This window comes from Vibrio nomapromontoriensis, assembly GCF_050337205.1.
GTDB lineage: Bacteria > Pseudomonadota > Gammaproteobacteria > Enterobacterales > Vibrionaceae > Vibrio > Vibrio nomapromontoriensis.
In genome coordinates, this window is the sequence record NZ_JAKJSS010000019.1 from 1 (window position 1) to 57,671 (window position 57,671).

Consider the following 57,671-nt stretch of genomic DNA (forward strand, 5'->3'; position numbering starts at 1 on the left):
CCACCCACCAAGACCAAATACCGCAACAGTATCGCCTTGTTGTACTTTAGCCGTGTTTAGCACAGCGCCCATACCCGTTGTGACACCACAGCCAAGTAGACATACTTCTTCAAGAGGTGCTTCTTTAGCGACTTTCGCTAATGAAATTTCTGGAAGTACTGTGTATTCAGAGAACGTTGAACAACCCATGTAATGGAAGATTGTTTCGCCATTAATCGAGAAGCGGCTAGTACCATCAGGCATTAGACCTTGACCTTGTGTTTCACGCACCGCTTGGCATAGGTTTGTTTTGCCAGAAGTACAGAACTTACATTCGCCACATTCTGCGGTATATAGTGGAATAACATGGTCGCCAACTTCAACGCTAGTCACACCTTCACCGATCATTTCAACAATACCGCCACCTTCGTGACCTAAGATTGATGGGAAGATGCCTTCTGGATCGTCGCCAGAAAGCGTAAACGCGTCGGTATGGCATACACCCGTTGCCACGATGCGAACAAGTACCTCGCCCGCTTTAGGAAGCTGTACATCAACCTCTTCCATTTTTAACGGTTCGCCCGCCGCCCAAGCAACCATAGCTTTTGATTTAATGTGAGTTTGACCTGGTTTAATTTCAAGTGTCATTGGAGTTTCCTTTATTAGGCTTGCCGACAAAACATGACGTCCGGCGTTAAATTACTCTAAGTTCAGATAGCATCAATGAGAGTACTTTCTCTCGCTGCTTCGTTGTTGGAGCCAGTATAGAAGATTACGGATATTTGATAATCCCACCGTTTTGAAATTTATTATTACACTTACGTAATAATAGAGTAGCAGGGATATCTATAGATGAGCGAGGCACCTGGTCGGTACGAGCAACCTAAAATCAGCAAGATAGCATGCCTATCTTGCTGTAAGTACGGATTGGAAGGGTTGTTGATACGTTCACTATAGATACAAATGCTACGGTAACAAACACAATAGTTACCAACACAGCAGAGCATACTACTTGTCATTAGTTCCACAGTGCATCATCAAACACAAACTGGCTGCTAATACTTATAAGTGCTTCACCGAAATCGCTGGCCATTTATTAGCCCAAGGCTTAGCGGACTCTAGTGAGTAGGCCAGCTCATACAATATTTCCTCATCGCCAGATTTTGCTTGAAACATCGAACCCAGAGGCATTTTAATACCTGACTCTTCATTTCTAATTGAAGATAACGGTACGGACATTGATGGGTGGCCACATATATTTGACAAAGAGGTGAGACTTGAAATCGTATTAGTAATATTCGCCTTTTCAACAAACGAGTCTCTCATCGGATTAATAAACCCAACATTCTGTGTCTGAATAGGACAAACCGCTGATAGTAATACATCGTATTGGTCAAATAATTGCTCAAACACTTGAGGAATGTCATTCAATAGATACTTTTCCGCTTCGACAACCTGCTGTTGAGTGAATTTCTTTCCATATACTGCATTAGTACGCGTTAAGTAAGTCAACTCTAGGATATTCATAATCTCATTATTGTAGCTGGGCTTATTATCAAGAATCTGTTGAGCTAAACTCGTGAATTTCGGCATATAAAATGAGTGGTACCGCTGAAAGTAAAGCTCACCGTCGATTTTTAAATCTACTTCAACCACGTCGTGCCCTAGCGAACGACAAAGTTCTGCAACCTTGTCCTGTTTTTTCATAATTCTTGGATCAACGGCATAACCAGGTAACCCCTCTCGGATATAGCCGATTCTCAACTTTTGACTTTCTTTCGCTCGACTACGTAACGTAAAAGGCTTAAACAGTGGATTTCTTAAGTCTTGTGTATGGTAAAAAAGCATTTCGTTGTCTCTCACCGAGCGACTAATACCACTGTGTGTTTTTATGAGATCGTGAACACCACCGGTTTCGCCCGCAAGCAACCTTCCCCTACTAGGTTTAAAACCAAACACCCCACAAGCATTTGGCGGTACGCGATTAGAGCCTGCGCCATCGGTACCAAGGGCAAGAGGAGCGATCCCCGCAGCGACCGCAGCACTGCTTCCTCCGCTTGAGCCAAAAACTGTTTTCTCTGGATCCCACGGGTTCCTCGTTAGACCAAATCGTTCATTCCAAGTATTAAAACTTGAAGCAAACTCAGGAGAGTTGGTTCTTCCAAAGATATTAAGACCAATGGATTCAACCGCTTGAGTGTAAGGTACTGGAATCGTTGGATAGTCACTTTTTGAATTAGAGCAGTCTGTCCCGATCAAGTGTCCAATATCAACCATATCTTTTACCAGTATTGGGACTCCGGCAAAAGGTGTGTCTTTAGTAAGATGGGCAGCCCGTTCTCTTGCCACATCATAGTATTCAATATTCACCGCATTAATATGATGCTTTAGTTTATCCGCTCGGGAGATAAACACTTCCAATAGCTCTGAAGCGGTTACTTCGCCCTTTTTTATCAACTCCATCAGGCCAATGGCATCATAGTCAACAAACTCATCCATCCCTGTCGCTTTAGCAAGATCTGACATCATTTCTAACCTCCGTGTTCTTTGATAGAGAATATTTCAATCACGAAGATAAACACTACCAAATAATATGCAATCAAACTCATTGCTATTTGCGAAGCGATCGCATACTTCACATCAGTGATAACGGCACCAACCAATTATGATTGGCTGCGTTATCTTAACTTTCAGTACTGACTGCACTTTGACCATAACAAGACAACCAATCACCAGGATCAAAAAATTAAAGCAACAAAATCATAGTGGTATGAAGAGGAACCATAGCGTTTGAGTCTGCCTATGACGTGGTTTGAAATACTCGAACCAGTAAGTTAAGCACAAGGAAGTCTTCTGGGAAGAGTTAAGCGTGATATCCCATACCGTAAATGTACTCACACAGCTCTACTCAGCCCCCTACTTATATCAACATCCGATTACTCGTTACGCATAGTAAATTCAACAGATACAAAAATGGCTTTCCCAAGAAAGCCATTTTTGTATCTGTTATGAAATTAGCCTACGATGCTAAACTTCGTATAGCGCTAACATCGCACTGGCCGCAAGTAAAAACGCACCAGCCCCATAATCAATATTATGCTCAAATTCAACGTCACGAGGGTTATAAGCAGGCAATTGTACCCAACCAATCATGCCATTGTCATGGATGCATGTTTCCAATGCTGCCCATGCTTTCTCTACGACAGGTAAATAGGTATCGCGATCAAGGTGACCGGCGTTAATTCCCCATGCTAAGCCATGACAGAATAGCGATGTGGCGCTGCTTTCAGGTGCAGGGAAACTGTCAGGATCAAGCAAGCTTGTACGCCAGAAGCCATCTTGTTGTTGGTATTTAATAACTTCCGCAGCAAGATCAGTAAACATCGTCACGTAACGAGAGCGTGTTGGGTAATCTTGCGGCATAAACTCAAGGATTCGAGGAACGGCGGCCAATACCCAACCAATTCCGCGACTCCAAAATACTTTTTCACCATTCGCTTCTCGCATTTCGGTGCCGTCAGCGTTTGGAATATAACGTTTATCGCGGTAATACAACGCCGTTTCAGGATCAAAGAGATTTTCAACGGCATCCCACCACGCGGTATCCATATAGTCAATGTACTTACTGTCACCAGTAAGCGCAGAGAACCCAGCAAATACCGGAGGTGCCATAAATAGCGAATCACACCACCACCAATCTTCGCGACCAGCTTTAGGCTCATTAATCATGAGCTCAAGCGCGCCCTTACCGTACTCTTGCGCTTCGGCAACATCAATCAATGGGTAAAGCGGTAGATACGCTTGTAAACAAACATGATCATCGGCAAAGCGTGGAAGAGGCCCAGGACGGAAGCCGGTGTTCAAGGTGAAATCGAGTAAGCCGTTAAGATAATCATCATCTTGTGTCGCTTTCCATGCATCCGCCACAGATAACCAGAATACACCGCGTTCCCAATCCGTTGCTTTCAGAAAACGTTTCTTACCAGTACTGCGAACAACGTAACGAGTTCGATTATCACGTTGCCAACAATAGACACGTTTCATTTGTTCTAAAATTTTATTACTGTTCATCAGGTAGCCTTACCTCTTAACAATAAAATCATTGCTAATATTTAAATTAATAATGTTAATACTGAGTCGATATTAAAAAAGTAAAAAATGGCACGACTAAACCTGACTAAGATAATCTAAATAGGAGGGAGTTAGATTAAATTCAGTCGTACCAAATTAATAAGTTAAACTTTATTGATTATAATTCGTCTTCGAATGTGTCAGAATTATTACTTTCAAGTTGAGCTAGTTCTTTTTCCATGTCTTTTATCGACTCACTGCCGATCTCCGACACAATATCTACGAGTTCATTTATCGTTACACCATCGCGCTCAAAACAGGCGTTAGTAATCATCGGTAAATTAACGCCAGCAATAACTTTTACGTCATCTCGTTTAAGCATAATAGAGACAGCGCGATTACAAGGTGAACCACCTGGAACATCCGTTAGAATTAATACGCCTGAACCACTATTTATTTTTTCAATCGACGTCAACATAGATGCTTCTAGTTGCTCGGTCGTCATTGGTGGCACAAAATCTATAAACTCTAATCCACTTTGTTCACCAACAATCGCTTCTACTGCTGATTTCATACCGGAGGCAAAGTTAATATGCCCTGAAACTATAATACCAATCATAACTCAACCTTAATTAAAGAATACCCAATAAATGACCACCGACACCAACAAATAACGTTCCAAAAATCAATGCCGTTGGTGATTTCCCTTTCTTAACCAGGTAATACATTAACCAAACTAAGAGCATAGGTAACAAGTTCGGAATCAGCTTATCCAACATCCCTTCTTGTAGGCGAATCATTGTCTCGCCAGCTTCCAGTTCAATCACGGTTTCGACTTTAACGTATTTCGCTACCATAGAGCCAATCACGCCAAGACCGACAATATTCGCTGCTCGGCCAAGCTTCTCCGCATGATCTGAAAGGCGCTCTAGTGCAGACACTCCCGCGTTATAGCCCAAGAACAACAGCCAAAAATACATTGGTATACGGTAAGCTTGGTAGAGAATAAAGAATACTAAAACACCAAGTGGATTACCTTGCAGTGCGATTGAGCTACCTATAGCTAGCGTCAGTGGTAACATCACCGAGTGGTCAAGTGCATCACCAACGCCAGACACCGAGCCCATCGTTGCCGCTTTCACAGAAGCAATGGTTGATGGCTTCTCTTTACTTTCTTCCATTGCAATTGCAAGGCCTAATGGTAATGTAAAGAGCTTAGGGTTAGCGTTGTAGAACTGTAAGTTATTCTTTAGCGCTCTCTTTAGGTCTTCTGGATCAGTGTGAATTTTTCTAAGCGCTGGGCTAATGGAATAACAAAAACCACCAGCCTGCATACGGTTATAATTGAAGTTGCCTTCCATCAATAAACCACGAAAACCAATTTTCCAAAGATCGTTCTTAGTAATAACCTTATTTACAGATTTATCTTGGTAGCTATCTGCATTCATATTTATGTTTGTCTTACAGTTCATCATCAAATACCTGTGCGTTTGCAACCTGAGGAGTGTCTGCTTTCTTGTTATTCATATAATCTAGAATCGCCACACACGTAAACACTAAAGCCACACCAAGAATAGGCATATCAAAATACGTCGAACATACGAAGCCTAAGAAGAAGTACGGTAGAATAGCGATATTAAACATAGTACGCAGTAACATCGCGAAACCGACAGCAGGCATCATGCCACCAGCGATTGCCATACCACTCACAATACTCTCTGGTAAATATTCTTGGATAAACGTTGCACCAGTCGCACCGAAGTAAATCGCGCAGAAGCCAACGACACCGTACAGCAGCGCACGAGCGCTAAGACCAATATAAATCAGCTTATCAATGCCTGAGAGGTTTAAATCCTCTGCGTATTGATCCGCTTTTTGCATCATAGGTGCGCAAGAGGTAAATAGGAAAATCACTAAAGTCTGCATCGCTAGAGCAAAAGGTATTGCCATACCAATGGCAGCTTCTGGAGTCATGTTTAGCTTAATCGCAAACATGGTACCAACGATAGCGCCTATCGTGGTATCCGGCGGTTGAACACCCGCGTTTGAGACTAGACCCAGCCAAGCTAGCTCGAATGTTGCACCAGCGATCAACCCCATTTGTAAATCGCCAAGAATAAAACCGACCACCGTACCTGTGACTAATGGTCTATGAATACCTGAGAAAATATCGAACTTATCGATACCACATAACGCCGCCCAAATAGCGACTAATACTGCTTCCATCAACATATTAAATACCTTAAATCACAAGATCTTTCGTTGCTTCAAAAATGCACTCTTTTGCACTCTCTGGCATATGTTGTAGCGTGCAAACACTACCATGCTCACGAAGCACTTCAAATGCACGCATATCTTCTTTATCGACATTAATATATTTATTAACCGCAGTACGACCTTCATGAAAATGCATATTACCAATATTGATTTCAGGTAATTCCATTCCACCAGATACAATTCGAGCAAAGTCTGTTGGGTTTTTGCAAAGTACTAATATTTTTCGGTCTGGTCCGGCTTTAGGTAAATTAGAAATAGCTTGGTCAATCGTTCTAAATAGCACGGAAAAATCGCTACCAGCAGAGGCTTTAAATGGCGCTTGAAGTGGTTCCATTTGCGCGATTTCATCATTTGCGACAAGAATAGTATTTGCGCCAGAATGCTTACCCCATTGCAAACGAATTTGCCCATGAATGAGACGCTCATCAATACGAGCTAGAACGATGTTAGCCATTATTTCCCCTTATTTACTACATTAGATTAACTTGATTATTCTTACATTATTCAACGCTAGTGAATCCTCTATTTCATCATCTAGGTTGCAATCAGTTATCACCATATTAATATTGCTTGGTTCACAAGCCCAAAATGCATCATTATTATTAAATGCATCTGATTCTACGACGACAATTATTTTCTCAGACAATTCGCATAATAAACGAATCATATCCGCATCAAACTCACTGCGTGCAAATACCCCTAATTTAGGATTAAAGCTGCTCACTTTTACAATAGCGCTATTAAAGCGATATTGTTTTAAACTTCTAATCATATGTGAACCCGTCATTTTCATGAATTCGGTATTCACTCGTCCGCCAGTAACAAAGAAGTTACTATCTTTTATCTGCGGTAAGCTTTGTATTAAGTTTAAATCTCTTGTAACGATCGTCGAGCTTTTTAAATCACTTAAGTGGCGTAATGATTTTCTAATTAGCGGGCTACTATCGATAAATACGGTACTCCGCTCTTCAAGCCCTGAATAGACTGTATTAGCAATGAGCTCACCAAAATCCGACGCTTTTCCTTGCCTCTTCGATGTCGTTGACATGGCGAGTTGAGAAAGTACCGTCCGGTTAACCAAAGCATAGCCATGAGAGCGAACGATATAGCCATTATCATCTAAAAAGCGCAGATCGGCTCTAATGGTGGCACCGGTCACATTAAAATATTCGGCTAACTCGTCTACATGCATTTTACCGCGTACACCAACTAAGTTGGCTATTTCCATTCTTCTTTCAAGTGCTGTTGTCATGACTAACTCTTGAGGTGCTCTTTCACACCTAATTTTCATTCTTTTTCATTTTGATTGAAGTCTGCATCATGTCAGAACGCCAAACAAACCCTTTGTACTGCATTCTTGATCTCAATCACACAATATCGCATAGCCAAACATATCGTAACAAAATCCGGATTTTTTTGTCATTTCTTGCGCACAAATGCAACAAATCGCCCATTAACGCTCAAATTTAATACTAAAAATCCATTTTTTATCTCAGTCATTCTATGACGTTCTTTCCGGTAACCCTCCCCTTCCACAAGTTAATTAAATAGGCAAATTTTCACTTCAGGCTAAAACATCGCCATTTTTTCATTTTTTGTGATGAACATAAAAACAAATGAAAATATCACTAGCTCTAATGAAAATCACAGCTACTATTGCCACGGCCAATAGTGCTATTTGAGGGATTAAAATGAAATTCAGTGCTTATACAACCGCTCTTTTAGGGTTCTCGGTTGCCATAGCTGCCACACCTTTGCTTGCCCGAACCATCGTAGAAGTAGGCTCCGAATACGAAGAGTACTACAACGCAACCGATGAAACCGGAAAGGAGCATAAGTACGCTTCACTAACCAACTACGTGCCTTATATTCGCTTTAGCCATTCACCAAACAGTAATGAATGGAATATTTGGGGTCGCTACTTCTCCAAAGAGTACATCAATAAAGATCTGTTTAGTAACGGTATTGTAACCGCGATGGATAAACGCTATGAGCTTCACTACACGCAAACCAACCGTGTCGGTGATTGGCGTTTTCGTCCTGGGGTTGGGGTGCGCTACAACGGCTATGCGATCGATCGCTACGAAGTGGAATACCGTCTTTACCCTCAAGTTGAGTACTTTTTTGACAGCAAAAACCTGATTTTCTTGAATGGTCATGCGTACCTAGGCGATGGCCGTGGCAAGCGCTCTGGCGATACTGTCGCGCAGGATTACACCGACTGGGGCTATGAAATCGACGTAGGTTTACTGCACCGCTTCAATGCGTTTTCATCCATTCGTCCAAGTTTCTACACCGAATATGATGAATTCCAAAACAGCTACGATGTCGATTATTGGCAGTTCCGATTGGTCTATAGCCACAAGATAGGGCGAGTCACTATTAACCCGTTCATGCGTTTGGGATTAGGCCGCACCGTCACGGAACGCTCCCATTTTGACTATCAACGCTGGGGAGTAGAAATGGACAAAAACTATAGCCGTGCGGGGGTCTATGGCAACGTAGGGATTTCAGGAAAGTGGAATGTCATTTACGAAACCTATTACCAGATTGAAGACAACGAGTATTACACCAACGGCACTATTGAGCCGTTACCAGACCGTAATAAGTTTTTTGCCAAACTCGGCGTTCAATACATCTTTTAATCTAATACAGGAATACTCTCTTGAAAAACTTCAAACTTTCAATGCTATCCATTTCTGTGGCGATGGGATTCTTCAGCATCAACCTGCCTGTCATGGCAGAATCTGCCGCGCTTAACAACGCAACAGCTTCACAACCGTTAACGTCAGAGCAAGTGTCTTCAAATACCATGGCTTCCAAGCAAGAGCAACTCTCTCAACTACGACAGCGCTGGGCCACTTACTTTTTGGGTGATCCAAGCAAACCCACAACACAGCAACAACAAACAGAAATTGTGGCGATAAATAAACACGCCCAGCAACTATTGAATACCATTCAAATTGAAAAAACGGGCTTTTGGGATGATTTGCCATTAGACATCGACTCACATAATGGGCGTCAAACTCTAGGTGTACCACTGTTCGCCACTTATCAGCGCCTATTCAAACTTGCTCGCGCCTATAAATTGCCTGGTGGTGAATTGGAAGGTAACCCAGCACTGTTGGAGACCTTAGTTGAATCGCTTGCCTTCCTTAATGAAGAGTACTATCACGTCGGCATGCCAGAATATGGCAACTGGTGGCAATGGGAATTGGGTATCTCACGAGTGGTAAATAATACACTGGTCATGTTATACGATGATATTCCATACGAAATCGTCAGCAACTACGTTGATGCGACCCGTTATTTTGTTCCAAGCCCGACGCACCTCAGCGAGGGGTATGGCGCGCCTTATTCTAGTGCCCCACTCATTTGGGAGTCCACTGGGGGCAACCGAACCGATAATGCCCAAGTCGTATTGATTCGAGGCTTGCTCGACAATAATGAAAAAGACATTGCCGATGCCGTGGCCGCGCTTTCTAGCGTGATTCCATACGTTGAATCTGGTGATGGTTTCTACCAAGACGGCTCCTACATACAGCACAAAGATCTGCCTTACTCCGGTACCTATGGCCAAGTGATGCTACAAGGCTTAGGCATGCAGCTAAGCTTAGTCGCGAATACACCTTGGCAGGCCACGGATCCAAACCTACAAAAAATCTATCCGCTCATTTTAAAGGCTTATGCGCCACTATTGGTGAATGGCCGCATGATGGATTTTGTGAATGGACGCGCGACATCAAGATCTTGGGAGCAAAATGACGTTGTTGGACAGGCTATTCTAAGTGCCATGTTGCTGTACGTCGACGGTACCCCTGAGCAATACCGTGATGACTTTATCAATGTTATCGCCTCCCAGCTACACAGCACTAATGGACTACGAACTTCACGTAACTTTAACAGCTACCAACTCGCACAGAACATGTTAGCGACACGTGATATCCAAGCGACACCAACAGCCTCTCATATCCAATTTTCTGATATGGACCGGGTTGTTCACCACCGAGACAACTGGACGTTTGGCGTTGCCATGCACTCCAATCGCGTCGGCAACTATGAATCCATCAACGGCGAGAACCTAAAAGGGTGGCATACCGCTGATGGTATGACGTATTTATACACTCAAAACGATCGCTATCACCAAGGATTCTGGCCACTTGTCGACCCTTATAAACTGCCAGGCACCACAACACTACTTATTGAACGAGAGCTTGGGGACGGGCAACTGTCTGCACAACGCAATGGGCGCAATGGGGCGATGAATTGGACGGGCGGTGCCGCACTCAATCAATACGGCGTCGCTGGTATGAAATTTGTGAACCACACTCGCGATCTGTCTGCCCATAAGTCATGGTTCATGTTCGATAATGAAATCATTGCCCTTGGTTCAGATATTGAAAACAGCAGTGATGCGCCTGCAATCACGACGATCGATAACCGACTGCTGGCAGACGGTGCGTCATTACAAGTCAATGGTGAGATAGTAGCGGACAGCTTTAAAGGTATCGCCAAGCGCTTTACCATTAAAGAGCAAGCCAGTGATGCCTCGGCGATCCAATACTCGCTACTGACTGATACTCCTATCGAGATTGTCAAACAATGCCGTGATGGCAATTGGTCTGATATTGGCACCAGCAAAGGGGACGTTTCTGGCTGCTTCTATGAAGCAACAATGCGTCACGCTCAAGAGCGCAATCAATACGCTTATATGATCACGCCAAGTTTGGCGACACCAAGCCAAGATATTTCGATTCTAGCGAACAATCAGTCCGTGCACGCTGTTGACCATAAGGCATTAAACCTATTTGCCGCTAATTTTTGGGGTAAAGGTAAAGCCGGAGCGATTACAAGCAAATCGGCGATGTCGATTATGACGCAAGAATCCGACGGCCTCGTGCAAGTTTCTGTTTCCAACCCGACTCGCTCTTGGTTCAACCGAAAATTCATTATCGATGGTCAATTTGAATTACTGACCAATGACGATTCGCGCGTTAAATTGACAAACGGCAATGAGATTTCTGTCGATCTCGACGACTTAGGTGGCACAAGCTACATCTTTGCACTTAAACGCATTAAATGATGGTGAAAAAATGACATCATTTAAACAGCCCATCCTTGCTATTGTAATCGGTAGTCTTTTATTCGGCTGTGGATCAGAATCCAACAGCCCAACAAAAGAACCAGAAAATCAGCCAACGGTGGAAGTATTTCGAGCAAAATGGAATCACTATTTAATTGGTGATCCTGCCCTCGAGTATGACAGTGCGCTCCAAGCAAAAATCACGACTCTCAATACCCAAACAAAAGGTTGGCTCAATAGCCAACCTTTACGAGAGGACGGCACATTTGCCGATTTAGTGATCACACCAAGTAATATCGATAGCCAGTTGCGCGCAAACTATTTGCGCCTATTAGCTATGGCGAAAAGCTACACCCTTCCTCAAGGTGATCTCTTCGGTAATGTCACATTAAAAACAACCATAGAAAGTAGTTTAACTCGCTTAAACCAGCACTATTACCACGCAAATATAACCGAACAACCGGGAAACTGGTGGAATTGGCAAATCGGTACACCAAAAGCCATCAATGACATATTGATGCTGATGAAAGATGACCTAGACCCCGATCTCATTAGCCAATACATTTTAGCAACGCGACACTTTGTGCCCGATCCAACAACAATAAATGTCGGCGGTAACATCAAACCCTCTGTCGGTGCAAACCTTGTCGACACCTCTCAAGTCGTGTTGATTCGTGGCATCTTAGACAAAAACGATCAAGACATCGATACCGCATTGCAATCGGTGTCGGCGGTCATTGATACTGTGAGCCAAGGTGATGGATTTTATCTTGACCACTCCTTTATTCAACATACCGACATTCCCTATACCGGTACATACGGTAATGAGTTAATTAAAGGTCTTGGACTTATGGTGGGTTCAGCCGAGGCGGCCCAACTGCCTGCTCTCGATGACCTTAACCTAGAACGTATTTACCCTATTCTAATGGAGTCGTTTTACCCATTTTTGGTCAATGGGCGAATGATGGACAGCGTCAATGGGCGCGCCATTTCACGTATCAGTGGCCAAAACGATAAGCTAGGGCATGCCATTATTAACGCGATGCTGCTCTATGTCGCTTCTACACCTGATAGCTACCAAGAGCAGCTCTCTCGTGTCATAAAAAGCCAAATCCTGACGGATCTACAGGGCGACTTCTTTGACTCTATTGGCCTTTTCTATCCTTATCAAATGGCAAGAACTATCGTCGAAGATAGCGCTATTGGCGTCATTGACAACCGTCGCGAACATATTCAATTTCCAGCGATGGATCGAGTGGTCCATCACCGGCCTGATTGGTCATTTAGTATCGCAATGCATTCGAATCGAGTAGGCAATTACGAGTGTATTAATAGTGAAAATACCCAAGGGTGGTATACCGGCGACGGTGTCACCTACCTTTACAACCAGCAAGATCATTACAATCAATACTGGCCTGTGGTAGATGCCCATAAATTACCCGGTATTACTGTACTGGATGAAGCCCGTAATCCGTGTTCTGGTCAACGCAGTGAGCAAGGAGAAGGTCGACAAGATGCCATTACTTGGTCTGGTGGTACTCAATTAGAGCAATACGGTAGTGTCGGGTTCAACTTCACAAACTACAACAATCTTCTGTCAGCGAAGAAGTCATGGTTTTTATTCGACCAAGACATCATTGCGCTTGGCTCAAACATCACCAATAACAGCAGCAATAATGCGTTAACCGTGATTGAAAACCGAAAAGTGGCTCATGACGCCACTATTTATGTCAATGGAGAACACCTGTCTGAGCCGGAGGGGTTTACCGGCCACTTGGAACGTTTAGAGATTGAGTACGATACGACTAAACATCCGCTCCAATATATTGCGCTATCCGGCAACACGGCCAACATCAAACGAACCTGTCGCCAAGGTGATTGGTCTGATATTGGCGTCAACAGCGGCAAAGTCGAAGGCTGCTTTGTCAGCGCGACATTCGATAGCGACCATCACAACAACTATCAGTATGCCATTGTACCCAATACCGCATCAGGCTATGTCCCTGCTGTTGAGGTACTAAGTAATGATGCGACGGCACACGTTGTCATTCATCAGACGCTCAATCTCATCGCAGCTAACTTCTGGCAACGTGGCAAAGTCGGCAATATCGAAGCGCAAACCCCACTCTCCATGATGATGAAACAACACGACAATGGCGACATGACAGTATCGGTTTCCGATCCCACATGGTCTTCACACGTCATCGCTTTTTCTCTTGGTCAAAATACAACCATCAGCAATGACCCAGACCATCGAGTATCCATCGATGCTTCCGGGATCATATCCATCGATGTCGATGGCTTAGATGGTCAATCCTACACCTTTTCACTAAAAAGAATTTAAATACTAAAGGACAATTCAATGTTTAAAAATATCCTGACAGTTGCTGTTTTACTTTCGTTAGCTGGATGCGGTAATGATAGTAGCGATAAGCCTAATCCACCTCCCATCATCCCACCACCACCATCAGAAGGCCACCAGCCAAATATTGGTGACCAATACACCAATGTGAAAAAACTCGATATTGCACCACTTGCGGGTTTAGAAGGACAAGAATTAGTTCAAGGTATTGAGGATCAGCTCAACCATGGGCTAACAGCTCGCTCTGGCCTGTTTAATGTCACGCCTAAATGGGGAATGACAACTGGCGGAGACTGGGATGAACTCAACCTTAGTGTGGTACAACGCGACAATGGCGAATACGTCTTTGAAACCACAATTGCACCGCAAGCCGTCGGTATGCCGTCAGCCAGTAATGCCATTAAGAACGGATTCAGCTTTGTTGTGGAAATGCCAAATGGGTTAGTAAAAGAAGCCGTTTTAGCATACAACTACCAGCTCAGCACGCCATTGGGCTATGGTGGTGATGGCTCTCGCACACCCGACTATCTTTTCCTTGGCGGATTCACCAGCGGTGACCCTCTTGTCGAAAATAAACCACTGACTAACGGCAAAGGTTTTACTTATAAGCTCAGCACCGATCGCTACATCTATATGAACACTCGCTTTGGTGATGCAAAAGACAACCTACTATTCAATAAAGCACTGTCCCAAGACGGTGAGCGCTTTCGTATCAAGCATGGTCAGTGGAATTTAGTTCAGTTTGACTTAATGGCGAATAGTTTTACGCCAGAAGGGCTCCCGGTAGAAGATGGAAGCTTGGCGATGCACTACAACACTAAGGAAGCGATCCCGACGGATGGTAGTACAGGCTTCTACCCTGTCACCGAGCGAGTCATGATTGACGAGCAACACAATTACCAACTTGCGGGATTAATGGAGTTTTACCGCCACTATAAACACAGTGCAGACCAAGCGGAAGATTTGTTAGAGCAAACGTTGCAAATTAAAGACATCACCTTTGCTTGGACAGATGAGTCAGTTGAACTCCCTGAACAGCCACCAGTGAACCCAGATCCGACACCGGATAACGTGTGCTCTGATCAAGGCTTTACTCATTCACGCATCGTTGATCTTACCGGCTTAGAAGGCAGTGACCACCAAAAGATCATGGACGCTATTTCAAGTCAACTTGGTGATATTAAACATGGTGCTGCGCTATTCTCTGTGGATCGCAATAACATCAGTGTTGTCACACTAGGGGATGAACCCGCGCTCAAGATAACTTATGCGGCAGGCGCAGTCGGCCAGGATAATACCGAAAACGGCACTAGCCTACTCGTCAACTTCCCTGCGTCGGCAAGCATTTCATCCGCCTGTATTGCCTACGACGTACAATACGAAAAAGACGTACACGCCAATCAAAATAATGACCTTGTCATTTTGCCAGGCCTTTATTTAACAGACACAACAACCAATAGCGTTTTGGCTGAACATAACTATGTCATCAATCACTACAAGCGTTTGGGCACGAAATTCAACGCCTCGTTTCTAACTTGGTTCGATGGCTCAACCAAATACTGGGCGCCTAATAAATGGTCTAGCATTTCACAAACCCTCAACTTTGATGAACATAGCGGGCAAGGCACACTCGATAGCTTATTAAATAACGACACGCACTTTAACCCAATAAACGGAGTAGAGTTCAACCAAGTGGAATACCCGCTTGTCACAGGAGACGCAATAGGAAATGTTGGGGCGGTAGCAAGCTTTAATTCATACCGTCCAGACGCGGCGCGTTCAGGGGTAGAAAATCAAGCGTTCTACTTTAAAAATATCGCGATTGGCTGGAAGTAATCAACGCGAGCGGTGAAACCGTGTCTAAGCCATTTAAGTCTTTGCTTAGATACGGTTTTAACATAGACACAATTTCAATATAGACACGGCTTCAAAATAAATCAGCAAATCAGCCCAGCTAGACTGTGCTGATTTGTTGCCATGATTTCTCAGTAAGCGTGATATGTCACGGTGAATACGTGTAGCAACCTCAGATCCGCTAGCCCTATACCCTTACATCAATAATCCGCTCACCTATAAAACACTTTCACTAATCTATTTCGCAAAGTCATCTAGCAAAGTCATTTAGCAGCAATTATCGCATTATTAGATTGCGATTTACCCAATATGAATATTGATGCAACTCAATAAAGACCGTGTATTAGAAGAGTAGCTTATAGGAAAATAAACAAGGAATGAGGATCAATGATGAGGCTATCTAAACCAATATTAAGAGACGCATTAGGCCTGGGGCTAATTATCTCAGTTACTTTGGCTCTGCTCAGCGTTTTACTCGATGTTTTGGGCGTATTGGCCTATTTCAATAACGAAAAAGACATCGCTACACTGTTATTTCATGAGTCGTTTGGCTTTCTGGTTTTCCTTATCCCACCCTACTTCATTGCTGAAGCCATCAAGCGCATTGAATTGCCAAGCACCCGACTAAGCAACTCACAAAGAGGTTCTGCACAGCATTAGCCGCCGAGCGCTGAGGTATAGGGAGTAACAGAGGTCAATCTGTTTAGGAGAGACCTCTGCCTATCTATCACTTTATACTTATGGTTTTAGTACGCTGATACTCGGCTGTTTTTCCGCTAATTAAGTGGCCAAACGTTGCTACCATTAATACTGACAGGATTGGTAGCAAACTCGTCCAAGCAATACCCCTGAGAAGTTGCTGCAAAATAAGTCATTGGCATCACATCTACGCTCATTGCGGCCACTTGTTGCTTGGCTTTATCACTAAAATGAAAACCCCACATATCAAGATAGCTACGCATATCTCGCTGGGTGATGTAACTTAGCGCCACCAATAGCCAATCATTATTATTCAACGTATTTGCTTCAGCCTGAGAGTAATGGGTGAAACCAATCGAGGCTTTACGCTCTTCCCAAAAGGACTCACTCGCTTTCAATCTATTGAATTCACGTTCAATAAGGTGCAAACGGCCTAACAGGTGCCAGCCGTTCTTCAATACCCCTTGCTGCTGAGCTGACATCATCATTTGTATGTAGATACGCGCTCCCCAGCTCCAACCCGTTTGATTTTGCGCCGCCATGAAAGCATTTGGATCGGCTTGCAATCGGCTTTGCTGCAGTAATTCAAATTGCCCTTTAAAGTCAAGCCCTTGGCAGGAAGAGACCTTTCCAGTGTCGACATAATAGCGAGACTTACTGTAGTAGGAGTAATAGTTCGTGGTGGAGTGGCCATCCCAACCAGTAAATCGAAAACGCCCTTTCTCTAAGCCATGACCGAGTTCATGCAAATCACCATGACCAAGCGGATGAAACGACCAGTAAGCATCATATGGATTGCCCGAGCAGCCATAACCACAGGTTGCTTGGTCGGCATTCATGTGCTTAACAATATCAATGGTCTCGATAGTCCAACCTTGATCTTTACCGTATTGGTGGATCTCATCGATCGTATCAATGCCAGGCCCCTGAAAACCAGCCAGTGCGTGCGGGAAGTTATGCACATAGCGCTCGGTAGCTGCCGCCATATCTTGAGGCTGAGCCCAATCTGTTGAGCTCACTGATTCCAACATTTTGTCAGCCTTAGAGTGCACCTCAAATCCCGGAGTGATCAACTCCGCCCAATCAAACTGAGCGGACTTAAGTTGTGCGATAAACGTATCGTTGTCAGCGGCACTTCGCCACACAGGATGCTGAGCAACATTTTCGAAATAGAATTCGACAGGGATATCATTGGCATCAAACTGAACCTGAACGGTACCGCCATACGCTGAAGTTAAATAAATCGTTTCTCCTGGCTCAACTCGGTAACTCGTTGATGTCAGAAACTTAGGCCTTGCGTACCCTCCATTACTAGAAAATTCATGCGTTGCCCCGCTACGCAAAGTATTTAACACAATCGATGTCGTCACTTGGTGATTATCTTGACGTGTCACCTTAAAGGTTTGACCTGGAATGGCATACACACCTGCTGAACGGAAACTGCGTTTTGATTCCAGTGACACAGTCTTATTTACTAACGGAATATTTTCAAAAGATCGAGTACTAAAATTCCCTAAACTTGGCTGGGCATGATTAAGCTTGCGAGTATGGTACTGAGTATAATCACTGAAATAAGATTTCAAAAAATCAAGCGTTTCTGTGCTGTCTTTATCCATAGGAAATAGAACCGATTGACGGTAATGATCGGCAAGTAGCAGCAATAATTTTTCATAGGCATAATCCGGGCTTGAAAAGAGATCCACTTTATTGCTATCAAGCCGATTTAGATGCTGGCGTATACTCTCTACTGCTGGGTAGAACTGCTCGGCCATCATCGAATCTGCACTACACGATTTATCATCGCATAAACTAAGATCGACACTAAAGCTATCATGCTGCAGTCGCTGTAATAGCGCTTGCTGCTGCAATATTGAATCTGGTACTTTGTCGATAAGCGAGGTCGGGTTCCAATTGGTTACGCCAAGCTTACGCCAATAGTTATCACCAACGTAATTAATGTGTAAGCGCTCAAATAATCGGCTACCTAGTTCGGTCATGCCGCCATCTAAATGTAGATACAACACTGGAATGCCATGCTCTAACGCATACTCCACCCCTTGAAGTACTGAGTCAGCACTGTCTCCGGCATTTAACTGTTGGGATAGAATCAACATATCAGGCTTTTCTTGTAAACACGCAAGTAATTGCTCACCATCACATTGATTATCAGCATTCATCAGCAATGAATCTGAATAGGTTTCCGTTAACCAATTTCGTGTCGCTTGGGCGTCGGGGAAATAGTGGGGCTGGTCAAGCTGAGCTAATACAATACGTCTCGGTGCTTGAGTTGAAGACATGACCCATTGCACAAGATTCTGTAACCATCTCTCCATTGGCTGGTTCACAGAGTTAGGAAAGCGTAGCTTAGTACGAAATGGATTGCTGCCAAGGGCTGCATAACGCACATTATTTGACGTAATGCCCGCAACACCAATGGTCAATACCTGATCATCATACCCGGCATTCATTGCTTTATTGGTGGTTAAAATAGTGTCATTAAACCCATAAGTAGGCGAGAGTATTGCTGCATCATGGGTAGGGTCCCAATGCAAATCAGACAAATTGTTGCCACTGGTATCTTGCGCTAATTCACGTTTAATGCCGCTATACGTATGCTTATAACTCGCCACCAAAGATTGACTCGCATCAATAAAGTCATTGGCGTCATCAACTAATGATGCATCACCACTTTCTAATGCAAGCTGGACAGGTGTTTTGCTAGGTGTGGGTGTAGCCGTCTCAGAGTCAGACCCACCACCGCAACCCACTAACCCCGCGAGTAAGGTTATCATTAGTGCACTTTTTTTCATTTTACCTCCCACGAAAAATGGAAGGCTAAATCATAAATTCAATACAGCCATTCACCCTCTCTATGATTGGACTTAAGATCACGCAATAACTTGCTCGAAATACGATTTCTCATTCTGTATCGAGAATACTCCTACAAAATAGCAAACCGTCGCGACAAGAATTAATCAAACCAAAAGCACGCCCCGAAATTCAATTCGTCGATGACAACTTAAAAACGTATGCTCATAGGGAGCATCATGTATACAAAGAAACGATGATGTTCACTTTATATTCCATAAAAAAAAAGGGTATATTGCCTGCCTATGTAGTGAAAAAATTATACGTTCTCCCGGTAAAATCCCTCGGTAATTAGTGAGATAATAGTGACTTTGCGATGGTAATCACAACAAATTGCCATTACTAATTTTCAAATAAAATTAACGTGTCGTCTTATGGTGTGATAAGTATCACTTATTTATACCATAGACTTACAACCACCATAAAATTTAAAACATGACGATAGTAAGTACTAACATTTATCATTCTATAGTTTGCAGTTCGTGACGTTCATCACCTTAAAAACTCGTTCAAAAAACACTCAAAAAACCGCTATTTTGACGTTTTTAACGACTCAACAAGACTAATTGACGTTTTTGACGGAGAACCTAATTGATAAATTCTTCTTTAAGGTGTTTTCTTAGTAACGCCTAAGGCTTACAGGCCACTCTTTAGGAAACAGATAAGAGGTAGGCTTTAGCAAAACGTGAGGGTAAGTCTCCAATATTTACCCAGTGAAACAAAAGCAAATAGTAAGGAATAGCTATGCTTGCGCATATTAAAAAAACAGCACTCGCGACAGCAATTATCGCCACTGCAGTATCAGGGTTTAGCTCTGTTGCAACTGCAGCAGAACGTAATGAACTGACGGTTCACCCAAAAGAGTTCAATACTTTTGTTCGTAACTTTAACCCATACTTGGGTGCGACGAACCTACACACAACAACAGACTTTATTTATGAGCCGTTGGTTGTTTTCAATGAGATGCACGGTAATAAGCCGGTATTCCGTCTTGCTGAAGGCTTCGAAATGTCAGACGACCTAATGACGGTCACCTTTGACATTCGTAAAGGTGTGAAATGGTCAGATGGCGAAACTTTTGATGCTAACGATGTCCTGTTCTCATTCAATCTTGTTAAATCAAAACCTGAACTTGACCAAAGTGGTATTAACTCTTGGGTAGAGAAAGTAGAAAAAGTTAACGACCACCAAGTGAAATTCTACCTCACCGAAGCAAACTCAAACGTGCCTTACGAAATCGTTAAAGTGCCTGTCGTCCCTGAGCATGTTTGGAAAGATATTAAAGATCCAGCTACGTTTACCAATGAAAACCCTGTAGGTTCAGGTCCATTTACTGAGATCGACACTTTTACAGGGCAACTTTACGTTCAATGTCGTAACGAAAACTACTGGGATGCGGACAACCTAGAAGTGGATTGTCTACGTGTTCCTCAAATTGCTAACAATGACCAGTTCCTAGGCAAAGTCGTTAACTCTGAAATGGATTGGACTTCATCGTTCATCCCTGATATTGACCGTACTTACGCAGCAGCAAGTCCAAATCACCACTACTGGTACCCGCCATCAGGTACACAAGCTTTCATGCTTAACTTTAAAAACCCAGATCAAGTTAAAAATGAAGCGCTTAACAATGTCGATTTCCGTCGTGCATTCTCCATGGCACTTGACCGTCAAACCATCATTGATATCGCATTCTACGGTGGCGGTACCGTTAATGACTTCGCTTCTGGCTTAGGTTATGCCTTTGCAGCATGGTCTGACGAAGCGACGCACAACAAATTTAAGGGTTACAACTCTTATGACGCGGAAGGAGCAAAAGCGCTACTTTCAAAGGCTGGCTTTAAAGACGTAAACAGTGATGGTTTTGTCGATACTCCGTCTGGTAAGTCTTTTGAGCTGTTAATTCAATCTCCTAACGGTTGGACCGACTTTAACAACACAGTGCAACTAGCTGTTGAGCAACTTGCAGAAGTAGGCATTAAAGCAAAAGCACGTACACCAGACTTCTCTGTGTACAACCAATCCATGCTTGAAGGATCTTACGACGTCGCTTATACCAACTACTTCCACGGTGCTGACCCATACACGTATTGGAACAGCGCATATAACTCAACACTACAAAGTGGTGATGGTATGCCTCGCTTCGCGATGCACTTCTACCAAAACTCTGAGTTAGATTCGCTATTAAGCAGCTTCTACAAAACAGCAAACAAAGATGAACAGATGGAAATCGCACACGGTATCCAGAAAATCATCGCGCAAGACCAAGTGACAGTTCCTGTCATGTCTGGTGCTTATATGTTCCAGTACAACACCACTCGCTACACGGGTTGGTGGAACGAGCAAAATCCTCAAGGTCGTCCAAATATCTGGGCAGGTATTCCTGAGCGCCTATTGCACGTACTGGACCTAAAGCCAGTGAAATAAACAAGTAAGTATGTAAATAAAAGCGGTACATCCGTACCGCTTTCATCCCCTTCCTGTATTCAATTGAATGAGTGGCGCTTGTCGTCAGGGGATAGCTCGTCTCTACGTTATGGACGGCAATACCAGCAACATTACTGCTGGGTTAACAAGGTGTAAGTTATGGGTTATTTTTTAAGACGATTGTCCTTTTATTGTATGGCGCTATTAGTCGCCGCCACTATCAACTTTATTATTCCACGCGCAATGCCAGGCGACCCCGTCACCATGATGTTTGCGCATACTACGGTACAAATTACACCAGAACGTATTGCCGCAATGAAAGAATTGCTTGGCTTCGTTGATGGTAACTATTTTGTTCAATACATCGCCTACATGAAGAACATTCTGAGCTGGGAGCTTGGCACCTCTGTACAATTCTTCCCATTATCAGTAAACAGCTTACTGGGCAGCGCATTTGGTTGGTCACTATTTCTAGCAGGCTGCGCAGTCGTGCTTTCTTTCTCTATCGGTTCAGTACTTGGCATCTTCGCAGCGTGGAAACGTGGCAGCCGCTTCGATACGTTTATCACCCCCGGAATGCTGATTGTTCAGGCTATTCCTCAAGTCGTTATCGCGATGTTGGCATTGTTCATTTTCGCTATCGGTCTTAAGTGGTTCCCGACAGGTTACGCGTATACCGCTGGAACAACGCCAGACTGGACCAGCTGGACTTTCCTCAAAGACGTATTGTATCACGCAGTGTTACCACTGATTTGTGCGACGATCATTCAAATTGGCGGCTTCCTCGTCAATATGCGTAATAACATGATTAACCTTCTTAATGAAGACTACATCACCATGGCAAAAGGCAAAGGCCTGAGCGAAAACCGCGTGGTATTCAACTATGCCGCTCGCAACGCCATGCTACCCAGTGTCACCGCACTCTCTATGTCTTTAGGTATGGCACTCGGTGGGCAACTTATCATCGAAATTATTTTTAACTACCCAGGTTTAGGCAGTGTCATGCTAAACGCTATCCACGCTCGTGATTACCAAGTCCTTCAAGGTCAACTACTTATCATGACTCTATTTATGCTGTTCTTTAACCTTGTCGCCGATATGTTGTATGTCGTGCTTGACCCTCGCCTACGTAAAGGAGGCAAATAATCATGAAAGGATTTCTCTCTCTAGTGTGGCGAAATACCACCGCCCGTATCGGACTTGTCATCATCGGTCTATTTATCTTTCTTGCTGTCGCTGCGCCGCTTATTACTAAGCACGCTCCGGACAAGCGCACCGGCAATCCCCATGAGTACCCTGGATTTGTCGTCAAAATGGCACAAGCAAACCCAGATGGCTGGGTGGCAGAAAATCTTGCCGACAACCGTCGCTCGCTACTGATGTCTAAAAAAGCTGACCACACGCTAGGTACAACCCGTATGGGACGTGATGTATGGTCACAAGTCGTTTATGGCGCTCGCGTTTCTCTTATGGTGGGCTTTGGCGCAGGTCTTACGGTATGTATTTTAGCGACGATCATTGGTATCTCAGCAGGTTACTTTGGTGGCCGAGTTGATGATGTGTTAACCGCTGCCATGAACATTATGTTGGTGATCCCTCAATACCCATTACTGTTTGTTGTCGCAGCATTTATTGGTGAGGCGGGCCCGCTTACCATCTCCTTGGTCATTGGCTTTATGTCCTGGGCATGGGGCGCAAGGGTAATACGCTCTCAAACCCTTTCCTTACGTGAAAAAGAGTTTGTTAAGGCAGCAGAAGTCTTAGGTGAGTCAAAGCTGCGCATTATTTTTGTTGAGTTACTACCAAACCTTATCTCAATTGTAGGCGCAAGCTTCATTGGCTCGGTCATGTACGCCATTTCTATGGAAGCCATCATCTCCTTCTTGGGTATGGGCGATCCGAATACCGTTAGCTGGGGCATCATGCTCTACAACGTACAAACGTCGTCGGCAATGCTGATTGGCGCTTGGTGGGAAATGCTTGCCCCTTGTTTTGCTCTTATCTTATTGGTCACAGGTCTTGCGTTACTTAACTTCGCTGTTGATGAAATTGCTAACCCTCAGCTTCGCTCTCACAAAGGGATGAAACGTTGGAAAAAGATGGTGAAAGAAGACAAAACTACTCGCGAGCCTGAACTACCACCACAAAATGCACTTTGGAGCGGAGACCGTTAATTATGTCTGAACCTTTAATTTCAATCCGCAACCTTTGCGTAGATTACATTACCGATGCTGGCGACGTCAGAGCCTGTAACAACGTCAGCTTTGATATCGCACCGGGAGAAGTCTTTGGTCTGGCGGGTGAATCCGGTTGTGGTAAATCCACCGTCGCCTTTTCACTGATGCGTTTACATAAGCCACCCGCATACATCAGCGGTGGTGAGGTTATCTTCAATGGTGAAGATATCCTTAAATACAGCGATGAACGTATGCAAGCGTTTCGCTGGAGTGAGATGTCCATGGTCTTCCAAAGTGCCATGAATGCATTAAACCCAGTACTCACGATTGAAGAGCAGTTCTGCGATGTCATCATGCGTCACACTAATATGACGCGTGAGCAAGCGAAGAAACGTGCCGAAGGTCTATTAGAAATAGTGGATATTCACCCAAGTCGACTCAACGACTATCCACACCAATTTTCTGGCGGAATGCGTCAACGTCTAGTGATCGCTATCGCACTCGCACTCAATCCAAAGATGATCATTATGGATGAGCCAACGACGGCCCTTGATGTGGTCGTTCAGCGCGAGATCCTACAAAAGATCTACGCATTAAAAGAAGAATTTGGCTTCTCTATCTTGTTCATTACTCATGATATTTCCTTAATGGTCGAGTTCTCAGACCGCATCGGGATCATGTACTCCGGAGAGCTGATCGAAGTGGCGCCTTCTAAAGCTATCCTAGAATCACCTTACCACCCGTATACCAAAGGGCTGGGAAGTTCATTTCCGCCATTAACGGGGCCAAAAACGAAGCTAACGGGCATTCCAGGCAACCCGTTAAACCTACTGGAAATCCCACAAGGGTGCCGCTTTCAGGCTCGTTGTGACCGTGTTCATGAAGCCTGTACTAAGGTACCGACACAATTACGTCAAATTGAGTCCAACCGTTTCTCAAATTGCCATTTATACAATGAGCAAATAGCGGTAGCCGAAGTGTTGTCATAGACAACCACCAGTAAAACAGGACGTCACAACAAATTCTGGAGATGAATATGAGCAACTATGGTGAACTGCTGATTGAAGGCAACAATGTCGTAAAAGACTTCCCAATTAACAGTAATACGCTGTCTCAACCAATGATGCGCGCGATTAATGACGTGTCATTTAAAATGTATAAGAGCCGCGGTCTAGCCGTTGTAGGCGAGTCCGGCTCAGGTAAATCGACCACTGCGAAAATGATCGCAAAAATGTATGCGCCAAGTGGCGGCGAAATTAAATATCGCGGTCGAGATATTCAAGAGATTAAAAAACAAGCTGAGCTGACCCAGTATCGTCAGGGTGTACAAATGGTATGGCAAGACCCATTTGGGTCTCTTAATCCAACACACACCATTTTTCACCACATTGCGCGACCTTTGCTCATCCATAACAAAGTAAGCAAGCGCAATAAGAAAGAACTGGAAGAACGCATCTACGACTTACTGGAACAAGTTGGACTCATTCCAGCAAAAGAAACCGCGGCAAAATACCCCCATCAACTTTCTGGTGGACAGCGTCAACGCGTCAACCTTGCAAGAAACATCGCCATTGGCGCTGAAGTCGTCCTCGCGGATGAGCCAACCTCAATGTTGGATGTCTCTATTCGTGCGGGTGTTCTCAACCTAATGGAAGAGATGAAGTTCGAAAAGCAAATGTCACTGCTGTACATCACCCATGACATTGCAACGGCGCGATATATCGCTGAAGACATTTCCGTCATGTACGTTGGACATATGGTGGAATGGGGCGATACCGATGAAGTCATCGCAAACCCTCAGCATCCATATACACAATTGCTGGTATCAGCAGTACCCGATCCATCCAAGTCGATTCATGAAAAGCTGAAGGGTAATAAAGGCGATATTCCACTGTGGACACCACAGTCTGTTGGTTGCCCATTTGCTGGGCGCTGTACCCATGCCACCAGCCGCTGTAACGAAGCCCTGCCAAGTGTGACTAAATTGGCAGAGAACCACTTCGTCCGTTGTTACCTTTACGAAAACTAATCAACGACAACTAATGAAACGCTCCCTCGCAAGAGGGAGTTGACTGACACCATTTGCTGGGATACATCATGCAACTTTTAACAAACCACATTGGTTATCAAGCAACCGGCTCCAAACGTGCGGTTGTCATGTCGCCAACGGCACTAACTGAGCTGAGTAACGCATTTCTGATCGATGCCAGTACTCATACCATCGTTTCAGAACTGCCTCTCTCCGGTGGTGCGCAAATTGATGAATGGCATCAAGGTTACTTTTTTGACATTGATTTCAGTGAATGGACACAACCTGGCGAATATTATCTAAGCTACCAATCGGTTTGTTCCCATCGCTTTCAAATTGCACATCATCGCCTATTGGATCGCGCTTTTTCCGATATGATCCATTACTTCAAATCTCAACGTTGCAGCGGCAGTATTTTTGATAACGCTGACCAAGCAGCAAAAGTGATTGGCAGTAACGAACGCGTTAATGTTCATGGCGGTTGGTATGACGCCTCTGGTGACGTAAGTAAGTACTTAAGTCATTTGTCCTACGCCAATTATCTCAATCCTCAACAAACCCCGATGGTGGTATGGAATCTATTAAAAGCAGATGACGTATTACATAGCTCTCTAGAACGCTCTTTTGTACAAGCTAGACTCCATGAGGAAGCACGTTACGGCGCTGAGTTTTTACTGCGTATGCAGCACCCCGACGGTTACTTCTACATGACGGTATTTGATAAATGGAGCAAAGATACCGAACAACGCGAAATCTGCGCCTACGAAACTCAATTGGGCCACAAAAAATCCGACTATCAGGCTGGGTTTCGTCAAGGTGGGGGGATGGCTATTGCGGCATTAGCGAAAACAAGCCGGTTAGCCAACCTCTCTGCGGATGAAGCACAGCAATTTTTAACCGCCGCCGAATCAGGCTACGCGCACCTAAAAAAATTCAATACGCAGTACCTCAATGACGGCACTGAAAACATCATAGATGAGTACTGTGCACTGCTCGCCAGCGTCGAGCTTTATCGCTCTACCAAGCAAAGTCAGTACTTAAAAGAAGCAAGATACTGGGCCGATGCGCTAGCACAACGAGCGGCACACGATGAGCAGTTTACTTTCTATTGGTCGAGTAACGACGATGGATCTCGCCCTTATTATCACGCAGCTGAAGCGGGACTACCCGTTATCGCACTCAATGAATACGTCGCAATTGAAGATGACTCTTCTCGCACTAAACGATTCATTGAGCTCATACACAAGGCTTGCCAATTCGAGCTTAGTGTAACACAGCAGGTTTTTAACCCATTTGGCTATCCTCGCCAGTATGTAAAGCCCATTGATGATGCGAAACGCAGCACATTCTTTGTGCCTCACAACAACGAAACCGGTTATTGGTGGCAAGGTGAAAATGCTCGACTCGCCTCGTTAGCCACGATGGCTCTCACCGTGCAGCCTCTCCTTGATAGCTCGGTCTTGAAAGCCGAACTCGAAGATTATGCCGCTAGGGCGATGGATTGGATTTTGGGCTTCAACCCTTACGATATGTGCATGCTAGACGGGCATGGCCACAACAATCCCGATTATTTAACGGATCTTGGCTTTTTTAATGCTCATGGTGGGGTGTGTAATGGCATCACCGCAGGATTCGATAGTGAATGCGACATTGCCTTTAATCCACTAAATCAAAAAGATGACATGCTGCAGAACTGGCGATGGGGCGAACAGTGGATCCCGCACGCGGCTTGGCTTCTGCTTGCTACCGCATTGACTCATAAGCACTACCAACAGAAGGAGACTTCCCATGCCTAAATTTATCGCCGGTATCGACGGTGGAGGCACCTCTTGTCGAGCACGAATCGTAAACGAACAGGGCGAGCTGATTGGTGAAGGAAAAAGTGGTAGCGCCAACATCATGCTCGGGGCTGATGTCGCGATGTCTGCGATCATCAAAGCACTCACCATCGCACTGACACAAAGTGGACTTAATCGAGATAGCCTGAAAAATCTCGATGTTGGGTTAGCACTTGCAGGTGCTGAGCATAAGTCGTCGTATCAAAAATTTACCGCCATCTCCCATCCTTTTGCCAGCATTACGCTCAACACCGACGCGTACGGTGCATGCTTAGGCGCACACCAAGGTCAAGATGGTGCCATCATGATTGCCGGTACTGGTTCTTGTGGGCTGCTACTCAAACAAGGCAAACAGTTTGTCGTAGGTGGTCGTGAGTTTCCAATTTCAGACCAAGGCGGCGGGGCGGTAATGGGACTACGCCTTATTCAAGAAGTACTACTCATTCAAGATGGTATTCGTCCTACTTCTCCCCTAGCTGATTTAGTCATGACGCACTTTGAGCATGATGTAGACCGCATTGTTGAGTGGTCTAAGACCGCTCTTCCTTGTGATTATGGGCAATTTTCTCCCGCTATTTTCGACTATGCATTACTTAACGAAAGGCTAGGAAAATCATTACTGCAACAAACCGCAGATGACATTGAAATGTACTTAACGGCCTTGAATCAAAAAGGCGCACAGCATATTTGCCTGATGGGTAGCATTGCCCAACGTATCCATGAATGGTTATCACCCGCGGCTCAACGCTGGATTGTAGAACCAAAAGGTGACGCCATGGATGGGGCTCTGATGATGGCTGGACAAAGCCAGCATAATCTATATTAAAGGGAGGCGAGTATGGATTTTCGCGTCGATATTGCCGTACTAGACAGCCATAATAAAGGCAGTCGCTTTGGCTTAACATTGCATAATCTATCAGAGAAAAGTTACCCGCATTGGCGCCTTAGCTTTACCTTTGATCGCTATATTGATCCTGCCAGTGTTTCTGTCGGTCACATTACTCAAATTGGCAGTTTCTGTACGCTTGAGCTTGCCGACTCAGTGCTCTATTCCAACCACCATGTGTATATAGAGTTTTCTATCCTAACCGCGCCGTTTCGCTTCCTTTCTGATGGAATTAAAGAAGCGTATTTAGACACAGATTCACTATCAAGGGAAACGGTCAGTGTGTCACCTATCGTTCTTAAACATGCTTACGATAAACACACCGCTGTACCGAATGTCGTCGCACACAAACATCAGCTCATCCCTCATCCGGACAAGATCACCTTCACCGAGGGTCAATTTGAGCTAACTCGTTATAGCCAGATCTCATGGGATCATCCAGACAACAAAGACGCGGCGGCTTGGCTTCAAGAAGAAGTAGAGCGATTATTTGCGATAACACCTAAGTCGATTGGACAACAAGGTGTGCACTTTAAGCGCAGCCCTGTACTTGCCAGCGAAGAGTACAAACTCAATATCAACCATGACGGTGTCGTCATTGAAGCCACAGATACTGCTGGGTTTATCTATGGTGCAAGCACGCTACTGCAACTATGCGCCTTTGATGAAGCTCGACAAACACTGTCAGTACCCTTTGTCTCCATACAAGATAAGCCGCGGTTTTCCTACCGTGGTGTGATGTTGGATAGTGCTCGCCACTTTCAGCCTATCAGCGAAATTAAGCGCTTCATCAACTTATTAGCACACTACAAGCTCAACACCTTTCATTGGCATCTAACTGATGATGAAGGGTGGCGCATCGAGATAAAAGCGCTCCCAGCACTAACTGAGATTGGCGCATGGCGTGGACCCGATGAAGTGATTGAGCCTCAATTTCACCATATTTCAGAAAAGTACGGTGGGTACTACTCTCAAAACGACATCAAAGAGGTGGTGGAGTTTGCCAGTGCACGTGGTATTCAAGTGATCCCTGAGATTGATATACCAGGTCATTGTCGCGCCGCGATCAAAGCCTTGCCACACCTGCTAGTAGACCATGAGGATAAATCCACCTATCGCAGCGTCCAGCACTATACAGATAACACCTTATCCCCAGGGATAGCCGGCACTTACCAATTTTTAGATACTGTGCTAGAAGAAGTCGCTGCACTCTTCCCTGCACCCTACCTTCATATTGGCGCAGATGAAGTTCCGCTAGGCTCTTGGGTCAATAGCCCAAGCTGTAAAAAGCTCATGCAAACCCATGGCTATAACAGTGCCAAAGAACTACAAGGGCATTTACTGCGCTATGCAGAAGATAAGCTGCGCTCTCTTGGCAAACGCATGTTAGGTTGGGAAGAAGCGCACTTTGGCAACAAAGTGAGTAAAGACACCATTATCTACTCTTGGTTAAGCGAAGAAGCGGCGATCAACTGTGCCAAAATGGGCTACGACGTCGTACTGCAACCAGGGCAAACCACCTATCTCGATATGGCTCAAGATTATGCGAGTGAAGAGCCAGGGGTCGATTGGGCGTCGGTCATCTCACTTGAGCAAGCTTACCAATACGAACCCTTATCTGACATCGCCCATGATGATCCCGTCAAGAAGCGAATTCTTGGCATGCAAGCCGCATTGTGGACAGAAATTATCACTCATCAAGACCGTTTAGACTATATGGTTTTCCCTCGCTTACTCGCGCTCGCTGAAACCGCTTGGTGTCGCGAACAGCGTAAAGATTACCCCTATTTTCTGGCAAGGCTAAAGCCCCATTTAACCTTGCTCGACAGGCAAAACATCCGGTATCGACACCCATGGTCTGAATAACCCACTCTCTGTAGAGACAGATCATGCATCGCATACCTATCACTGAATAATTAGAAGTTTTTATAAGGAAATACTCATGCAATACGGCTACTTCGATAACGACAACCGTGAATATGTTATCACTCGTCCCGACGTTCCAGCACCTTGGACCAATTATCTTGGTACCGAAAAGTTCTGTACGGTGATATCACACAATGCAGGGGGGTATTCATTTTACAATTCTCCTGAATATAATCGCGTCACTAAATTTCGTCCCAATGCGACGTTTGATAGACCGGGACACTACGTTTACTTAAGGGATGATGAAACGGGTGACTATTGGTCTATCTCTTGGCAGCCCGTTGCGAAGAGCTTAGAAGAAGCTCAGTACGAAGTGCGTCATGGGCTGTCTTACTCAAAATTTAAATGTGACTACAACGGGATTGAAGCGACAAAAACGCTTTTCATCCCTAAAGGTGAAGACGCCGAAGTATGGGATGTGGTACTGCGTAATACCAGTAATAAGCCACGCACAATCAGTACCTTTTCTTTTGTAGAGTTTTCTTTTAGCCACATTGCCTCAGACAACCAGAATCATCAAATGTCGCTCTATTCAGCTGGCACTGAGTATCAAGATGGCGTGATCGAGTACGACCTTTTCTATAACACCAATGAAAAAGAAGGGTTCTACTATCTTGCTTCAACCTTTGAACCGGATAGCTACGACGGTCAGCGAGACAGCTTCTTAGGGCTTTACCGCGATGAATCAAACCCAATCGCCGTTGAGCGTGGACAGTGTTCAAACCATGTACAAACCTGCTACAACCATTGTGGCTCACTGCATAAGCAGTTCACCATCCAGCCAGGTCAAGAAGTTCGCTTTGCCTATGTCTTAGGTATTGGTAAAGGCAACGGCACTCGACTACGTGAAAAATACCAAGATCTGAATGAAGTCGATAAAGCCTTCGCAGAGATTAAAACGCACTGGGATGAACGCTGCGCGAAATTCCAAGTCACTTCTCCTAATGAAGGGCTTGATACCATGCTTAATGCTTGGACGTTATACCAAGCTGAAACATGCGTTGTTTGGTCGCGATTTGCTTCCTTTATTGAAGTTGGCGGACGTACCGGACTGGGTTACCGAGACACCGCTCAAGATGCGATGGCCGTCCCCCATTCAAATCCGGAGATGACCAAGAAACGCATTGTTGATTTACTTAGAGGCCAAGTGAAAGCAGGCTATGGTTTACACCTCTTTGATCCAGACTGGTTTGACCCTGATAAAGCCGATGTTGAACCGTCAAAGTCACCAACTGTGGTCCCTACGCCAAGTGATGAAGATAAGATCCATGGCATTGCAGACACCTGCTCAGATGATCATCTGTGGTTAATCCCAACCATTTGCCGTTACGTCATGGAAACCGGTGAAACTGAGTTCTTTGATGAAGTCATCCCTTATGCCGACGGTGGCGATGCGACCGTCTACGAACATATGAAAGCAGCGTTAGATTTCACCGATAAACATGTTGGCGCGACGGGTATTGCCAAAGGACTTCGAGCAGATTGGAACGACTGTTTAAACCTCGGCGGCGGTGAGTCTTCCATGGTGGCTTTCTTGCACTACTGGGCGTTGCAAGAGTTTGTCGACCTTGCCAATTATCTCGATAAACCTAGCGATGTCGCGTGCTATGAAGCGATGGCTAAAAAAGTTCAAGATGCTTGTGAAACTCACCTTTGGGATGAGGACGGTGGTTGGTATATCCGCGGTATCACCAAAAATGGTGATAAAGTCGGCACCAATGAGCAAACCGAAGGAAAGGTTCACTTAGAGTCAAATACTTGGGCTGTTGTCTCTGGCGCGGTTAGCGAAGAACGTGGTCAAAAGGCAATGGATGCCGTAGACGAATACCTATATTCCGATTACGGACTGCACCTCAACGCCCCATCTTTTGCTACGCCTAATGATGACATCGGTTTCGTGACGCGAGTCTATCAAGGCGTGAAAGAAAACGGCGCTATCTTTTCTCACCCGAATCCATGGGCTTGGGTAGCGGAAGCTAAGCTAGGTCGCGGTGATCAAGCAATGAAATTCTACGACTCGCTTAACCCGTACAATCAAAACAACAATATCGAAACCCGTATCACTGAACCCTACTCATATGTGCAATTTGTCATGGGACGCGACCATCAAGATCATGGCCGCGCCAATCATCCTTGGCTGACTGGTACCTCAGGGTGGGCATACTATGCCGCGACTAACTACATATTAGGCGTTCGCCTCAGCTTTGAAGGGCTCATTGTCGACCCGTGTATTCCAACAGACTGGCCTAGTTTTGAGGTCACAAGAGAGTGGCGTGATGCCACCTATCACATCACTGTTGAGAACCCACACAACGTGAGTAAGGGGGTAAAATCCATGACCCTCAATGGCGAGAAAATGACCGGAGCAGTTGCCCCTCAACAACCGGGATCCACCAACCACATCCATGTGGTACTTGGCTAATTCCCACCTCAAGGACGAACTATCAATACGAGCTCTTCGGAGCTCGTTAGGAGAGAATTATGATTAAATTTGGTACGGGTGGTTGGCGCGCATTTATTGGCGAGGAATTTACCCGAGATAACGTCAGGATTGTGGCTCAAGCTTTAGCAAATGTTATTAACCACGAAGGGGTAGCGAATAAAGGTTTCGTCATTGGTTACGACCGACGTTTTTTATCAGACAAAGCGGGTCAGTGGTTTGCCGAAGTACTCGCAGGAAATGATATCCCGGTTAGCTTCATCAATAAATTTGTACCAACCCCGATCGTCATGTATCAGGCTAAGCACATGGGCTGCGCCTATTCAGCTTGCATCACCGCCTCTCACAACCCCGCCGATTACAATGGCGTGAAAGTGTTTATTGAAGGTGGCCGAGATGCTGATGAGATCATCACAGAAAAGATCGAATCTCAGATCGCCACGTTAACGGCAGATCAAATCCAACGTCTCGACTTTGATATCGCAGTGCAACAAAACAAGATCATTGAGATCAACCCAATGAATCAGTTTGTTGATTCAATCATCGATCTCATCGATATTGACGCGATCAAAAAAGCCAACTTACGAGTGCTCATCGATCCTATGTTCGGTGTGGCTAAGAACGCCCTACAAACGGTATTAATCAACGGTCGATGCGATGTTGATGTGATTAACGATGGTAAAAATCCAGACTTCGGTGGCTTAATGCCATCCCCTAATGCCGCTACACTCTATCGCTTGAAGCACCTTGTTGCCGCTGAAGGCTATGATATCGGTATCGGTACCGATGGTGATGCCGATCGACTGGGCATCATTGATGAAAAAGGTAACTTCATTCATCCCAATGAAGTCTTGATGCTGTTGTACTACTACTTACTTGAGTATAAAGGTTGGACTGGCTCGGTAGTTCGAAATATTGCAACCACTCATCTACTCGACAAGATCGCCGCGCATTATGGACAAAAGGCCTTTGAGGTTCCCGTAGGCTTTAAGCACATTAGTGCCCAAATGGAAGCTGACGACTCACTTATTGGTGGGGAAAGCTCGGGCGGTTTAACCATTAGAGGCCACATTAAAGGTAAAGATGGTGTGTTCGCCTCAAGCTTACTGGTAGAGATGCTGAGCGTCACCGGCAAAAAACTTTCCGAGCTTCTCAATGAAATTTACAGTCAATATGGCTATGCCTATACCGCTGAGGGCGACTGTACCTTCAAGGCCTCACAAAAAGACAGCCTGTACCATAAACTCTATATCGAAAAACAACTGCCAGAATTTGATTACGATATTGATAAAGTGAGCTACGCCGATGGTGCTAAGGTTTACTTTAAAAATGGTGGCTGGGTCATTGCTCGCTTCTCAGGAACAGAGCCATTACTGCGTATTTTTTGTGAGATGGAAGATAAAGAACAAGCAGAATATGTTCTTCAACAGATGAAAGGCTTTTTGTCGTTGTAGTCTCTGTTACCTTTCTCCTTGCTTCCTGTTATAAGGACCTGCCTTACCAAATGATGGGCTAGCAAGGAACTCCCTATAGGTGGAGAACATCTTTGCCCGATGAATATTCATCGGGCTTTTTTTAAATGCTACTAAAAGCATTCCTTCCCATATTAATCACAATGGGAAGCCGTATGAGTGTCATCACTTAACTAAACGCCACAATCCCTTGAGATTCAACACTCACTGCCACACTTTGACCGACATTCAATGCTTCCATTGACGTCGCTAGTACTCGTGTGCCTTTTATATCCACCACATAACGGCAGTGGTCACCCATGAACTGCTGCTCTACAACATGAATGCTACTTTGCTCAGAAGAGGACAATTGGATCTGTTGCGGTCGAACCAACAACTGACACTTTGCACCTTCCGCAATGAAAGTACAGGATGTCGCAGCAATCTGCCCTATCACCGTATCAAACGTAGAGCTCGTGATATGCGTAGCTTCAAGATAGCTGCCTCCCCCTAAGAAATCGGCAACAAACTTACTCGATGGACAAAAATAAAGCTCTGATGCACTGCCATACTGCTCGATAACGCCTGCATTCATCACCGCCATTTTATCAGCAAACGCGAAAGCCTCTTCGCGGCTGTGAGTCACAAAGATAGCGGTGATACCCTGCTTCTTAAATATTTTACGGATCTCACGAATCAATTCATGACGGACTTGAGTATCGATATTTGAGAACGGCTCGTCGAGAAGAAGTAGATCGGGTTTATACGCTAAGCTTCTTGCTATCGCCACGCGCTGCTGTTGACCACCGGAGAGTTGATGCGGGTATCGGGCTTTAAACGCTTTGAGGTGAACAAGAGAAAGCGCCTCATCAACAATTGAATCTTGTTGTTCTTTCGGTTGCCCCTTGAGTCCAAACGCGACATTTTCTGCCACAGTAAGATGCGGGAATAACGCATAATCTTGGAAGATCATACCAATATTACGCTGCTCTGGCGGTAACCATGTTCTACCATCATCAATGACTTTTTCATTTAACGTCATTAACCCGCCGGATAAAGGCAGCAAGCCAGCAATCGCTTTTAATAATGTTGTCTTGCCGCAGCCACTCGCGCCAAGCAAGCAAACAATCTCTCCTTGATTCACTTGCAGCGACAACGCTTCCAACACCATTTGAGAGTCATATTGGCAAGAAAGGTTTTCAATAGATAACGCAGTCGTCATTAGTGGGGTTGCTCCAAAGATCGGTTAACTATGATGAGAGGGATAAGTCCAACCAAGACTAATAAAACCGCTGGCATAGCCGCCAACTCTAAATGCTCATCAGAGGCAAAGTTATAGACATAAGTCGCTAACGTTTCGAAATTAAACGGTCGTAATAGCAGCGCCGCATTGAGCTCTTTCATCGACTCAATAAACACCAAAAGACCGGCTATCAAAATCCCACGTTTAATCAAAGGAAAGTGCACGCGTGCCAACATCTGATTTTGCTTACAGCCCATGGTGCGAGACGCCATATCTAGTGAAGGTGACACCTTGCTTAAACTGGTTTCGATACTGCCAATCGCTACCGCTGAAAAGCGCACAACCATAGCAAAAATAATCGCAAACATAGAGCCAGAGAACAGCAGGCCTGGACGCTTCCACTCCATCCAAACAGCAAAATCATTAATCGCATGATCCATAAATAACACAGGAACCATGACACCAATGGCTAATACCGTTCCCGGAACGGCATAGCCTAATGAACTGGCTCTCATGAAAATTTGGCTAGATGTATTAGACGCCAAACGACGATAAAAATTCACCACTATTGCGATGGCCACCGCAATCACAGCTGCAATGATAGAAACCTTTAGGCTGTTCATTGCGTAAGTTTGAAATTCAGGTGTCCAGCTTTGAGCAAAATACTTATAGGCGTAAATAACCAGCTGGCCTAGTGGGAAAATAAAAGCAATCGCCACCAATCCCCAGCACCAAGCAACAGCAAACCATTTTTTCCAGCCTTTAAGCTCATAGCGAAAGTCTTCATGACTATTATATTGGCTTTGAAACAGCTTTTGACGACGTCGACTGTATCGCTCGGCCCCCAATAGCAGCACAATAACCATCATCATTAATGCGGATATTTTGGCGGCAGCACTTAAGCTAGAATAACCAAGCCACGTATCATAGACCGCTGTCGTGAGGGTATTCACAGCAAAATAACTGACGGTACCAAAGTCCCCGATGGTTTCCATCGCCACCAGCGACAAACCGACGGCAATCGAAGGGCGAGCCAATGGTAGGGAAATACGCCAAAAGCTTTCAAACGGCGTACATTTCAGCAACCGAGCAGACTGTAACAAAGAGACGTTTTGTTCCATAAATGCCGCACGGCACAGAAGATACACATACGGATAAAGAACGAGTGACAACACCACTGTCGCGCCACCAACGGTACGAATATCAGGGAACCAATAATCGCCTACGCCCCATTCAAATACGTTTCTTAACCAGATTTGAATTGGACCAGCAAAGTCAAACCAATCGGTAAAAATATAGCCAATAATATAGCCAGGCATTGCGAGGGGAAGAACCAGTGCCCATTGCAGTACTTTTTCTGATGGTAGCTTACACATGGCCATAAACCACGCGCTAGGCACACCAAGAATCAGAGAAAGTATCAGTACACCGACAACAAGAAGCACAGTATTGATGGTGTAAGTGGGCATCACCGTATTTATTAGGTGCGAGAAGATGTCACTTGTTTCACCAAGTGCTGTATAGAAGATCGCTAAAATAGGCAAAACCAGTAGCAGAGTTAACACTCCACTACTGGTTTTCCAAACTGCATTTTTTTCTTTCATTGCCTAAACATACATCAGGCGACACGAAGTCGAGACGTTCAGTAACCGGAATTCAATAAGGGGCATTATACCCCTTTTTGCCAATTAAAGGTCGAACTTAACTTCATCTAACAATTTGATTGCCGCATTGTGATAGCCAGCGATGTCATCAAGTGAAACTGTGTCGGCTTTATAGTCGCCCCACGATTCAACCAATTCAGAACGCTTAACACCCTCTTTAACTGGGTATTCATAGTTCACTTCTGCGTACATTTGCTGCGCTGTTGCGCCAGTTAAAAATTCCATTAGCTTAAGAGCATTGTCTTGGTTTGGTGCGTATTTCGCCATGGCCATACCACTAATGTTTACGTGCGTACCTTCCGTTTTTTGATTCGGGAAGTTGATGTAAACTGCATCTGCCCAGGCTTTTTGATCTTTGTCGTTAACCATTTTTCCTAGGTAGTAGCTATTGCCTAGTGAAACGTCACAAAGGCCTTCTTTGATCGCTTTTACTTGAGCGCGATCGTTACCTTGCGGCTTACGAGCTAAATTAGACTTCACACCTTCCAACCAAGCTTTTGTTTCTGCTTCACCGTGATGCGCAATCATAGAAGAAACTAAAGAAACATTGTAAGGGTGCTTACCGCTACGAGTACAGATTTTACCTTTGTATTCAGGGTTCGCTAAATCAGCATAGTTAAAGTCTTCGCCAAGCTTGCCTACACGGTCTTTTGACGAGTAAACATTACGAGTACGTAATGTAAGCGCGAACCACTCATTTTCTTTGTCACGATATTGAGCAGGAACGTTGGCATTGATAACGTCACTTTCAACAGCTTGAACCACGTCTTTATCTGTGAGTTCAGCAAGGCGGCTAATGTCGGTTGTTAATACCACATCGGCAGGGCTATATTCGCCTTCTTGTTGAAGCTTCTCTGCTAAGCCTTTTTTAGCAAACTTTACATTGACCTTAATACCAGTCTCTTTAGTGAACTCATTGAACATAGGCTCAACGAGAAATGGTTGACGGTAAGAGTAAACGTTGACTTCTTCAGCGGCCATTGCTGGGGCAGCAAATCCTGCGGCGATTGCTGATAGGGCTAGCAGTTTTTTCATTATTTAGTTCCTTTAATTCAAAATGAGAACGTTTATCAGTTGCGTTATTATATTCATCTCTAGACAGAAAACAATGATCTAACATAAAAAAACCTGCCACTATGGGCAGGTTTTTTAACAATTATGTGACAGCGTGTATATCTAGTATGAGACTTTAAATCGAGTGTTTAGCCGCTACTTTGAAGTCACAAACTCAGGATAAGCCCCGACACCGCAGTCATGCATATCCATACCTTCTAATTCTTCATCTTCTGATACTCGGATACCAATCGTTGCTTTTAGTACCGCCCAAACCACCAAGCTAGCACCAAATACCCAACCGAAGATAACCGCAGCTCCAAATAGCTGAGCGCCAAAGGTCGCATCACCATTACTCAGTGGCACAACCATCAGGCCAAAGAAGCCACACACACCGTGAACCGAAATCGCGCCTACTGGGTCATCGATCTTAATTTTATCTAAGCCGACGATGCTAAATACCACTAATGCCCCAGCAACCGCACCAATGGCGACAGAGTAAACGGGTGATGGTGATAACGGATCTGCAGTAATCGCAACTAGCCCAGCAAGCGCACCATTGAGAATCATAGTCAGGTCTGCTTTGCCCCACGTGGTTTTACACACTAACATCGCGGCAATAGCACCCGCAGCAGCGGCAGCGTTGGTATTTAAGAAAATTTGCCCCACCGCTGTTGCGTTCTCAAAGTCAGAGACCATAAGTTGAGAGCCACCGTTGAAACCAAACCAACCTAACCAAAGAATAAACGTACCTAGCGTCGCAAGTGGCATGTTTGAACCTGGAATTGGATAAATTTCACCGTTCTTACCATATTTACCTTTACGAGCACCAAGGAGTAACACGCCAGCTAGTGCTGCTGCTGCGCCAGCCATATGAACAATACCAGACCCGGCAAAGTCACTAAATCCTGCTTCAGAAAGGAAACCACCACCCCACGTCCAGTACCCTTCCATTGGATAGATAAAGGCCGTTAGCGCGACAGAGAAAATTAAGAATGACCATAGTTTCATTCGCTCAGCAACCGCACCAGAAACTACCGACATTGCCGTTGCAACAAACACAACTTGGAAGAAGAAGTCAGATTCTAGCGAGTGGTCCGCGCCTTCCGCTTGTGTACCAATTAACGCACCAAATGAAGGTAGCCAACCCGCTTCTGCATTATCGACATACATAATGTGATAGCCGACCACCAAATAACAAGTACAAGCAATGGCGTACAAGCAGAAATTCTTAGTCAAAATTTCTGTGGTGTTTTTAGAGCGAACTAAGCCGGCCTCTAACATGGCAAACCCCGCTGCCATCCACATCACTAAAGCGCCTGAAATAAGAAAGTAAAAAGTGTCCAGCGCGTAACGTAGTTCACTGACTGTTGTTGCTAATTCCATAATATTTTCTCCAATCCCTTAAAGTGCTTCAGCATCCATTTCGCCCGTACGAATACGAACGGCTTGGCACAAGTCATACACAAAAATTTTACCGTCACCTATTTTTCCGGTTTGTGCGGCATTTGAAATAGCCTCGACAACACGATCAACATTGTCGGCGTGAGTGGCAATTTCTAGCTTCACTTTTGGTAAAAAGTCCACTTGGTATTCAGCACCGCGGTACAATTCTGTGTGTCCTTTTTGACGGCCAAACCCTTTGACCTCGGAAACCGTCATACCCTCAATACCGACATCAGCAAGCGCTTCACGTACGTCGTCTAATTTAAATGGTTTGATGATTGCGTTAATAAGTTTCATGGCATCCCCTTCGCCGTGTGTATCCCTGTTGTTGGAATAACACTTTCAAGGCGCGTGCCAAGTTTTTAACGTATTGATATATAAGAAATAGAAATAATTATGTTAATTAAATGAAAACACATTGCACTTTAGTGGTGCAATGTGTTCACAAAAATAAGGCAGGCCATCGTTCAAGCACTAGAACTGTGCATGAGAGTAAAAAAGCAATCTAACGGTTGTGAATAAATCGCTCCCACTGAGCAATAACAGAACTAAAATCCTCAAGACCTGACTCGCTAAAACTTTCACTGCTGTAAAGTTCAAAGTCTTCCACACTATCGCTAGTCACATCAAAATTTAGACAGTTTTCAAATACATGCACTTCTGACTCAACAATGCTCAACGAAATTTCTTTGCCTTCCCAACGAAACTCCTTGCTTGGATATTGCGAGGCTAAAGCAATCTGAGCTTTAATTTCCGCAATGGTACGGTCACACGTTGAGATTTCCTCTTGGAATAAACGTGCCAATACTTCATGCCCCATTTCACACCGGACCATATATTCTCCGGTGAGCGAGTTTTTAATAAATTCGAATTCCATCACATTGTCTCTTAGCAATAACCAAACGATTATACCTTAAATTCTAATGTTCTCGGGTATACTCAAAAGATTCCTAGTAGTAGAGACGACGAGATGCAGCTCAACGCATTGATAGCGAAACAAATTGTTGATAGAGCGAAAAAGATCATTCAACATTCAATCAACGTTATGGATGATAACGGTGTGATTATTGGTTCAAGCGATCCTTCACGCTTGCATCACACCCATGACGGTGCGTTATTGGCAATCAAAGACAATCGTATTATTGAAATTAATGATGCGGTCGCGTCTACCCTCTCAGGAGTAAGAAAAGGCATTAATTTACCCATTCTTTATGATGATAACGTCATTGGTGTCGTCGGGATCTCTGGTACGCCCGATGAAGTACGCAACTACGGCGAGCTAGTCAAAATGACGGCTGAACTCATCGTAGAACAAGCGGCGTTGATGCACCAAATTCAATGGAACAAACGTCACCGTGAAGAGTTATTGCTACAGCTTATCCAAGGAACCAGCTTAAACGAGGGGCAGCTACTCTCCATTGCTCAGCGATTAGATCTAGACCTAGACCAACCGCGCGTTGCTGCCGTTATCAAAGTGATCCCCAAAGCGAATGAAACGCTAACACTGGAGCATCTACAACGGCTGGTACATTTACTTGAGTATCCAGAGCGCGACAATATTGTCGGCATTGTCTCGGTGTCTATGAACGAAATTGTGGTACTTAAGCCGATTACGGTTCAGCAAACTATTTGGAATCGACAAGAAGAACAAAAGCGCGTTGCCAAATTAATGAAGCGCATCGACCACGAGTGCGACTTTTCTATTCAAATGACCATTGGCGATTACTTCCCTGGTGTCATTGGATTAGCAAAATCTTACGAAACGGCTAAATCCACAATGGAAATCTGCCAACCCAAAGCAAAGTCGATCCTTTTTTATCACGATCACAAGTTGTCAGTGCTGGTCAGTAGCATTAAGCGAGACCCTTGGCGAGCGCAGCAATTGACGGATCCTCTCCATAAGCTTACCGTGTCAGACACCAAGAACGTGCTAGTAAAAACGCTACGTGTCTTTTTTGAACAAAATTGCGATCTAGCTCAAACTTGTGAGGTACTACATATTCATCGAAATACCCTTCGTTACCGACTAGATAAGATAGAACAAGAAACAACTCTAAATATCAATAAGTTAGAGGATAAAATTCAACTTTACCTTGCTTTAAAATGTATCTAAATAAATCACAGAATTGTTCAAATGCACAAATAAGCTATCACTCCTATCTATAAATCTGTCACTTCGCATAAAGCTTTAGCCTTATTCTGTCGGTAGTCTGTTTCAATAAGGTGAAACTCTACACCGACAAGAATTCTAATAACTTACGCGGAAAACTCAAAATGATAGAAGTCTCTACTCTCGGTGCCTTAGCGGCACTGGTCGTCGCTATAACACTCATTCTCAAGAAAGTACCACCCGCATACGGCATGATTATTGGTGCCCTCATTGGTGGTGTCATTGGTGGTGTCTCGCTAACAGAAACCGTCAGCTTAATGATTGGTGGCGCACAAGGTATTGTCACCGCAGTACTTCGTATTCTCGCTGCTGGTGTGTTAGCAGGTGTGCTCATTGAATCAGGTGCCGCTACCTCGATTGCAGAAACCATAGTCAAAAAGGTTGGTGAAACTCGAGCACTACTTGCATTAGCTATCGCAACGATGATCCTCACAGCTGTTGGTGTCTTCGTAGACGTGGCGGTTATCACTGTTTCTCCTATCGCACTGGCGATTGCACATCGTGCCGATATTTCTAAAGCTGCCATTTTGCTTGCGATGGTTGGGGGCGGTAAAGCGGGTAACGTCATGTCACCTAACCCAAATACCATTGCGGCAGCCGACGCATTTAACGTTCCACTGACCTCAGTAATGGCAGCCGGTATTATTCCTGGCATTTGCGGCATGATTGTCGCGTACTTCATCGCGAAAAAATTAATCAACAAAGGCTCAAAAGTAGCGGCGAGTGAAGTCGTTGCGGTTGACCATTCTAAACTGCCTTCTTTTGTCGCTTCTATCACTGCCCCTATGGTTGCGATTGCGCTACTGTCACTACGCCCGATTGCCGGTATCAACGTTGACCCACTCATCGCGTTACCACTCGGTGGTCTTATCGGCGCAGTCGTTATGGGCCGCTTTGCCGATACCAACCACTTTGCCGTATCAGGACTTAGCCGCATGGCGCCTGTCGCCGTCATGCTACTAGGTACAGGTACCTTGGCTGGCATCATCGCCAACTCAGGTCTAAAAGATGGGCTTATCGATGTCTTAACATCATCAGGCTTACCGTCTTACCTGCTAGCTCCTATTTCAGGTGCCATGATGTCACTTGCCACTGCATCGACTACAGCCGGTACTGCTGTTGCCTCTAGCGTATTTAGCGGCACCATACTAGAGCTTGGTGTTCCCGCTTTAGCAGGGGCGGCAATGATTCACTCGGGTGCAACCGTACTCGACCATATGCCACATGGTAGCTTCTTCCACGCAACGGGTGGTGCTGTTCATATGGACATTCACGAGCGCCTAAAACTCATTCCTTACGAGTCCGCTGTCGGTCTAGTGATCGCCTTTGTCTCAGTCATGATGTTTGGTGTATTTGGTTTATTTGTATAAGGTTTTATCATGAAAATTGTAATTGCTCCTGATTCATATAAAGAAAGTTTAACCGCAATGGAAGTTGCACAAGCCATTGAAAGCGGCTTCAAACAAGTATTTCCTAATGCCGAATACATCAAATTACCGATGGCTGATGGTGGAGAGGGAACGGTACAATCACTCATTGATGCGACTGGAGGGGATCTAGTATCGGTATCCGTCACCGACCCACTAGGTCAATCTGTTGAAGGATTCTACGGTCTACTCGGCGATGGCAGCACTGCCATCATCGAAATGGCCGCAGCCTCAGGCATTCACTTGGTGTCAGCGGAACAACGTAACCCACTACTTACCACATCTTATGGCACAGGTGAGCTAATCAAAGCTGCTCTAGACAAGGGGGTCAAACACATCATTGTTGGCATCGGTGGCAGTGCAACGAATGATGGTGGCTTAGGTATGGCACAAGCACTTGGTGCCCAGCTACTTGATAGCGAAGGGGCTAATCTCGGTTATGGTGGTGGGGAACTGAGTAAACTTGCCTCCATAAACGTTGATCACATTGACCCGAGGCTAAAAGAGATTAAGCTTGAAGTCGCGTGCGATGTTGATAATCCACTTTGTGGCGAGAAAGGTGCTAGTGCTGTATTTGGCCCACAAAAAGGTGCAACCCCTGCGATGGTCGCGACACTTGACGCTAACCTTTCGCACTACGCGGATATTATCCAAGCAACAAATGGTCGCGACGTTAAGCACACTCCAGGAGCTGGCGCAGCGGGTGGACTCGGTGCTGCATTCCTTGGACTATTTAATGCCGAGTTACGTCCCGGAATACAGATCGTAATGGATGCAGTTCAACTCAGTGATGTCGTCAAAGATGCCAGCCTCGTTATTACTGGTGAAGGACGCATTGACAGCCAAACAATTCACGGCAAAACACCGATTGGGGTCGCGAGAACCGCAAAAGCGTATGATATTCCCGTCATTGCGATTGCAGGTAGCACAGCAAAAGACTGTCACGTCGTTTATGAACATGGCATCGATGCAGTTTATAGTGTCGTGCTTGGAGCGACAGATCTTGCCACTGCTTTGCAAGAAGCCGCGTTCAATGTAGAAATGACTTCGCGTAATGTAGCGGCTGCACTAGCAATGACTCTACCACGCTAAGAGTGGTCATCAATGTTAGCGTAACTAGGCTATACGCTGAATAAATTACAGCGTAATCTGGACAAAAAAAAGACTGCTAATCAGCAGTCTTTTTTAATGGAATCAAACTATTTCACAACTCTTAGGCTTGGTCGACCTTTTGCCCTAGGCGGCTCATCATCGCCATCAGGATCCGACTCAACAGCCGAGTCTGCAGGTAATTCTGCGACTGGCGCTTCCGCCACAGACAAACCTGACATTGGGCTCTCTGTTGCAACGTCTTCCTCTTCAATAGACAAATACGCATCTTCAGGTTCAAACATTGTTCCCGCGCCATTTTCTCGTGCATAAATAGCTTGCACAGAATAAAGCGGAACAATAACCGAATGCGGTTTGCCACCAAAGCGAGCGTGAAAGGTAATGGCTTCATTACCTAACTCTAATTGACCCACTGCTCTAGAAGCGATATTCAAGATAATTTGGCCATCTTGAACAAACTCCAGCGGTACACGTACTCCTGGCAACATTGCGTCAACAACGATATGCGGAGTAAGGTCATTTTCTGCCAGCCAGTCATAGAATGCGCGAAGCATATAAGGACGGCGGGGCGTCATTTTAGTGATATCCATGAATAATTAGCGAACTAAACGCATCTCACGCTCAGCTTCTGTAAGCGAAGCTAGGAATGAATCACGTTCAAATACACGGTTCATGTAAATCTTAATCTCTTTTGCACCAGGACCAACAAGCTCGATGCCCATTTCTGGCAAACGCCACAATAGTGGAGCCAAGTAGCAATCGATCAGGCTGAATTCTTCACTCATGAAGTACTCGTACTCAGCAAAAATCGGCGCTAGTGTTAGTAGATCATTACGCAGTTTATTGCGTGCAGCTTCAGATTCTTCAGCCGTACCTTTCACTACTTTTTCTGCAAGCGTATACCAGTTACGTTCAATACGGTAAATCATTAAACGGCTGTTACCACGAGCAACAGGATAAACCGGCATTAGTGGTGGATGAGGGAAACGCTCATCTAGGTATTCCATAATGATCTTTGAATCGTAAAGCGCAAGCTCACGATCAACCAAAGTTGGTACGGTTTTATATGGATTCAGTTCAGCAAGCTCTGCAGGGATGTTTGACTCATCCACTAACTCAACCTCAACACTGACACCCTTTTCAGCTAGAACGATACGAACCTGGTGGCTGTATAGATCAGTAGCACTAGAAAAAAGAGTCATCACAGAACGTTTATTGGCAGCTACAGCCATGGAGCCCTCCGGCATACTTACAAAAAACAATGGAGGCAAGGCCTCCATTGTTAACAAAATTTAGAATCAGCGCGACATGATAGCACAATTAGTGTACATCACGCCAATACTCTTTCTTCAGCAACACAACGACAATAGTAAATAGCACAAGGAATGCCATTACCCACCAACCCATTGCGTGACGTTCCAGTTTCACTGGGTCGCCCGAGTACTCAAGGAAGTTCACTAAGTCACGAACCGCATCATCGTATTCCGCAGAGCTCAGCTCACCACGTCCATTTGTCTCCGTACCAACGATCACTTCCACTTCTTGGCCGTCAACCATATGTGTTTCCACGATAGCGGTTGGAATGCCTTGAAGCTCTTCAAGCACGTGTGGCATGCCGACATTTGGGAAAGTGATATTATTCACACCAAATGGACGACTCGGATCAGCATAGAATGAACGAAGGTACGTATATAACCAATCAGCACCGCGTACACGAGCGACTAAGGTTAAATCTGGTGGCGGAGCCCCGAACCAAGCCGCAGCTTGCTTTTGTGGCATAGAGTTCACCATCAAATCACCAATTTTCGCTTCCGGGTCAAAGACTAAGTTTTCCTTAGCTAAATCAACTGGAATGCCAAGGTCATTGGCGACACGCTCATAACGTTGATACTGCGTTGAGTGACAAGCAAAACAGTAATTCATGAACAACTTCGCACCGTTTTGCAGTGATGCTTGGTCTGTCAGATCATTATTTGCTTTATCAAGGTGTACGTTCCCACCCGCCGCTAGCGCAAGAGATGGCAACAGAGCAAAAAGTACTACAATCCACTTTTTCATTTAAATGTCACCCTCTTCGGTAGTGGCTTGGTGTTCTCATTTTTACTGTAGACATACAACAAAATGAAGAACATGAAATATCCCAAACTAAAGATTTGAGCCATCAAGGTGTACGTCGCTGTTGCAGGAAGTGCACCTAGAATGCCTAACGCAATAAAGCTGATCGTAAACTGAATGATATTAATCAAGTGGATTTTGCTTCTATAACGGTAAGAACGAACTTTACAACGATCAAACCACGGTAATAGGAACAAGAACACAATTGAAGCCCCCATTGCAACCACACCTAGCAGCTTATCAGGAACCGCACGTAAGATGGCGTAGAATGGTGTGAAGTACCAAACTGGGGCAATATGCTCTGGTGTTTTCAGAGGGTTCGCTGCTTCAAAGTTTGGTGGCTCAAGGAAATAACCGCCCATTTCTGGGTTAAAGAACAACACGTAGCAGAACAAGAAGAAGAAGCCTGCTATACCCACCATATCTTTTACCGTTCCATATGGATGGAAAGGTATCGAATCAATGATGTCGTATTTTTTGCTGTAGTAATCATGGAATTTGAACTGCGTTTTGTAGTCATCGCCCATTGAGCCCTTCGGTAGCTTAGTTTCAATACCATCCGGGTTATTTGAGCCTACCTCATGTAGCGCCAAAACGTGCAAGACAATCAGTAGCAGTAGCACAATTGGTAGCGCAATAACGTGCAAGGCAAAGAATCGGTTTAGTGTCGCGCCGGAGATGATGTAATCACCACGGATCCACAATGTCAGGTCATCGCCGATAACTGGGATGGCACCAAACAGTGAAATAATTACTTGAGCACCCCAGTAAGACATTTGTCCCCAAGGAAGGAGGTAGCCCATAAAGGCTTCTGCCATTAGCACTAAGAAAATCAGCATACCGAAAACCCAAAGCAACTCACGAGGTTTTTGGTATGAGCCATAAATTAGGCCGCGGAACATATGAAGGTAAACAACAACAAAGAATGCCGATGCACCCGTTGAGTGCATATAACGCAGTAGCCAACCGTATTCCACATCACGCATGATGTACTCAACAGAAGCAAATGCGCCTTCACCAGATGGTACGTAGTTCATGGTAAGCCAAATCCCCGTTAGGATTTGGTTAACAAGGACCAACATAGCAAGAGAGCCGAATAAATACCAAAAGTTAAAGTTCTTTGGCATTGGATATTCTGATAAATGCTTTTTATAAGCATTCATTGCGGGTAGTCGTTTTTCTACCCAATCAAGTACAGCTTGCATTATGCATCCCCCTCATCCACGCCGATAAGAATTTTTGTATTACTCAAATACATATGCTTAGGAATCACTAGATTCAGTGGTGCCGGCACGTTTTGGAATACTCGGCCTGCCATGTCAAATTTCGACCCGTGACAAGGACAGAAGAAGCCTGATTTCACACCTTGGACTTGCTCACTAAAAGAATCCGCAAGGTAAGTTGGCGAACATCCTAGGTGAGTACAAAACCCAACCGCGATAAAATACTCTGGTTTAATCGAGCGATAACCATTTTGAGCATATTCTGGTTGCTGTTCTTCTTGAGATTGTGGGTCACGTAATTTATCTGATAACGTCCCCAGATTATCCAAAACAGACTGTGCTCGCCTAACAACCCATACCGGTTTGCCTTGCCACTCGACACGAACCATTTGGCCCTCTTCAAGTTTACTGACTTCAACCTCTACAGGAGCACCGGCGGCCTTTGCTTTGGCACTTGGGTTCCAAGATTTAATAAAAGGAACGGCGACTGCAGCTGCTCCCAAACCACCGACAACCGCAGTTGTGGCAGTAAGGAAACGCCTACGACCGTTATTTAAAGGCGCATTGCTCATCCAACATTTCTCCCATATGCTCCTTGGGCCAATACCAAGCGAATCCAAGCTGCTCTGTCATGTTAAATAACCGCGGGGGAACCATTCCGTTGGTTATCTTCCTTGAATTGAACGTGCATATTTTATAATAAAAACCTACACACTTGAGTCCATTCCGATATTAGTTATCACCAATAAAGCATGGCTAACAAAATAAGAATTTTAGTTGTATTTATTTGATAGCAAATGATAAAGAAAACCCTACTTTTTGACAAGATAAAGCTACCTTTTCGTAACATCTATCGCAGGAAATCGTTTGCCAGTTCACAAAAGGGAGGAAAAGCGCAGTCTATTGAGGGGAGTTGATGAATCTAGGGGATTTATGCCGGACTTAAAAAACAAAAAAGCCCAGCCGTGAGGCTGAGCTTTTGGACCACAAACCAGAATAAACTGGAACGTAGATTTTTCGAAAAACGAAAAATTAACGCTTTGAGAATTGTGGCTTACGACGTGCTTTACGTAGACCAACTTTCTTACGCTCAACGCAACGAGCGTCACGCGTAACGTAGCCAGCTGCACGTAGAGCAGGACGTAGAGTTTCGTCGTATTCCATAAGCGCGCGAGTGATACCGTGACGGATTGCACCAGCTTGACCAGAAATACCGCCACCTTTAACAGTAACGAATAGATCTAGCTTCTCAGTTAGTTCAGTAAGCTCAAGAGGCTGACGAACTACCATGCAAGAAGTTTCGCGACCGAAGTAAACTTCTAGTTCACGCTTGTTGATTACGATGTTGCCAGTGCCTGGTTTAATAAAAACGCGAGCAGCTGAGCTTTTGCGACGACCAGTGCCGTAGTATTGATTCTCTGCCATTTCTGATATCCCCAATTAGATGTCTAGTACTTGTGGTTGTTGAGCAGCATGATTGTGCTCAGCGCCAGCGTAAACTTTTAGCTTACGGTACATAGCACGGCCTAGAGGACCACGTGGTAGCATACCTTTAACAGCTAGTTCGATTACCATTTCTGGCTTCTTGTCGATCAACTTTTCAAAAGTGATAGACTTAAGACCACCTGGGAACTCAGTGTGACGGTAATACACTTTACCTTTAGCCTTGTTACCAGTTACAGTAACTTTCTCAGCGTTAACAACGATGATGTAATCACCAGTGTCTACGTGAGGAGTGTATTCAGCTTTATGCTTACCACGAAGACGAGATGCGATCTCACTTGCGATACGGCCAAGAGTTTTGCCTTCTGCGTCTACAACATACCAGTCACGTTTTACAGTTTCTGGTTTAGCAACGAAAGTTTTCATGCTAATAATTACCTATTAAAAAAATTTACACTTAAGGAACAAACTGTTCCCACTGTCTAAGAGTCCCATTCATCACCCCTTCGAGTGTTGGAAACACTTGGCATAGTTAGACTTTCGTCATAACTAGAGGCTCGCAGTAACGGTAGGTCGCAGGATTATAGAGAAGCTAGAGGAAAAAATCACCTATTTTTTAGACAAAATAGGTAAAAACCCTTACGCCAAGTGCTCAGAGGCTAAATAATCATGACTTTGCATTTCTGTTAGGCGAGAAATACAACGTTTAAACTCAAACTCTAGCTGCCCTGTTGTATAAATTGCCTCTAATTCCACTTCCGCCGAAATAATCAATTTCACACGGCGCTCATAAAATTCATCGACCAACGCAATAAACCGTCTCGCAGCATCATCAAGCTTACTGTCCATCTGTTTCACATCCGCCAGTAATACGGTGTGATAAAGCCGAGACATCTCTATATAGTCATTTTGGCTGCGCATGGTTTGACACAATTGTTCAAAAGTCGCGAACAAGACATCATCTACCGACGCGATAACAGGAATATCGCGATGATTAATATCAATTGAGGTGTCTGGCTGTCGTGTTTCCACGACCAATTGCTTAAAGTAGCGACGAAGATTTTCATTCGCCGAATGATCCAACGGATAATGATAAATTTCGGCCTGCTCTAACGTTCTCAGCCGATAGTCGATACCGCTATCAACATTCAATATGTGGCAATGTTTTTGAATCAAGGCGATCGTAGGCAAAAACCGCGCACGCTGCAGACCATTACGATATAAATTTTCAGGAGGAATATTTGATGTCGCGACTAACACGACGCCTCTATTAAATAGCGCCTGCATTAAAGAAGACAAAATCATTGCGTCGGTAATGTCAGAGACATAAAACTCATCGAAACAGATAATGTTGGTTTCAGCATGAAAAATCTCCGCCACGCTCTCTAGCGGATCCTCAATGTCTCCTAATTTCTTCAGCTCATCATGAACTCGGTACATAAAGCGATGGAAGTGAACGCGCATTTTTTTGTCAGAAGGCAGGCTATCGAAGAACGCATCCATCAGGTAGGTTTTCCCTCGCCCAACCCCTCCCCAAAAGTATAGCCCTTGCGGCGCAGTCGCTTCTTCTGGTGACTTGCCTAATAATTTTTGCATCATCGTCAGCGCTGGCGCTTCAAAGTTCAAGTAATCAATGAACTCATGATGAAGGCGGTCTAATGCTTCCACCGCCTGATGCTGAGCGGCATCGCGCTGAAAACCATTTGTTTCAATATCATTATTATACTTTTCTATCGGCGTCATGGATAACTCGCAGCACAGATCCAACAACCATAAATGGCGTATTTTGCTTTATTGGTAAGAACTCTCATAGTAACATGACAGAACAACGTGTGTAACCATCAGGTAACGCACATGTTAATAAACAATAATTAAGGAAGCTGCTATGCCTTGGATTTACGCCGTTGTCGGTCTGCTTGTGGGCGCTATTTTAGGAATTGTGATTTCTCGCCTCACTACCCCACAGTACAAAAAACAAAAAACCATACAAAAAGATCTCGAATCTGCAAAGTTCGCCTTAGAACAGCAACGCCAAGAGCTATCTGACCATTTTGCCCAAAGCGCAGAAATGTTAGATACACTTGGCAAAGATTACACCAAGCTCTATCAGCACATGGCAAAAACCTCTGCTGAGCTGTTGCCAAACCTGCCTGAGCAAGACAATCCATTTGTTAAAAAAGTCGCGGAGCACAACGTAGAATCCCCCGTACATTCAGATCTTGATGAACAACCGAAAGACTACGCAAATGGCGCGACCGGGTTATTAAGAGAAGAACAAAAACAAGTCATCGAATCACCAGAGCTTGTCGCCAGCGAACCGGTGACGGCAAAAGCCTCTTAAATTCCCTACCAATACAGTACAACAGATTCACTCTACCTATTGAGTGAATCTGATATCACCTTTCCATTTCGAGTGAACTTTATCCAAATCATCTAGTCATAACTTTTACTAAACCTTAGAGGAGTTTTATGATGAAGAAGCCAATGCTTGCCTTAACTGTTCTGTCGTTAAGCTTGAGTGCCATCATCACACCCATGTCAGTCTCTGCTGCACTACCCCTTGCGGTCAACGGAGAGCAACTTCCTAGCCTTGCCCCGATGCTAGAAACTGTGACACCTGCGGTTGTCAGTATTGCCGTTGAAGGCACTCAGGTCTCTAAACAGCAATACCCAGAACAATTCAAATTCTTCTTCGGCCCTGACTTTCCAACAGAACAACTGCAAGAACGACCTTTCCGCGGTTTGGGTTCAGGTGTTGTTATTAACGCCAAAAAGGGCTACATCGTTACTAACTATCACGTCATCAATGGCGCGGAAGAAATACGTGTAAAATTGCAAGATGGCCGCGAATACGATGCGGAACTCGTTGGCGGTGATGAAATGTCAGACGTCGCCTTACTCAAGCTTGATGACGTAAAAAATCTAACCGAGATAAAGCTTGCCGATTCCGACGCGCTTCGTGTTGGTGATTTTACCGTCGCCATTGGTAACCCATTTGGCCTAGGGCAAACCGTCACGTCCGGCATTGTCTCAGCTCTAGGGCGCAGCGGTCTGAATTTAGAAAATTTTGAAAACTTCATTCAAACCGATGCGGCAATCAATAGCGGTAACTCAGGTGGCGCACTGGTTAACCTAAAAGGTGAACTCATTGGTATCAATACGGCGATTTTAGGCCCTAATGGTGGCAATGTGGGTATTGGTTTTGCTATCCCGTCCAATATGATGAATAACCTAACCGAGCAAATTATTGAGTTTGGTGAAGTGAAACGAGGCATGTTGGGGGTACAAGGTGGTGAAGTCACCTCCGAACTGGCAGAGGCGCTGGGCTATGACTCAAGTAAAGGTGCCTTTGTTAGCCAAGTCATGCCAGATAGCGCGGCGGAAAAAGGCGGACTTAAGGCCGGTGATATAATTGTTTCGGTCAATGATAAAAGCATTACCACCTTCAGCGAGTTAAGAGCAAAAGTGGCGACTTTAGGTGCTGGTAAAACCATTACACTAGGATTAGTTCGTGATGGAAAAGCCATGTCTGTGGATGTCACATTGACGGAAGGCGCGAAAAGTGTCACGAAAGCCGACAAATTACACGAAGGATTGACTGGTGCTGAATTTGCCAATACTGAAAAAGGCGATAACGTCGCGGGTGTGAAAGTCACTTCTGTCAGCGAAAACTCACCGGCTGCTCAGTATGATCTGCAAGCCAATGACATCATCATTGGTGTCAATCGCCAGCGAGTGAAAAATGTTGGCGAGTTTCGTAAGATACTAGAAGAAAAGCCCGGTATTTTAGCGCTGAACATTCAGCGAGGCGAGCGTACTATTTACCTCGTGGTACGCTAGAACCGCACAAATTGTGTAAATTCTTAGTGAAAGGGCAGCCGAACGTGACTGCCCTTTTTTATTATTTGCTCACAAGGTGATATGCTTTGCTCGCAAGCTGTTGCTCACAAAAGCATTGAGTTCCATGGTTAATTCGCTTCGTTATCGACCAATTCCCGACTATGCTAGCTTCAGTGATTGTTATTTTGTCCAATTGACCACCAACTTCGGTACCCATTAGAGAGAGCAATGCTGAACTTTTTACTACGATCTGTATCAATGGGGCTAGTTACGGCGCTGTTAGTCTTAATTGCCGTTCCGTCACTAAGACCTACGATCATCTCAGAGCAGTTTGACGCAACGCCGACGCAAGATGCTTCATTGCAAGTCTCTTTTAATCAAGCGGTACGTAAAGCGGCACCAGCCGTCGTTAACATCTATAGCCGGCAATATAAAGAAAGTGACCGCACAACACTGTCTACGCAAGGCTTAGGCTCTGGTGTCATCGTGAGCGAAAAAGGCTATATCATTACCAACTACCATGTTGTCGCCAATGCCGATCAAATCATTGTCGCACTGCAAGATGGTCGTGTTGCCGCTGCGCAACTGGTGGGTAAAGATCAGCGCACTGATATCGCCATATTACGTGTAGAAGGCTCAGATCTCCCGGTTATTCCTCTCAACCCAAGCTACAGCCCTAAAGTCGGTGATGTGGTTTTGGCAATTGGCAACCCTTATAACCTGGGACAAACCACAACGTTTGGCATCATTTCAGCCACAGGTCGTTCTTCTATTAGTGCTGGAGGTATTCAAGCCTTCATTCAAACCGATGCGGCCATTAACCAAGGAAACTCTGGTGGCGCATTAGTCAATACCCAAGGTGAGCTCGTCGGCATTAATACCGCTTCCTTCCAACAAGCTACTGACTTAGAAACCTATGGCATTTCCTTCGCTATCCCGTATAAGCTTGCCAGTAAGATAATGGAAAAAATTATTGCTGATGGTCGAGTGATTCGCGGCTATATCGGCATTGATGGGCAAGATATCAATTCCGTCACTGCTCGCCTATTAGGCAATGAGCACATTGGTGGCATCATTGTTCTCGGACTAGACCCACAAGGGCCTGCTGCGAAAGGCGGCATTGAAGTTCAAGACATTATCCTGACGATTAACGGTAAGAAGTTAAATGGTAGACAGGGCGTATTAGACCTCGTCACAGACTTAAGACCAGGAACCACTGTCGACGTTACCTTATTGAGAGACGGTAAAGAGATGACACTACCTGTGACCGTTGCTGAAGATAGTCGCGAATAGACCTCATAACCGATAAAAAAATGCCGCTGATTTCTCAGCGGCATTTTTATTTGTAGCGAGACAAGCAAATTATTCGTCGACCGTTTCACTATCGAATGACACAGAGCCCTCTACATCGATTCGAGTGACACGCTGTAAACCTCTTGGTAGAAGTCCACCACGACGACCACGTTCACCTCTAAAGTTTTCCAAATCTGCAGGCTTGAGACCCAACTTACGCTTACCAGCATAAAGCGTCACTGAAGCACCTTGAGGTAACGCCATCAGGTGAGACACAAACTCTTCTCTCGACTTAGCCTTAGCCGATGGGATATTAATGATCTTGTTACCCTTACCTTTGCCTAATTGTGGCAAGTCTTTTATCGGGAACAACAACATTCGTCCCTGATTGGTAATCGCCATGATTTCATCGGAATCTAAGTCGCCAACCATACTTGGCGTCATCACTTCCGCAGCCTGCGGTAGAGTCACTAGAGCTTTACCGCTTCGGTTCTTCGACAGAAGGTCTGAACCTTTACAAACAAAACCATAACCCGCATCTGAGCCAATCAACCACAACTGCGACTCTTCGCCCATAATGACTTGGCGAATACTCGTGCCAGCATTGATATTGAGACGCCCGGTAATCGGTTCACCTTGGCTTCGTGCAGAAGGCAATGAATGCGATTCAAGTGAATAACTGCGCCCATCGTTTCCTAAGAATACCGCTGGTTGACTACTTTTGCCGCGCGCGGCCGCAAGGTAGTTATCACCAGACTTATAGTTTAGCCCTGATGGATCAACATCATGACCTTTCGCATGACGAATCCAACCCTTCTCAGATAGAACCACGGTGATCGGCTCACTAGGAACAAGATCACGCTCTGTCATCGCTTTCGCTTCAGCTCGCTCAACTAATGGAGAGCGACGATCATCACCGTATTTCTCCGCATCAGCTTGAATCTCTTTTTTCAGCAAGGTATTCATGCGACGCTCAGAGCCCAATAAGCTTTCTAGCTTTTGACGCTCTTTTTCAAGCTCATCTTGCTCACCGCGAATCTTCATTTCTTCTAGCTTTGCAAGGTGGCGAAGCTTGGTATCTAAGATTGCGTCGGCTTGAATATCGGTGATACCAAAACGTGCCATTAGGACCGCTTTAGGTTCATCTTCAGTACGAATAATCTCAATCACTTCATCAAGATTAAGGTATGCGATCAACAAACCTTCCAATATGTGCAAGCGAGCCAATATCTTATCAAGACGATACTGTAAGCGTTTACGAACCGTTTCACGACGGTAAGCAATCCACTCAGATAAAATGGTGACGAGACCTTTCACCTGTGGACGATTGTTCAAACCGATCATGTTGAGGTTAACGCGGAAGTTCTTCTCAAGATCTGTCGACGCAAACAAGTGATTCATCAACTGATCGCAATCAATACGATTAGATCGTGGCACGATCACAATGCGAGTCGGGTTTTCATGATCCGATTCATCACGAAGATCGTCCACCATAGGCAGCTTTTTCGCACGCATCTGGTTGGCAATCTGCTCTAGCAACTTGGCACCAGAGACCTGATGAGGTAGCGCTGTGATAACAATATCTGCGCCTTCTTTATGCCAAACTGCGCGCATTTTCACACTACCGCGTCCAGTACGATAGATCTTTTCTAAGTCCGTCTGCGGGGAAATAATTTCCGCTTCTGTTGGGTAATCGGGCCCTTTGACATACGCCATGACATCCGACAATTCCGCCTTTGGATTATCAATCAGGTGCACGGTGGCATCCGCAACCTCACGGACGTTATGAGGAGGAATATCCGTCGCCATACCAACCGCAATACCCGTAATACCATTTAGCAAGATATGAGGTAATCGTGCCGGAAGGATCTTCGGCTCTTTCATCGTGCCGTCAAAGTTTGGTTGCCACTCAACCGTGCCTAGACCCACTTCACTAAGTAACACTTCAGCAAACTTAGACAATTTCGCTTCGGTATAACGCATCGCAGCAAACGATTTAGGATCATCAGGCGCACCCCAGTTTCCTTGACCGTCCACTAACGGGTAGCGATAAGAAAACGGCTGTGCCATCAATACCATTGCTTCATAACACGCAGAATCACCGTGTGGGTGGTACTTACCCAGTACATCACCAACGGTACGAGCAGATTTCTTATATTTAGCAGCTGATGATAAACCTAGCTCCGACATGGCGTAAATAATACGACGCTGTACCGGCTTAAGGCCGTCACCAATATAAGGCAATGCACGATCCATGATCACGTACATTGAGTAATTTAAATAGGCATCTTCGGTGAACTTGCGCATTGGCAGCTGTTCAACGCCATCAAAAGACATTTCAGTCGACATTATCGTTATACCTCGGCCATGTCGCCGTTACTTTGTAGCCAGCTACGACGGTCATCCGCTCGTTTTTTACCTAGCAACATATCCATCATTTCATCGGTCGCACTGTCATCATCAATGGTCAGTTGCACCAAGCGACGAGTATTCGGATCCATCGTGGTTTCGCGAAGTTGTAATGGGTTCATTTCACCCAGACCTTTAAATCGCTGTACGTTGATCTTCGCTTTCTTTTTACTCAATCGCTCTAAAATGCCATCTTTTTCGTCATCATCTAGGGCATAAAAGACTTCTTTACCACAATCGATTCGATAAAGTGGTGGCATGGCAACATAAACGTGCCCCGCCGAGACTAGCCCTCTGAAATGCTTAGTAAATAATGCACACAGTAAGGTCGCAATATGCAGCCCATCCGAGTCCGCATCAGCAAGAATACACACTTTACCGTAGCGCAGAGCACTCAAATCATCATTGTCAGGATCAATCCCTAGCGCAACAGAGATATCGTGCACTTCTTGAGAGGCTAATACTTGGTCCGTTGACACTTCCCAAGTATTCAGAATTTTACCTCGCAGTGGCATCACCGCTTGGAATTCACGATCTCGAGCTTGTTTCGCAGAGCCACCAGCAGAGTCCCCTTCCACGAAGAAGATTTCTGTGCGGTTCAGATCTTGCTGTGAACAATCGGTCAATTTACCAGGTAGAGCAGGTCCTGATGCGACCTTCTTACGCACGACTTTTTTACTCGCACGCATACGTCGATGGGCGTTGGCAATACATACTTCAGCCAGTTGCTCTGCCAGCTGGGGCTTTTCATTCAACCACAGACTAAAGGCATCTTTCACAACGCCAGAAACAAAGGCAGCGCACTGACGTGACGATAAGCGTTCTTTCGTTTGCCCGGCAAACTGAGGATCTTGCATTTTCACGGACA

At 44.9% G+C, this 57,671-nt stretch carries 46 protein-coding genes (1 of these 46 running past the window's edge); 21 read left to right on the forward strand and 25 right to left on the reverse strand.

All coding sequences use genetic code 11. The features are described 5' to 3' along the window. The 8 genes from L4D05_RS21165 to L4D05_RS21200 all read right to left on the reverse strand — a co-directional run. Positions 1 to 627: alcohol dehydrogenase catalytic domain-containing protein (locus L4D05_RS21165; protein WP_428795209.1), on the reverse strand; the 627-nt coding region annotated here is incomplete at its 3' end. A 414-nt stretch (positions 628 to 1,041) separates the two neighbouring features. After that, the gene (locus tag L4D05_RS21170; RefSeq protein WP_428795210.1) at positions 1,042 to 2,508 is read right to left on the reverse strand and encodes an amidase; all 1,467 of its coding nucleotides are present in this window, start codon (positions 2,506 to 2,508) and stop codon (positions 1,042 to 1,044) included. Between the two features lie 498 nt (positions 2,509 to 3,006). Continuing rightward, positions 3,007 to 4,050, reverse strand: coding sequence for a glycoside hydrolase family 88/105 protein (locus tag L4D05_RS21175; RefSeq protein WP_428795211.1), 1,044 nt, complete (start codon positions 4,048 to 4,050; stop codon positions 3,007 to 3,009). A gap of 178 nt (positions 4,051 to 4,228) precedes the next feature. Then, complete coding sequence (gene agaF, locus L4D05_RS21180; protein WP_428795212.1) at positions 4,229 to 4,669, reverse strand: PTS galactosamine/N-acetylgalactosamine transporter subunit IIA; 441 nt, start codon at positions 4,667 to 4,669, stop codon at positions 4,229 to 4,231. A 13-nt stretch (positions 4,670 to 4,682) separates the two neighbouring features. Next, on the reverse strand, positions 4,683 to 5,498 hold the full coding sequence (locus L4D05_RS21185) for a PTS system mannose/fructose/sorbose family transporter subunit IID (protein WP_428795213.1): 816 nt from the start codon (positions 5,496 to 5,498) through the stop codon (positions 4,683 to 4,685). 13 nt (positions 5,499 to 5,511) lie between these two features. After that, positions 5,512 to 6,282 (reverse strand): PTS N-acetylgalactosamine transporter subunit IIC, encoded by a 771-nt coding sequence (gene agaW, locus L4D05_RS21190; RefSeq protein ID WP_428795214.1) that lies wholly within the window; start codon positions 6,280 to 6,282, stop codon positions 5,512 to 5,514. A 10-nt stretch (positions 6,283 to 6,292) separates the two neighbouring features. Then, entirely contained in the window at positions 6,293 to 6,781 is a 489-nt protein-coding gene (locus tag L4D05_RS21195; RefSeq protein WP_428795215.1) for a PTS sugar transporter subunit IIB, read from the reverse strand. A gap of 21 nt (positions 6,782 to 6,802) precedes the next feature. Next, entirely contained in the window at positions 6,803 to 7,579 is a 777-nt protein-coding gene (locus tag L4D05_RS21200; protein WP_428795216.1) for a DeoR/GlpR family DNA-binding transcription regulator, read from the reverse strand. Positions 7,580 to 8,018: 439 nt separating this feature from the next. Between L4D05_RS21200 and L4D05_RS21205 the strand changes: the two genes are divergently transcribed. From L4D05_RS21205 to L4D05_RS21225, 5 genes are all read left to right on the forward strand, one after another. Continuing rightward, entirely contained in the window at positions 8,019 to 8,972 is a 954-nt protein-coding gene (locus tag L4D05_RS21205) for a hypothetical protein (RefSeq protein WP_428753336.1), read from the forward strand. Between the two features lie 20 nt (positions 8,973 to 8,992). After that, the gene (locus L4D05_RS21210) at positions 8,993 to 11,410 is read left to right on the forward strand and encodes a polysaccharide lyase 8 family protein (RefSeq protein ID WP_428795217.1); all 2,418 of its coding nucleotides are present in this window, start codon (positions 8,993 to 8,995) and stop codon (positions 11,408 to 11,410) included. A 10-nt stretch (positions 11,411 to 11,420) separates the two neighbouring features. Beyond that, complete coding sequence (locus L4D05_RS21215) at positions 11,421 to 13,754, forward strand: polysaccharide lyase 8 family protein (RefSeq protein ID WP_428795218.1); 2,334 nt, start codon at positions 11,421 to 11,423, stop codon at positions 13,752 to 13,754. 18 nt (positions 13,755 to 13,772) lie between these two features. Beyond that, a complete protein-coding gene (locus L4D05_RS21220) occupies positions 13,773 to 15,608 on the forward strand; it encodes a hypothetical protein (RefSeq protein WP_428795219.1) in 1,836 nt (611 codons plus the stop codon). A gap of 405 nt (positions 15,609 to 16,013) precedes the next feature. Further along, complete coding sequence (locus tag L4D05_RS21225; RefSeq protein ID WP_428795220.1) at positions 16,014 to 16,286, forward strand: D-fructose-6-phosphate amidotransferase; 273 nt, start codon at positions 16,014 to 16,016, stop codon at positions 16,284 to 16,286. Between the two features lie 116 nt (positions 16,287 to 16,402). On the opposite strand, the gene L4D05_RS21230 is transcribed toward L4D05_RS21225, so the two are convergent. Then, entirely contained in the window at positions 16,403 to 19,135 is a 2,733-nt protein-coding gene (locus tag L4D05_RS21230; protein ID WP_428795221.1) for an ImpA family metalloprotease, read from the reverse strand. Between the two features lie 802 nt (positions 19,136 to 19,937). On the opposite strand from L4D05_RS21230, the gene L4D05_RS21235 reads away from it, so the two are divergent. The 10 genes from L4D05_RS21235 (at position 19,938) to L4D05_RS21280 (ending at position 34,370) form a co-directional block, all read left to right on the forward strand. Beyond that, positions 19,938 to 21,620, forward strand: a complete 1,683-nt coding sequence (locus L4D05_RS21235) for an ABC transporter substrate-binding protein (protein WP_428753346.1) — start codon at positions 19,938 to 19,940, stop codon at positions 21,618 to 21,620. A gap of 159 nt (positions 21,621 to 21,779) precedes the next feature. Further along, positions 21,780 to 22,766, forward strand: coding sequence for an ABC transporter permease (locus L4D05_RS21240; protein ID WP_250617419.1), 987 nt, complete (start codon positions 21,780 to 21,782; stop codon positions 22,764 to 22,766). A 2-nt stretch (positions 22,767 to 22,768) separates the two neighbouring features. After that, entirely contained in the window at positions 22,769 to 23,794 is a 1,026-nt protein-coding gene (locus L4D05_RS21245; protein ID WP_428753348.1) for an ABC transporter permease, read from the forward strand. A gap of 2 nt (positions 23,795 to 23,796) precedes the next feature. Then, entirely contained in the window at positions 23,797 to 24,786 is a 990-nt protein-coding gene (locus tag L4D05_RS21250) for an ABC transporter ATP-binding protein (RefSeq protein ID WP_428753350.1), read from the forward strand. 47 nt (positions 24,787 to 24,833) lie between these two features. Continuing rightward, positions 24,834 to 25,826: an ABC transporter ATP-binding protein gene (locus L4D05_RS21255; protein ID WP_265676554.1), complete on the forward strand. Its 993-nt coding sequence runs from the start codon at positions 24,834 to 24,836 to the stop codon at positions 25,824 to 25,826. Positions 25,827 to 25,894: 68 nt separating this feature from the next. Further along, entirely contained in the window at positions 25,895 to 27,622 is a 1,728-nt protein-coding gene (locus L4D05_RS21260; RefSeq protein WP_428795222.1) for a glycoside hydrolase family 9 protein, read from the forward strand. Then, entirely contained in the window at positions 27,615 to 28,490 is an 876-nt protein-coding gene (locus tag L4D05_RS21265) for a glucosamine kinase nucleotide-binding domain-containing protein (RefSeq protein WP_428753354.1), read from the forward strand. Before L4D05_RS21260 ends, L4D05_RS21265 begins: the two co-directional genes overlap by 8 nt. Positions 28,491 to 28,502: 12 nt before the next feature. After that, complete coding sequence (locus L4D05_RS21270) at positions 28,503 to 30,416, forward strand: beta-N-acetylhexosaminidase (protein ID WP_428795223.1); 1,914 nt, start codon at positions 28,503 to 28,505, stop codon at positions 30,414 to 30,416. Positions 30,417 to 30,492: 76 nt separating this feature from the next. Continuing rightward, positions 30,493 to 32,898 carry a glycoside hydrolase family 94 protein gene (locus L4D05_RS21275; protein ID WP_428795224.1) on the forward strand — a complete coding sequence of 802 codons (2,406 nt, stop codon included), beginning with the start codon at positions 30,493 to 30,495 and terminating at the stop codon, positions 32,896 to 32,898. A 59-nt stretch (positions 32,899 to 32,957) separates the two neighbouring features. Beyond that, a complete protein-coding gene (locus L4D05_RS21280) occupies positions 32,958 to 34,370 on the forward strand; it encodes a phosphoglucomutase/phosphomannomutase family protein (RefSeq protein WP_428795225.1) in 1,413 nt (470 codons plus the stop codon). A 187-nt stretch (positions 34,371 to 34,557) separates the two neighbouring features. Here L4D05_RS21280 and L4D05_RS21285 read toward each other — a convergent pair whose 3' ends face one another. The 6 genes from L4D05_RS21285 to L4D05_RS21310 all read right to left on the reverse strand — a co-directional run bounded on the left by L4D05_RS21285 (position 34,558) and on the right by L4D05_RS21310 (position 40,650). Further along, positions 34,558 to 35,589, reverse strand: coding sequence for an ABC transporter ATP-binding protein (locus L4D05_RS21285; RefSeq protein ID WP_428753360.1), 1,032 nt, complete (start codon positions 35,587 to 35,589; stop codon positions 34,558 to 34,560). Beyond that, positions 35,589 to 37,214 (reverse strand): ABC transporter permease, encoded by a 1,626-nt coding sequence (locus L4D05_RS21290; RefSeq protein ID WP_428753361.1) that lies wholly within the window; start codon positions 37,212 to 37,214, stop codon positions 35,589 to 35,591. Before L4D05_RS21290 ends, L4D05_RS21285 begins: the two co-directional genes overlap by 1 nt. Positions 37,215 to 37,298: 84 nt before the next feature. Continuing rightward, the gene (locus L4D05_RS21295; RefSeq protein ID WP_428753363.1) at positions 37,299 to 38,309 is read right to left on the reverse strand and encodes a Fe(3+) ABC transporter substrate-binding protein; all 1,011 of its coding nucleotides are present in this window, start codon (positions 38,307 to 38,309) and stop codon (positions 37,299 to 37,301) included. 174 nt (positions 38,310 to 38,483) lie between these two features. Continuing rightward, entirely contained in the window at positions 38,484 to 39,713 is a 1,230-nt protein-coding gene (locus tag L4D05_RS21300; protein ID WP_428753364.1) for an ammonium transporter, read from the reverse strand. A gap of 18 nt (positions 39,714 to 39,731) precedes the next feature. Beyond that, complete coding sequence (locus L4D05_RS21305) at positions 39,732 to 40,070, reverse strand: P-II family nitrogen regulator (protein ID WP_250617406.1); 339 nt, start codon at positions 40,068 to 40,070, stop codon at positions 39,732 to 39,734. Positions 40,071 to 40,278: 208 nt separating this feature from the next. Beyond that, positions 40,279 to 40,650 (reverse strand): YacL family protein, encoded by a 372-nt coding sequence (locus L4D05_RS21310; RefSeq protein WP_428753366.1) that lies wholly within the window; start codon positions 40,648 to 40,650, stop codon positions 40,279 to 40,281. A gap of 93 nt (positions 40,651 to 40,743) precedes the next feature. Here L4D05_RS21310 and L4D05_RS21315 point away from each other — a divergent pair, with 93 nt between their 5' ends. From L4D05_RS21315 to L4D05_RS21325, 3 genes are all read left to right on the forward strand, one after another. Continuing rightward, positions 40,744 to 41,886, forward strand: a complete 1,143-nt coding sequence (locus tag L4D05_RS21315; RefSeq protein WP_428795226.1) for a sugar diacid recognition domain-containing protein — start codon at positions 40,744 to 40,746, stop codon at positions 41,884 to 41,886. Positions 41,887 to 42,047: 161 nt separating this feature from the next. Then, positions 42,048 to 43,313 (forward strand): GntP family permease, encoded by a 1,266-nt coding sequence (locus L4D05_RS21320; RefSeq protein ID WP_428753370.1) that lies wholly within the window; start codon positions 42,048 to 42,050, stop codon positions 43,311 to 43,313. A 9-nt stretch (positions 43,314 to 43,322) separates the two neighbouring features. Continuing rightward, positions 43,323 to 44,462, forward strand: coding sequence for a glycerate kinase (locus tag L4D05_RS21325; protein WP_428795227.1), 1,140 nt, complete (start codon positions 43,323 to 43,325; stop codon positions 44,460 to 44,462). Positions 44,463 to 44,569: 107 nt separating this feature from the next. Here the strand turns inward: L4D05_RS21325 and sspB are convergent, their stop codons facing one another. The 8 genes from sspB to zapE all read right to left on the reverse strand — a co-directional run bounded on the left by sspB (position 44,570) and on the right by zapE (position 51,004). Then, entirely contained in the window at positions 44,570 to 45,070 is a 501-nt protein-coding gene (gene sspB / locus L4D05_RS21330) for a ClpXP protease specificity-enhancing factor (RefSeq protein WP_428795228.1), read from the reverse strand. A 6-nt stretch (positions 45,071 to 45,076) separates the two neighbouring features. Further along, positions 45,077 to 45,712: a stringent starvation protein SspA gene (gene sspA / locus L4D05_RS21335; RefSeq protein WP_265676534.1), complete on the reverse strand. Its 636-nt coding sequence runs from the start codon at positions 45,710 to 45,712 to the stop codon at positions 45,077 to 45,079. A gap of 88 nt (positions 45,713 to 45,800) precedes the next feature. Beyond that, positions 45,801 to 46,538, reverse strand: coding sequence for a cytochrome c1 (locus tag L4D05_RS21340; protein WP_428753375.1), 738 nt, complete (start codon positions 46,536 to 46,538; stop codon positions 45,801 to 45,803). Next, entirely contained in the window at positions 46,535 to 47,800 is a 1,266-nt protein-coding gene (locus L4D05_RS21345) for a cytochrome b (RefSeq protein WP_428753377.1), read from the reverse strand. Before L4D05_RS21345 ends, L4D05_RS21340 begins: the two co-directional genes overlap by 4 nt. Continuing rightward, entirely contained in the window at positions 47,800 to 48,390 is a 591-nt protein-coding gene (petA, locus tag L4D05_RS21350) for a ubiquinol-cytochrome c reductase iron-sulfur subunit (RefSeq protein ID WP_428795229.1), read from the reverse strand. Before petA ends, L4D05_RS21345 begins: the two co-directional genes overlap by 1 nt. A gap of 460 nt (positions 48,391 to 48,850) precedes the next feature. Further along, the gene (rpsI, locus tag L4D05_RS21355) at positions 48,851 to 49,243 is read right to left on the reverse strand and encodes a 30S ribosomal protein S9 (protein ID WP_250617398.1); all 393 of its coding nucleotides are present in this window, start codon (positions 49,241 to 49,243) and stop codon (positions 48,851 to 48,853) included. A gap of 15 nt (positions 49,244 to 49,258) precedes the next feature. Next, positions 49,259 to 49,687 (reverse strand): 50S ribosomal protein L13, encoded by a 429-nt coding sequence (gene rplM, locus L4D05_RS21360; RefSeq protein ID WP_244358259.1) that lies wholly within the window; start codon positions 49,685 to 49,687, stop codon positions 49,259 to 49,261. Positions 49,688 to 49,900: 213 nt separating this feature from the next. Then, the gene (gene zapE, locus L4D05_RS21365) at positions 49,901 to 51,004 is read right to left on the reverse strand and encodes a cell division protein ZapE (RefSeq protein ID WP_428795230.1); all 1,104 of its coding nucleotides are present in this window, start codon (positions 51,002 to 51,004) and stop codon (positions 49,901 to 49,903) included. A 142-nt stretch (positions 51,005 to 51,146) separates the two neighbouring features. Here zapE and zapG point away from each other — a divergent pair, with 142 nt between their 5' ends. From zapG to degS, 3 genes are all read left to right on the forward strand, one after another. Then, positions 51,147 to 51,602: a Z-ring associated protein ZapG gene (gene zapG, locus L4D05_RS21370; RefSeq protein ID WP_428753380.1), complete on the forward strand. Its 456-nt coding sequence runs from the start codon at positions 51,147 to 51,149 to the stop codon at positions 51,600 to 51,602. Positions 51,603 to 51,733: 131 nt separating this feature from the next. After that, positions 51,734 to 53,101: a Do family serine endopeptidase gene (locus L4D05_RS21375; RefSeq protein WP_428753420.1), complete on the forward strand. Its 1,368-nt coding sequence runs from the start codon at positions 51,734 to 51,736 to the stop codon at positions 53,099 to 53,101. A 228-nt stretch (positions 53,102 to 53,329) separates the two neighbouring features. Next, positions 53,330 to 54,394, forward strand: a complete 1,065-nt coding sequence (degS, locus tag L4D05_RS21380; protein ID WP_428753381.1) for an outer membrane-stress sensor serine endopeptidase DegS — start codon at positions 53,330 to 53,332, stop codon at positions 54,392 to 54,394. Positions 54,395 to 54,463: 69 nt separating this feature from the next. On the opposite strand, the gene parC is transcribed toward degS, so the two are convergent. Then, a complete protein-coding gene (parC, locus tag L4D05_RS21385) occupies positions 54,464 to 56,743 on the reverse strand; it encodes a DNA topoisomerase IV subunit A (RefSeq protein WP_428795231.1) in 2,280 nt (759 codons plus the stop codon). 5 nt (positions 56,744 to 56,748) lie between these two features. Continuing rightward, positions 56,749 to 57,671 carry the 3' end of a DNA topoisomerase IV subunit B gene (gene parE / locus L4D05_RS21390; protein WP_250617393.1) on the reverse strand. 958 nt of this gene lie beyond the right edge of the window, so 923 of the gene's 1,881 nt are visible here — the last part of the coding sequence; its start codon lies beyond the right edge, outside the window — the gene reads right to left on this strand; it ends in the stop codon at positions 56,749 to 56,751.

Excerpts from the sequence above, each read along its gene's own strand:
- sspB (WP_428795228.1), bottom strand. The coding sequence starts at position 45,070 with ATGGATATCACTAAAATGACGCCCCGCCGTCCTTATATGCTTCGCGCA.
- agaF (WP_428795212.1), bottom strand. The coding sequence starts at position 4,669 with ATGATTGGTATTATAGTTTCAGGGCATATTAACTTTGCCTCCGGTATG.
- sspA (WP_265676534.1), bottom strand. The coding sequence starts at position 45,712 with ATGGCTGTAGCTGCCAATAAACGTTCTGTGATGACTCTTTTTTCTAGT.
- L4D05_RS21205 (WP_428753336.1), top strand. The coding sequence starts at position 8,019 with ATGAAATTCAGTGCTTATACAACCGCTCTTTTAGGGTTCTCGGTTGCC.
- L4D05_RS21185 (WP_428795213.1), bottom strand. The coding sequence starts at position 5,498 with ATGAATGCAGATAGCTACCAAGATAAATCTGTAAATAAGGTTATTACT.
- L4D05_RS21250 (WP_428753350.1), top strand. The coding sequence starts at position 23,797 with ATGTCTGAACCTTTAATTTCAATCCGCAACCTTTGCGTAGATTACATT.
- L4D05_RS21280 (WP_428795225.1), top strand. The coding sequence starts at position 32,958 with ATGATTAAATTTGGTACGGGTGGTTGGCGCGCATTTATTGGCGAGGAA.
- L4D05_RS21225 (WP_428795220.1), top strand. The coding sequence starts at position 16,014 with ATGATGAGGCTATCTAAACCAATATTAAGAGACGCATTAGGCCTGGGG.
- L4D05_RS21200 (WP_428795216.1), bottom strand. The coding sequence starts at position 7,579 with ATGACAACAGCACTTGAAAGAAGAATGGAAATAGCCAACTTAGTTGGT.
- L4D05_RS21290 (WP_428753361.1), bottom strand. The coding sequence starts at position 37,214 with ATGAAAGAAAAAAATGCAGTTTGGAAAACCAGTAGTGGAGTGTTAACT.
- L4D05_RS21170 (WP_428795210.1), bottom strand. The coding sequence starts at position 2,508 with ATGATGTCAGATCTTGCTAAAGCGACAGGGATGGATGAGTTTGTTGAC.
- L4D05_RS21235 (WP_428753346.1), top strand. The coding sequence starts at position 19,938 with ATGCTTGCGCATATTAAAAAAACAGCACTCGCGACAGCAATTATCGCC.
- L4D05_RS21325 (WP_428795227.1), top strand. The coding sequence starts at position 43,323 with ATGAAAATTGTAATTGCTCCTGATTCATATAAAGAAAGTTTAACCGCA.
- parC (WP_428795231.1), bottom strand. The coding sequence starts at position 56,743 with ATGTCGACTGAAATGTCTTTTGATGGCGTTGAACAGCTGCCAATGCGC.
- L4D05_RS21320 (WP_428753370.1), top strand. The coding sequence starts at position 42,048 with ATGATAGAAGTCTCTACTCTCGGTGCCTTAGCGGCACTGGTCGTCGCT.
- L4D05_RS21275 (WP_428795224.1), top strand. The coding sequence starts at position 30,493 with ATGCAATACGGCTACTTCGATAACGACAACCGTGAATATGTTATCACT.
- L4D05_RS21315 (WP_428795226.1), top strand. The coding sequence starts at position 40,744 with ATGCAGCTCAACGCATTGATAGCGAAACAAATTGTTGATAGAGCGAAA.
- L4D05_RS21220 (WP_428795219.1), top strand. The coding sequence starts at position 13,773 with ATGTTTAAAAATATCCTGACAGTTGCTGTTTTACTTTCGTTAGCTGGA.
- petA (WP_428795229.1), bottom strand. The coding sequence starts at position 48,390 with ATGAGCAATGCGCCTTTAAATAACGGTCGTAGGCGTTTCCTTACTGCC.
- L4D05_RS21255 (WP_265676554.1), top strand. The coding sequence starts at position 24,834 with ATGAGCAACTATGGTGAACTGCTGATTGAAGGCAACAATGTCGTAAAA.
- L4D05_RS21345 (WP_428753377.1), bottom strand. The coding sequence starts at position 47,800 with ATGCAAGCTGTACTTGATTGGGTAGAAAAACGACTACCCGCAATGAAT.
- L4D05_RS21240 (WP_250617419.1), top strand. The coding sequence starts at position 21,780 with ATGGGTTATTTTTTAAGACGATTGTCCTTTTATTGTATGGCGCTATTA.
- zapE (WP_428795230.1), bottom strand. The coding sequence starts at position 51,004 with ATGACGCCGATAGAAAAGTATAATAATGATATTGAAACAAATGGTTTT.
- L4D05_RS21340 (WP_428753375.1), bottom strand. The coding sequence starts at position 46,538 with ATGAAAAAGTGGATTGTAGTACTTTTTGCTCTGTTGCCATCTCTTGCG.
- L4D05_RS21305 (WP_250617406.1), bottom strand. The coding sequence starts at position 40,070 with ATGAAACTTATTAACGCAATCATCAAACCATTTAAATTAGACGACGTA.
- zapG (WP_428753380.1), top strand. The coding sequence starts at position 51,147 with ATGCCTTGGATTTACGCCGTTGTCGGTCTGCTTGTGGGCGCTATTTTA.
- rplM (WP_244358259.1), bottom strand. The coding sequence starts at position 49,687 with ATGAAAACTTTCGTTGCTAAACCAGAAACTGTAAAACGTGACTGGTAT.
- degS (WP_428753381.1), top strand. The coding sequence starts at position 53,330 with ATGCTGAACTTTTTACTACGATCTGTATCAATGGGGCTAGTTACGGCG.
- L4D05_RS21265 (WP_428753354.1), top strand. The coding sequence starts at position 27,615 with ATGCCTAAATTTATCGCCGGTATCGACGGTGGAGGCACCTCTTGTCGA.
- L4D05_RS21260 (WP_428795222.1), top strand. The coding sequence starts at position 25,895 with ATGCAACTTTTAACAAACCACATTGGTTATCAAGCAACCGGCTCCAAA.
- L4D05_RS21230 (WP_428795221.1), bottom strand. The coding sequence starts at position 19,135 with ATGAAAAAAAGTGCACTAATGATAACCTTACTCGCGGGGTTAGTGGGT.
- L4D05_RS21270 (WP_428795223.1), top strand. The coding sequence starts at position 28,503 with ATGGATTTTCGCGTCGATATTGCCGTACTAGACAGCCATAATAAAGGC.
- L4D05_RS21310 (WP_428753366.1), bottom strand. The coding sequence starts at position 40,650 with ATGGAATTCGAATTTATTAAAAACTCGCTCACCGGAGAATATATGGTC.
- L4D05_RS21195 (WP_428795215.1), bottom strand. The coding sequence starts at position 6,781 with ATGGCTAACATCGTTCTAGCTCGTATTGATGAGCGTCTCATTCATGGG.
- rpsI (WP_250617398.1), bottom strand. The coding sequence starts at position 49,243 with ATGGCAGAGAATCAATACTACGGCACTGGTCGTCGCAAAAGCTCAGCT.
- L4D05_RS21375 (WP_428753420.1), top strand. The coding sequence starts at position 51,734 with ATGAAGAAGCCAATGCTTGCCTTAACTGTTCTGTCGTTAAGCTTGAGT.
- L4D05_RS21245 (WP_428753348.1), top strand. The coding sequence starts at position 22,769 with ATGAAAGGATTTCTCTCTCTAGTGTGGCGAAATACCACCGCCCGTATC.
- agaW (WP_428795214.1), bottom strand. The coding sequence starts at position 6,282 with ATGTTGATGGAAGCAGTATTAGTCGCTATTTGGGCGGCGTTATGTGGT.
- L4D05_RS21285 (WP_428753360.1), bottom strand. The coding sequence starts at position 35,589 with ATGACGACTGCGTTATCTATTGAAAACCTTTCTTGCCAATATGACTCT.
- L4D05_RS21300 (WP_428753364.1), bottom strand. The coding sequence starts at position 39,713 with ATGGAATTAGCAACAACAGTCAGTGAACTACGTTACGCGCTGGACACT.
- L4D05_RS21295 (WP_428753363.1), bottom strand. The coding sequence starts at position 38,309 with ATGAAAAAACTGCTAGCCCTATCAGCAATCGCCGCAGGATTTGCTGCC.
- L4D05_RS21215 (WP_428795218.1), top strand. The coding sequence starts at position 11,421 with ATGACATCATTTAAACAGCCCATCCTTGCTATTGTAATCGGTAGTCTT.
- L4D05_RS21175 (WP_428795211.1), bottom strand. The coding sequence starts at position 4,050 with ATGAACAGTAATAAAATTTTAGAACAAATGAAACGTGTCTATTGTTGG.